Genomic DNA, 55025 nt, shown 5'->3' with positions numbered 1-55025 from the left:
TGATGTGTTTTGACGTGCAAGTGTATATCGACCCCCAGCGACCTGAGACCCGGCGTCTGTTTCCCGGGAGGTGAGGGAGCGTGCGGGGTGGGAGCGTTGGGTGGGTGCCCTTCTCTTGCGAAGTCTCCCCGGACAATGCCCCTCCGGACGCTGTTGGCCATCCTGGTGCTCCAGCTCCCCCCACTTCCCTCCTTCGACGCGGGGACCCCGGATGCCGGCCCCTTTGTCTGGGACGGCACGTACACCGAACTGGAGGAGCACGGAGACTGGGTGGACCGGGGCCCCTTCGCGCCGTGCGGCTTCGATTCGCGGGACGCGTCCAGCAGCGCCTGCGAGGAGCTGCCCCGCTTCGATGTCTCGAATTGCGCCCCGGCGGCGCTCGCCAGGCTTCCCGAGGAGGGCATCTGTCTGGCCAACACCCGGGATGAGCGACGCCTGGAGGACGGGGGCACCCTCATCAGCACCGGCCCTGTCAGCTTCCAGCTCCGGAGTGACGGAGGCACGAGCACGTTGTACGACGAGCCGCTCCGCTTCCGGGACACGCAGCGTGGCCAGCAGCAGCAGGGGCGTCCTTGTCTACGACCTCGCCAATCCCGCGCTGCCTGTCTTTGCGTATAGGCGGGATAGAGGCCATGTGGAGGGTGAGGGCAGGAGCGGAGGTGCCGCGGAGGGCCGCGGACGGGGTCGCTCAAGCAGTGTGAGCCAGGCGGGTGGAGGAGCGGCTTGAGCCCCTTGGGGTACACGCTGGCCCTGGCCGCCCGCTCATGAGGTGCGCGGCAGGGGCCTGGCTCTCTGGGCCCTGGCGGCTTGAGCTTCAACACCCTGCGGCTTGGAGGGGTCCGCGCGCCGGGGCGAGCCTCGCACCTGCCGTGGGCAGGCCCAGGTGCTCTAGAATCGCTCGCACCCCTCCTGCCTCGTTCACGTACGCCAGCACCCGGCGCCTGCCGCCACACCTCGCGCGGGCCCACACGTCCAGCGCCCTGCGTGCGGCGTCCCGTTGTACGAGGTGCTCCAGGGACCTTGAGCATCCCGCCTGGGGTAGAACCACCGGAGCAGGCTGTCAGACCGCGAGGGCAAGCTTCCTTCGACTGGCACCGAGCGAAGGACGTTCATGGCAACCCTGAAACAGCTGGCGTTCCGGATGGCGCGCACCCCTGCCTCCGGCTCCCTGGTGCGCTTCGGCTTCGCGCACGCGGACCGGCTCCTGCCCCTCACCTCCGTGGACCGCTCGGAGCAGGCCGCCATCTACCGGCACCCGCGTCCCGTCTACGGCACCTTCCATCACATCGCCGTTCCCCTGCGGGGAGTGCCGGACGTCTTCGCCCTGGCGCACCCGCGCCATGCCGGGCTTCGCACGGGCCTCTTCGCGCTCATCGCCGGAGCACGGCAGCGGACCCCCGCGTCGGTGCTCGTCAACGCGGGGCCTCGGCAGGACGTGGGGCAGGTGCACTTCCACCTCACGGACGACACGCCCTTCAGCGACGCTGTCCGCTCGGAGCACCTCACCTGGCCGGACTGGGACGCGGCAGTCCGCGCGCTGACCTCCGTGCCCGACATCCAGGAGCGCTACCGCGCTGGCTTCTCGCTGCTCCAGGATGCCGGGGACCCTCGGGTGCGCCTCATCTGACCGCGGCATGGATGCGGCCGTCTTCACCCCGGCTGGCGGTGAACCCACTGCAATCGCTCGCACCCCTCCTGCCTCGTTCACGTACGCCAGCACTCGCCGCCTGCCTCCACACCTCACGCAGGCCCACTCGTCCAGCGCGAACGTCCTGCGTAGCAGCCCCGCCCAGTCCAATCGTGGCGTGCACTCCTGATGAACGCGCCCTCCGCACCACGGCCTTCAAGTGGGGCAACGGCTTCTCCTACGCCGAGGAGTTCCCCCTGGCGCGCCCACTTGGCGGGTGGGCGCGCCGTTTCACCGGGCTTCCATCACTGCCAGGACGGTTCGACGTCGTTCGCGCTCACGGTGTTCGTCAGGTTGGTAAGGGTGCCGTTGACGGACCGCATGAAGATTTCGCCACTGCTCGCGCTGTTCGTGAAGCGTTCGAACACCAGGGTATCCGCAGTAGGACTGTAGGCCGGGCATTGGTCGTCCTCCGGCCCGTTCTGCAGCGCGACCAGCCCCGTCCCGTCCGCGTTCATGGAGTAGAGGTCCCGCTCGTACAGGCTCTGCACCGAGATGCTCGCGGTGAAGGCAATCTTCGTCCCCGCCGCGTTGTAGACCGGGAAGAACGAGGTCCAGTTGGAAGGGCCTTCGTTCAGCCTCACCAGGCCCGTCCCATCCACGTTGATGCGGTAGATGCCCCGGAAGGGAATGTCCGACGTGCTCAGCGCCTCGTAGCCGAACACGACCTGCAGGCCATCGGGGCTGAAGCTCGGCGTGATGTAGCTGCCGGCGCCTTGCAGGTCCGTGGCCAGGAGGGCCAGGTGCTGGCCGTTGGCGTCCATCAAGTAGAGGCTGCACCGGGAGGTGCAGTGGACGAAGACGATGCGCGTCCCGTCGGGGCTGAAGGCGGGCTGTTCGTCATCACCTTCCCAGTTCGTGAGCCGCTGCATGTTGCTGCCGTCGATGTTGGCGGTGACGATCTCGAAGTCGCCAAAGTACGGATACGTCTGGCCGTAGGCGCGCTGCCAGACCACCTGGGTGCGCGCCTTGTTGAGTTTGGGGCGCCGGTCCATCACGAGGTCGTTCGTGAGGCGGTTCAAAACGGTGCCATCGGTGCCCATCACGAAGATGTCGTAGGTGTTGATGGGGTGGGCGGGGTCGCTTCCCCGGTTTGACGCGAAGGCGATCTTCGTCGGCGGTGGGCAGTTGGGGAGGCACGTCTTCGCCGTGACATCGTCCTCCGCGACCTCCTGTTCAGGGTCGGAGACACCACACGCGGCCGTCAGCAGGACTGCTCCAAGGATGCAGCTTCTTCCCATCATCATGGCACTGGCTCCCAGCTGTGTTTCAGGTTCGCCGTCCTGGCCCCGGCCTCGCGAGGCTCACCCTGGAAGGGGGGGCCCAGGCGGACCGGGACGGAAGGGCGGACATGCCGTCGACAGAGCAAGGGCAGGGCCAATCCACGTTCCAGGCCGCTTCCCCTGGAGCAACCTGCGAGGACGGCAAGTCTTGCCGCGATCCGGCGCTTCGGGCTGGCAAGAGTTGCCGTTGCCGGCTGGGTTTGCCGGCCGTGGACCTGCTCCAGGACGCCGGGGACCCTTGGGTCCGCCTCATCTGACGGCCGTGGGCGACCAGAAGCCCGCCAGCGCTCCCGAGGCGTGGGCCTCCGTGTAGCGGCGCAGGTCCTCCGCGTTGTCCGCCTCCAGCCAGCCGGACGCGATGGGCACGGCGTGGACGGCCACGCCCTCGGAGATGAGGTCCTGGAGGAAGGCCGTCATGGAGATGTTCCAGTAGCGCGGATCCATCGCCACGCGCTGGTCGAAGCGCTCCAGGAGCGCGTGCAGGACTCCGGGCCCGAACCGCAGCAGCCCGATGTATTGCCCCTGCACCTCCTCCACCGAACGCACCCGCGAGCCGATGTCCACGATGCGCTCGCCTTCCAGGCGCAACGACTCGCAGTCCGTCGTGGGGTCCTCCATCCGCAGCTCCCAGAGGCGGCGCCACTGCATGTCGATGGCGACTTCGACATCCCGGGACGCGGCGAGCATCCGCCCCAACACCTCGTGCGAGAAGACGATGTCCCCATAGGAGACGAGGACTGGCTCCGTGCGGGACACCACCGGCAGGCTGAAGCGCAGCGTGGAGACCATGTTGCCGGTGGTGTAGGCCGGGTTCACCACGACGCGCACGTTGCGGCCCGCCTTGGTCAGCTCGGGATACGCGCCGGCCATCACCGTGACGTCCACGCCGAAATGCGCGTAGACGGCCAGCTGATGGTCGAGCAGCGGGGCTCCCGCCAGCTCCACCAGGCACTTCGGCCGGTTCGCCGCGAGCGGCCCCATGCGGGTGCCCAGGCCCGCTGCAAGGATGATGGCTTTCACGGTTCGTACGCCTCCATGGATTCGAGGACCGAGTGAAGGTGGTGGGGCGCCCGCTCGGGGTGCCAGAGGACGCCCAGCGAGCGCCGCTCCCAGTTCGCGAAGGCCTCCACCGCGCCGTCCTCCGAGCGCGCGAGGACGTCCCATCCGTCAGGCATGGAGTCCTCCGCCACGCTCCAGTGGTGGAAGCTCGCCACCTCCGCCGGGCCCCGCCACGCATTGGCGAGTGGACCCGTCAGCGCGTGGCGCACGCGCACGTGGCCTTCGACAGGCACGAGCCGCATCCCCGCGAAGCGCGCGAGCATCTGCGCGCCCCGGCACACGCCCAGCACCGGCGTCCGCGTCCGGGCGGCGAGCGACAACAGGACGGACTCCGTCTCGTCGCGCGCGGGAACGGAATCCGGTCCCGTTCCAGGAGCGTCGTTGCCTCCACTCAGGATGACGAGCCCCGGACGGAGGGCTTCGAACTGGGCCACGGCAGCGGCGGCCACGTTGACCACGGGGAACGGCACCCAGCCGGCCCCCCACAGGCCCGAAGCCCAGGAGTCCTCGAGCCCATCCCGCACCTCCGGACGCCCCGAGACACGGTCGCTGCGCTGGGTGATGAGTGCCACGCGGCGCTCACTCATGGACGAGCCTGCGCCCCCCGCAGTCCAGCGTCATCACCCGCCCACCTGACAGCCGCCGGAACTGCTCCCGGCCCACGCCAATGGCGGCGGGCAGCTGCAGCTCGGTGCAACGCACCGCCATGTGCGAGTTCGCGCCTCCGTACGCCGTGACGATGCCTGCGACGCCCAGCGCGAGCAGCCCGTCGTAGCCGGGGTCGGCGCGCTCCAGCAGCACGATGTTGCCGCGCACGCGCTCCGGGTCTGGCAGCCCGTCCGCGACCAGCACCGGCGCGCGCACGCACGCCTTGGTGACGAACAGGGGCTGCTCTCCACTGCTCACGTGGAAGAGCAAGTGCGACGCGCGCGTCAGGATGTCCGGCAGTTCGATGAGGGTGACGGCGGCGGCATGCTCGCGAGCCTCCTCCACGGCGTCGCGGCACCACGACCGGGCTTCGAGTGGCGGCAGCGCCAGGGCGGTCTCCACCTGCTCCAGCGACAGGTGCGCCAAATCATCCCGGCTCAGCCCCAGCGGCTCGCCCCACTCCGCGAGGTGTTCGAGCACGCCACTCAGCGTCTTCGTGAACACGTGCTTGCCGTACTCGCGCCCCGCGATGCCCGCGCCCAGGTGCGCGAGAAACACCTCGCTGGTCATCGACAGGCCGGCGCTCCGGAGGCCCGCGCCCAGGCGCTCGTGGAGGCTCAGGGACAAGGGGGCTTCGTGCCTGAACGGTTCCTCCGCTCCGGAGATGAGCGGGCCGAGGTAGCGCTCCGGATCCGCGCCATAGCGTGGCACCCGGATGTCATAGGTCCCGGGGCGCAGGTGCCCGAACTCCGCGACGAGCGCCTCCAGGCCCAGCTCGCCCCGCCGCACGCGGAACGCGTCCGCTTGCAGCTGGCCCGCCACCGTCCGGATGCGCTGGAGCACCTCGCGCTGCTCGCTCGAATTCATCACGCCCTCGCGAACGAAGCTCTTGAGCAGCGCGGTCACCACGAACGCCGTCCGTGCCAGATGCGCGAAGGGCAGGGTGCCCAGCTTGCGCAGGCGCGCGAGGACGGGACCGAGCCCGCCATCGAAGCCCGGCGCGAACGGTTCGGCCCGCAGCCGCTGCACCTGCTCCACCTGCGCGGGCAGGTCGCGAAGCCCGTGGAGCGTGATGTCCCGCAGCGCGGTGGCCAGGGCATCCAGCTCGCCTGCATCCAACGAGGACGCATAGAGCCTCCGGAGCCGCTCGCGCAGGCCGAGGCTCGCGCACGTGTCCGCGATCTCGAACTCCACCTTGTCATGCAGCTCGGGGGCGCTGGCCAGCCGGGCCAGTTGCTGGGAGACCAGGACCTCCGCCACGCGCGCCGGGGTGACGGCCGGGATGAAGGAGTTGAGCGACGCGCGCACGTCCACATAGGCGTGCCCCGCGAAGTCGCGCAGCAGGGGAGTGCCGCGCAGGTCGCGGTACCCGTAGGCCGCGCGCTGCTCCGCCCAGGTCTGGTCCGTGATCAGCCTGCCGTAGAGCGTCCGCGCGAGCGGAAGCGGACGCCGGCCAATCATCTCCGCCGGGTTCCAGTCCGTCATCGTGCTGTAGACGGGACCGTCTCCGACGACGGGGGCCTTGGGCCGCAGTAGCGCCTGGTGCGCCGTGCAGGCATCCGCCAGCAGCATCGCCCGGCGGACCTCGCCTCCCTCTGGCAGCGACGAACCCTTGGCGATGGGACGCACCTGGAGGAGGTGGAAGTCACCGCCTGCCAGCGCGAACTCGATGTCCAGCGCCTCCACGCCAACGAGCTTCACCAGCTCACGCCCCACGGTGACGACGCGACGGAGCGAGTTCGGCAACAGGCCCCGGGGCACGCCGTGCTCCACGTACGCGGAGGAGGGCTTCTCCAGGGCGCCGGACGTAATCTGATCCGTGCGCCCGCTGGAGACGTCCGACGCCACCACCCAGTACGAGGCCAGCGTCTCCGGGTGCCGCGCCATCAGCACGCCGCTTTCGCTCACGGGGTGGACGTAGGACTGGAGGAAGACCTTCTCTTCCCGTGCCCCCGGGCCATACGAATCGAACACGTCCGAAATGGCGCCGCTCACGGCCACGGCATCGCCCGCGTCCACGTCGAGCACGGAGAGGAAGCGTCCCGCGTTCGACGCGGTCCACGCATCCTCCGCGGAGCAGGAGGAGCGCACCACGATGCGCACGTTCCCGAAGCGCTCCCGCACACGTTGGAGCACGGCGTCCCGGTCCTGGGCCCAGTCCCCGCTCCACACGATGTGCGGCCGGGAGACGCGCCACGGCCCGTGCAGCTCCGACAGGATGTCGAGCGTGCGCGCCTTGTCCCCCAGCACGAGCCGGCCTACGGGGGCCTGGGGCTCGCTGGAGACCTCGTCGTCTTCCATCTCGAAGCGCGCCACGTCTCCGGCCTGGGCAAGCCGGTCCGCCACCTCGTCCAGGTCCCATCCCTCCAGCGCCTCACGCACCGCCTGGGTCCTTCCGACGATGAATCGGCACTCTCCCCGCCAGGTCGCGATGACGGCGGAGGCCTCATCGAGCAACACGCGGAGCGCGCGCGGACGCGGGAGCACTGTTCCCTTGAACGCGAGCGTCAGCGGCACGCCGTCGTACGTCTGGGCGAGCGTGCCCAGGACGCGCTCGGCCCAGGTCCGCATGGAGGCGTGCACGGGGCCTACGCCGCGGATGCGGCAGTCAGGAGGAGTTCCAATCGGAGGGGTAGGGCGAAACGTCTCGACTTCGCATTCCAGGGCTGTCACGGGCGACCTCGCACGAGCGGACGTGGTGCATGGCGCGTGCGCGGCATCGCATTGTGGCCTCTGCCCACGTGTGGTGGATTCGATGCATGAGAACCTTCGCCACGGATGAGCGGCTGGCGTACTGCCGCGCGGGCAATGAGCTTCAGCCCCGCCCGTCCGAGGACCATGTCCTCTCCTACGAGTACCGCTTGATGCAGCTGCCGCTGGTGCGGCCGGACCACCCGGAGGTCGTGCCGTTCGACCTCAAGGCCGGCTACGACTGGCTGGGCACCTACCGCGCGCCCCGCGTCTCGCTGGTGGGCTTCGTGGACTTCGGCGCCTTCGCGCAGAGCCCCCAGTTCAACCGCTTCATGAACGCCGTGGCGATGACCGCCGCGGCGCGGAAGATCGCCTGGGACATCGTCGAGCGGCGCAAATACAGACACCACTTCACCATCTGCAACGGGCTGCATGAACGGATGCCCATCGCGGACATCGTGCCCTTCGTGAAGCAGCGGCTGGAGGGCTTCCCCCGCTTCCGCATCCAGGTGAAGGGCGGCTGGCTCTGGGGCAAGAAGAACGGCCGCATCTACTTCCCCGTCTACCCGGAGCTGACGGACGGCCCGAACCCCGTGGACCACCTCACCGAGGTCCAGACGCGCCTGGGCCATTCGCTCCACCCGGGCTTCTACATCGGCTGTCTCCAGTTGATGGACCACCTGCGCTTCAACTCCGAGCTGGACGTGCACGAGGCGGACGAGCTCTTCGACGTGCTGAGGCGCTACCGGGAGACGACCATCGTGGAGCTCGACGTGACCGAGCTCTCCATCCTGCGCACGCACGACGACCTCATCCTCAAGAGCCGGGTGCTCGAACGCGTGCCGCTGGCGGGGTGACGGGGTCATTCGAACTCCTGGAGCGCGCTGCGCAGGAGCACGCGCTCGTAGGCGTTTCGGACCAGTGCCCCCAGCGGACCGATGAGCCGTGTGAGGTCCGTCTCCCGGTACAGCGCCGGGTGGTGGAGCAGCTCCAGCACCGTGGCGACGAGCGCCGGCTCCACGCGGTAGTCGAACATCCCGGGCCGGCGTGGGTGCGAAAGCCCCGTTTGGACCGCGTCGTTCACCAGCGCCGCCTCACGGGCCACGACGCGCAGGTACACCTCGCGGGACGCCGGGGGCTCGGAGCGGAGCCCCTCCAGCTCGTTCGCTGCCTCGCGCCACGGCGAGACCAGCTCCTCGGGGAAGGGGGCGACGAGCTCCACCTCTTCCGCGAGGCGCAGGCGGAGGTGGACCAGGAACTCCAGGGGCGAAGGTCGCCACGTACGCCCCACGACGGCCCCTGGCAACCGCTGGATGGCGGAGTTCGCGCGCAGGGTGGGGCGACCTTCCGACTCCAGGAGCATTCGCAGCTCACGGGGATCAAAGGCCGTGGCGGCCTCTTCAATCATGGCGCGTGTGTCGTCCGAGGAGTGCATGAGGCTCAGCGCGCGCGTCGGGGCCTGGAGCCGGCTGCGCAGGTGATGCGGTGAGCGCTTGTTCGGATCCGCCGACCCCTTGAGCGACTTGAACGCCGCGCAGGCGGACCGGCTCGGGGTGCGGAGGATGAGCGCGCAGGAGGACTCCAGCAGGTACACCTCGCCAGGAACGGCCCACGTCTTGTCGAGCGCGATGGGACGGTTGGGGCTGTACACCGCCTCGATGCTGCTCTGCGTGTATTGGACGAAGCGCCGGTCCACGACGCGGAAACCCTCGCGCTCCAGGAACGCGAGCGCCTCTTCCGCGAGCCCGAGCCCGATGGCGTACGGGTCGAAGAACGTGAAGACGAACTCCTCGCTCCCCGGACGCGAGCCGAAGGCCTCCACGAGGCCGGACACACTGGCAACGTTTCTCATGTGAGGTCTCCACTTCCGGCTTCCACGAGCCACAGCGCTTCTGAAGGCGCGAGCAGGACGTCCCCCTGGCCCTGACGCCCGCCGAGCAGGTCCGTCCACTTCCGCAACGGCACGGGGACGGACACGGGCTCCACGCCGAAGTTCACCAACACGTGCAAGGGCTGACGGCCATGGCCTCGCGTCAGATGCACGACCTGGGGCGCTGGCAGCCGCGCCTCGCAGCCGCTGTCCTCCCTCAGCGCGGGCGTCCGGTCGCGCAGGCGGATGAGGCCCAGCAGGGACTTCAGGATGCGCGCGTGTACCGGCTGTCGGACCAACGCACGCAGGGCTCCATCCGAGTACCGGTGCCGGTTCGCGGCGCGAGGATTGGAGGGCTCGACACCCACCGCGTCCGGCAACCCGAACAGCGTGGGGAAGTAGAGGCAGGGAGTGGCGGGGAGCGCGAAGAGCAGCGCGTGCGCGGCCAGGTATCGCTCGACGTCGAGCCCTGCCTCCGTGGAGAAGATGCGGTGCAGCGAGCTGTTGAGTTCGTACGGCTGGGATTTCCCCCCCACGTCCGCGTGTGACACCCGGACCCCGGCACGCTCCATCCGCTCCATCACCCGCCGCAGGGTGGGAGCATCCAGCGGCGGATCCATGGGACGCAGGTGCACGCCGTCATGCGTCTGGAGGAAGGCGTAGCCGTCGCGGCCGTGGGCATCGGGCGCGGACGCGTTCACCCAGTCCACCAGCGGACCGCCTTCGCCCGCGAGCGCCGCCGCGAAGACGAGCAGCGGCACCGCGAGGTGGTTGTCGTGCTGCGCCAGCTCCTCGCCCAGGTAGCACCGCTCGCCCGTGCGGTGGTCCGTCTCCGCGAGCAGGCGCACCGACGGGTCCACCAGGTCGGCCACGGCGCGCAGCGCTCGCACCAGCAGCTTCGCTTCCGGCTGGTGAGGCCCTCCAGGAACGCGCTTCCACACGTGAGGAATGGCATCCAGACGCACGACCCGCGCACCCGCCTCCACCAGCCGCAGCAGCGTGCCCGCCATGGACAGGAAGACGTCTGGCGAACCGTGGTTCAGGTCCACCTGCGCGCGCCCGTACGTGCACCACGCCCAGACCGCGCCGAAGCGCTGGAGGATGGAGGAGGTCCGCACCCGCGTGCCCCAGTCGATGTCCCGCGGCTCGGAGAAGAGGTGGAAGTCCCCGGGCCGTCCCTCCCCGCGCAGCACGTCCCGGAACGCCGGGTGCGACGTGGACACGTGGTTCATCACCAGGTCGAGCATCAGCCCGCCGCTCACCTCAGACAGCCGCTCCAGGTCCTCCCACGCCCCCAGGCGCGGATGCACGGCCCGGTGGTCCACCACCGCGAAGCCGTCATCCCCGTCCGACACATAGGGCGGGAGCACATGCAGCAGCGCCGGCCCCACGCCGCCCACCTCTTCTTCGAGGAAGCGCCGCAGCGCCGCGAGGGGAGCCATGCCCCCGTCGAGCACGTGGTCCGGATACACGGCGATGACCGCGGGCCGCGCGTCCACCGCCGCGCGCCCGGGCCGCGGGCACGCGCGGATGCCCTCCGCCGCCTGGGCCAGCTCCCGGACGAGCGCCTCCGCGCGCTCCGCCCCGTAGAGCTGTCCCAGTGCGTCCCCCAGCCGCGCCCTCGCGGGGGCGAGGACCGGGTGGGCCGTGTATCCGGAGGCGCTCATCCCTGGTGCTCGAGGACGTAGTCGATGCTGCCCTGGAGGAACTCCACCGCGCGCGCCAGCTCCGGCTCCGCCGACATGCGTTGGGCCATGCGCTGGTGGAGCGCTTCGATGCGCGTGAGGCATCCGCCCAGCGGGCCCGTCGCGCAGTCCGCGTGCAGCAAGAGCCCTTCCTCGAGCAGGCCCCGGTCCACCTCGCCCGCGGTGGCCATCGCCTTGCGCGACTCGATGAGCAGCCACTTGCGCGCCGCGCTTGTTATCCCGAGGGCCGCGAGGATGGAGACCAGCGCCTCCTCCACCGCGATGCGCGCCACGTGCCGGCTGGACTCCTCGCTGATGGCGCGGTGGCTGATGGCGTCCTCCAGGTACTCGTGGACCTCCATGAAGTGCCGCACGGTGAGGTAGGTGGGCAGCAGCTCCACCAGGAACTCATCCCGCCAGCTCGCCACCAGGCTCGGGTTCATCAGCGGCAGTCCCACGCGCAGCCGGTGCAGGAAGCGCAGCTCCGGGCCGTCGATGATGGGGATGAACTTCAGCTCGGACGGCTTGTAGAGCGCCGGCGCGATGGCCGTCATCCACGTCATGATCTCCGCGACGCGGCTGCGCTCCGCCAGCTCGATGTTGACCTCGATGCCGTCGCAGTACTGGAGCGCTTCACTGAAGCGGCTGTTCTTGAAGCGCACGCCCTCCTTCGTGGAGATGAGCGACGTGCGGTGCGGCACCAGCACCATCAGGTCCACGTCCGAGCTCGGCGTGCCATTGCCAGCCGCGAGTGAACCCGTCAGCAGCACGCCGCACGAGGCGGGGTCGCTGACCAGCTCCGACAGGATGCGTTCGACGTCCACGCCGTGCGCGCGAAGCGTCTGCATGGTGAGCGGTTGACCACTGGAAAGCTGATGCGTGCGCTTCATGATGCCACCTTCCCCCGTCCCTGATGGGACAGCTGCAAGTCCGAGAAAACGTCCGCGCACGCGTCCGCGACGGTGCGCACCATCTGCTCCTCATGGGTTCGCATCACGCTCAGGCGCAGCAGGCCGTGGCCCGCCGGGACCGCTGGATGGATGACCGGGTTGGCGTAGATGCCCCGGTTCCACAGCAGCCTCCACGCCTGGAGCGTGTCGAAGTCCGCGCCCACCTCCACGCTGACGATGGGACCGTCGGACGGAATGGGCCGCAGCCCGCGCTCCACCAGCGCCTCACGCAGCGAGCGCACCCGTTCCTTCAATTGGGCCACCAGCCCCGGGTCCTCACGGAGGATGCGCAGGGCGGACAGGGCCGCGGCCACGGAGGCCGGCGTGTTGGCGGCGGTGAAGAGGAAGGGCCGCGTGAGGACGCGCAGCGCCTCAATCTGGGCCTTGTCCCCGATGATGGCGCCGCCGCAAGAGCCCAGGCTCTTGGAGAAGGTGATGGTGATGAAGTCCGCGTCCTGGACGACGCCGTCCTCTTCCACGGTGCCCAGTCCCCGAGCGCCCACCGTGCCCAGGCCGTGCGCCTCGTCCACGACGAGCGCCAGCTGCGTCTCGCGGCACACCTCCAGGAATCGGCGCAGCGGAGCCCGGTCTCCGCGCATGGAGTAGACGCCCTCTACAACACACAGGCCGGAGGCGGTGTCGTCCTTCGCCTGGGCCAGCAGGTGCTCCGGGTCGTTGTGGCCGAAGCGCTTCATGTTCGCGCGAGCCAGCCACACGCCGTCCAGGACGGAGGCGTGCATCTCCTCGTCCACCCAGGCGCGGTCATTGCGGCCCAGCAGCGAGCTCATCAGGCCCAGGTTGGCGCCGTAGCCGGTGGAGAACACCATGGCGCCGGTGCGGCCATAGAAGCGCCGCAGGGCTTCCTCCAACTCCTCGTGGAGCGTCAGGTTGCCGTTGAGCAGACGTGAGCCCGTCACACCCGCGCCCCAGCGGGCGGAAGCCTCCTGCGCGGCGGCGATGACACGAGGGTCGTTCGCGAGCCCCAGGTAGTTGTTGGAGCCGAAGTTGAGGATGTCCCGGCCCTCCATGCGGGTGATGGGGCCGGTGGCCGACTCCACGCGCGTGAAGTAGGGGAGGCGGCCAATGCGCTTGCCCAGACGGGCCTGCGCCACGCGTGGGTCCCCGAGCAGCCGCTGGATGACGGGAGCCCGAGGGCGGCCCGCGGTGTCTTGTTCAGGTCGTGTCATGTTTTTGGTCCCGGAAGTCGAACGCCAGGCTCGCGGCGGTCGCGCAGACAGCGGTGAAGGTGAGGATGACGGCGGTGCTCTGGAGCACGACGCTCCAGCGGCCCGCGCCGAAGGTGGCTTCGTTGAGAGCACGCAGGGCCCAGTAGTGAGGCGTGGCGTAGCCGAGCGTGCGAGACCAACCCGGCAGCGCTTCGGTGGCGACGATGGCGCCACCCACCGCGCTGAACGTCACCAGCACCAGGTAGGAGAGGTTGGAGAGCGTGGCGGTGCTGCGCGTGATGGCGAAGAGGAGGAAGCCCAGGGCCGAACCGCTGGTCACCAGCGCCGCGCCGGTGAGGGCGACCTGGAGGACGTTGCCGTTGAGCGGCAGGCCCAGGAACACCGCCGCGAAGCCGGTGAAGAGCAGCAGCTGCACGAAAGACATCGCGCAAGCGGGCAGCACCTTGCCCATGGCGAACGCGAGCCGGGAGGGGCGGACCAGCGCCTGCCTGCCGTCGGTGTGGTACCAGAAGTCCCGGTAGAACGCGTGACCTGAGTAGGTCACCACCATGTAGCTGAACATCACCGCGAAGCCGATGGTGGCCCGGCCCATGGCGCCCGGAGCCGCGTCGAGCCCCGACACACCCGGGCCCAGGATGGCGGAGAGCACCGCGGGCAGGATGAAGATGAACACCATGGCCGTGCGCTCTCGCGCGAGCACCCGCCACTCCGTCAGCGCGTAGCAACGCACCACGTTGACAAAGCCAGCCACGCCGCTGGGCGCGGATGGGGTACTGGAAGCGATGTGGTGATTCATGGCCCTTCCGCCTCCCGGGCGAAGGCGCTCAGGGACGGGTCCCTCAGCAGGATGTCGCGGAGCCGGTTGCCGGACAGGCGCAGCTCGGACAGGTGGACATCGGAGGGGACCTCGCCCAGCTTCGAGCGGACCTCCTCCATGGTGCCGGTGGCGAGCGTGAGCTCCCACGAAGCATCGGGACGCGCGCCACGCAGCGACAGCGTGCGAGCCTGGTTCGACAGCACGGTTCCCAGTTCACCCAGGTCGCGAGTCTTCCCGTCCCGCAGCAGCACCAGCTCCGTGGACAGCTCCTCGATGTCCTCGGGGTAGTGCGCCGTGACGAGCACCGCGGCGCCTTCCTCACGCCACGCGCGCACGCGGCGCACCACCAACTGGCGGGCCTCGAAGTCGAGCGCGACGGTGGGCTCATCCAGCAACCGGATGGGCGGCGCATGGACGAAGCTCGCCGCCAGGTGCACGAGGCGCCGCTGACCACCCGACAGGTGATGCACGCGCGTGCGGGCAATGGGACCCAGCGCGAACTCCTCCAGGGTCCGCTCGACGGCGGCCTTCGCCTCCCCGCGTCCCAACAACAGCAGGGCCAGGTGCCCGACGTTCTCCTCCACGGTGAGCACGGGATAGAGCGCGATGGCCTGCGTCGCGAACCCGATGGCGCGGCGGGCGTGCAGCCCACCCACGTCGAGCCGCACCGAGCCGCCAGTTGTTCCCCGCACGGTGCCGGTGAGCGCTCCGAGCAGCGTCGTCTTGCCCGCGCCATTGGCGCCGAGCAGTCCCACGGATGTTCCCCCCTTCAAGCAAAGGGAGACATCGCGAAGCACGGGCGTCCCCTGGGGGAATGCGAAGGAAAGCCGCTCCGCGGAGAGCAGGGCGGTTCCGTGCGCGGACCCCATGGACTGACGAAGACGCCCAGGTGTTTTGATTGGATCCTGAAATGCTGTTTCTTCAGGAAAAGTGATTTTGTCGGTCATCGTCGGGATGACCTTCTACAGATGCGGTCTGACATCCAGCGTCAGCACGTCGCGTCGAAGATGACGCGGACGCAACCCATCACGGCGCCCTCATTCTGGAGGGCGGTGATCCATTCCCCGATGCCATGCTGAGGGGCGAAGTGACACGAGGACTCCTTCTGGACACGGGGCTACATGGGAGGCGTCGTCCCCGTCCTTCCGGCTCCGGCTCGTAGTAGGACCGCCCCGATGTCCGAACTCGACGACGCCGCGCTCCTGGAACTGCTGGACCTGACCTTCGACGCGCTCTGTGCGTCCCGCGTCTCGGATTGGGTGGACCCCGACCGGGTTCTCGCCGCGGTCGACCTCTCCCTGACGCCCGAACGGGTGACGGGCTGGCACGCCCGGTTGGGTGTCCCCATGCGCACGCGCCTGCTCGCGCGCGCGGCGAAGAGCCGCATCAAGATGGGCGCGTGGCTCCCCGCTGAGGCCACCGCGTCCCTGACGGCGCTCCTGGGCCAGCCGGTGCACCTGCCTCGCAAGGCCATCGATGAAATGGTGGCGTCCGAGCAGGTACGGGAGACTGTGCGCACCACGCTCCAGGAGACCCTGTCGTCCCTGGTGAGCAAGGTCATTGCGGGAGCTCCCGGGGCTGGCGTCTCCGGGCTGAGGGATGCGCTGAGCTGGGGCGCGAGAGCGGCGGCCTCGGCGGGCAAGGGAATCCTGGGGGGCCTGGGCGGCAGCTTGCAGGACCGCGTGCGCGAGGTCATCGACGGCTCCATGGCCCTGGTACAGCGGCGGATCGCCGAGCGGCTCGCCAGCGAGGAGACCGCCCGCGCCCTGGGAGCACGGCGCCAGAAGGTCTTCCTGTCCACCCTGGAGAAGACGGAGGCTGAGGCCGCGCAGGCGCTGGGCCGGGTGCCCCACGAGCACCTCGACTCCCTGGGGCCTCAGGTGCTTGCGCACAACCTCGCGCGCCCCGAAGTGCGCGAGGGGCTGAAGGCCGAGCTCCACGCCGTCCTGGAGGACCTGTCACGGCACACCGTGGGAGAGTTGCTCGAACAGGCCGGACTGCGTGAAGCGACACGCCAGTGGCTGCATGCGCACGGCCTGCCCTTCGCGCGCACGCTGGTTCACTCCGCCCCCTTCATCGCCTGGAGGACCCTCGTGAAGCGCTCCGGGCCGTAAGCCCCGCCGACGCAACGCGTGTGGCCCCCAGCGTCTGGGAGAGCTCCACCCCGGTCAAACCACCCGAGCATTCGTGCTCCGAGCGTCCTGCCGCCCTTGGTCGCGGCGTACCGGAACTCCTCGCTGAAGTGCTTCCAGGGAACTGGCAGGGCCGGAATCCCCCATGATTGTGTGTGGGTTTCCCAGACGAGAGACGCTTCAAGTTTCCGTTCACCCAGCGAGCAGAGGAGCTGCCCCATGCGGATCGCCAGGGTTCTGGCTGCACTGGTTGGCACGCTGCTGATCTCCAGCACGCCGATCACCGCAGCCGAGCAGCCGGGTTCCGGCGCGCAGACTCGTGCGGAGGTCCGCACCTCCGGTGCCACGCTTGAGATCGCCTGGGACCAGCCGATGCCGGCCGCCGAGGCGGAGGCGTTGACGAAGAGCCTGCAGGGCGACGGAGAGGAAGAAGACGTTCAAACCTTCATGCCCAAGCCCAACGGTCATGGGCCGCAGTATGACGTTGTCAAATGCGACGAGGCGAACCACATCTTCACGGACCGGAACGGCATCTTCAGCGCCCGCTACAACTGCCGCTTCGATAACGTCAACTGGGGGTTCAAGGTTTCGCAGAAGCTCGTGGCCATCGCTGTCGGAGACATGAAGGAATCTGGGATGGTCTGGCATACAGCCACGAAGAAGCTGGGTCATAACGGGCACCACACCGTGCCCGTCTACTACCAGCTCCACGGCACCATCAAAGGAGTCAAGGATGGTGACGTCTTGCATTGGTCCGACAGGATCACCTTCCGCGTCAATGCGGGGGGCCGGGAGGGGACCGCCGTCCTCAACATCGGTGGAACCTTTAAAATCTCCCGCCGTTGAGAGCCTCTGCCAGGGGACAAGGCGCGCCGAGGACATTCAAGGAGGTCGTCATGAAACGCTCGATTCTGACCCTGCTCTGGGCCGTTCCCTTGTGCTTCCCTGCGTCATTCGCGGAGGCGCGTTCACTCCAGACTTCCAACGCCAATTACTGCGTCGGTGTCAATCACGCGAGCGAGGTCGCTGGTGCGAATGTCAAGCAGTTCAGGTGTGATGGCGGAGAGAATCAAGGGTGGGCCCAACGGGACGAAGGGGGCGGATATTTTGCCTTGCAGAATGACAAGAGCCGTCTGTGTATGGGAGTGAATCACGCGAGCAAGAAGCCCGGCGCGGACCTCAAGCAGTTCGAGTGTGACCACAAGGAAAATCAGAACTGGAAGTTCGAGAGGTGCCCTGACGGGAGCGGCCAGTGCCTGGTGAACCAGAAGAGCGGGCTCTGTGCCACTGCCGATCCTCTGGCGCACGATGTCCAGCTGGAGCAAGAGCAGTGTATCGGTGGGCCGACCCAGGTCTGGAACGACGTCTAGCGTCAGCGGGTTCGAGGCAGGTGGAAGGCGGGGGCGTGCCGGGGAATCGGACTTTCGAACGGTGGCCTCGGCGTGGCTGGTCTTGAAGTTCGCGCTGTCCGCCATCCTCTTCCGCATCCTGGGGCAATGATTGTCAGGTGGGCCCGCGGTTCACTGGAGTAGGCTCGCACTGTCCGTGAAAAAGACAGGGGCCACCATGAAGCTGATATCGAGCAGTGCCATCGTGACGGGAGCGGGCCAGGGCATCGGACTGGGAATCGCCGCGCGCCTCATGCGGGACGGAGCCAACGTCCTGCTCTTCGGGCGGACCCCGGAGAAGGTGGAGGCGGCCGCCAGCGAGCTCAACCGGGTGATGGAGGGGCACGCTCGGGCCGTGCCCTTCGCGGGCGACGTGGTTCGCGCGGAGGATGTGGCGCGGGCCATCGAGGTGGCCACGCGTGAGTTCGGCCTCCCGGGGATTCTGGTGAACAACGCGGGGTCGGCCACCCTCCGCCCGCTCCTCGAATTGCCGGCGGAGGAGTTCGACCAGATCCTGGCCATCAACCTCAAGGGGCCCTTCCTGTTCACCCAGGCACTCGCGAAGTCGCTCGTCGCCGCGAAGCAGCCAGGCTCCATCGTCAACATCTCCTCGTTGAACCAGACGGCCGTGACGGATGGGCTCGCCCACTACTGCGCCTCCAAGGCGGGGCTCGCGAACTTCTCGAAGGTCGCGGCTTCGGAACTGGGGCGCTACGGCATTCGTGTGAATGTCGTGGCCCCGGGTGCCATCCGCACCCCCCTGGCCGAGGGTGCCGGCCTCATGAAGGGAGCCATGGGGCGGGAGTTCCTCTCCCACACGCCGCTCGGAAAGCCGTGTGGCGAGCCGGAGGACGTGGCGAAGGTGGTGTCGTTCCTCTGCAGCGACCTTGCGTCATGGATGACCGGCGACACGCTGGCCGTCGATGGTGGCAATCACATCCGCGGGCTGCACAGCTACGCGGACACCCTGGGCCTCACCCGTCCCGTGGAAGGCTGAGCCGCCCGCCGCTTGGGGTCCCCGGGTGCCTGCCTGTCAGGTGCCCGGAGTTGGAGGCGAGGGCGGTGCGGCTGGACGGCATGGATGTCTCGGTTCCGACTTCCCGAGAGGACAGGGAAGGTGGAGTCAATCACCGGCCGCTCCACGTGGGCATCGCGCCCATCAGGGCCGGCAGGACGAGGCCCACGGCCAGCCCGCCGAACGTCAGCGCCGTGGGTGCGGGAAGGCCCAGCACCCGCCGTAGCGGGGGGAGGGTGAGCGCCGCGATGTGCACGGCCGTGGCCCCCCCGATGAAGACGGGGAGGCGCCACTCGCCGTCCGCGGGGAGGTGGCGCCGCGTCTCCCTCGGCGCCCGGCACACGGCCGAGTAGCCCAGCTGCACCGCGGTGAGCGTCCCGAAAGCCAGCGGCGGCCCGCCCAGCGCCAGCCCCAGCCCTCCCACGCCCGCCATCAGCGCTCCGTCCCGCACCACGCGCCGCACCGCCGGGCGCGTCAGCAGCGGCATGCCTGGCGGCGCGGGCGGCCGGTCGAGGATGGCCGGGTCTCCGGGCTCCATCGCCAGGGCGATTCCCGGCAGCGTGTCCGTGAGGAGGTTGATCCACAGCAGCTGCAGCGGCGTGAGCGGATCCGCAAGGCCGAGCAGGCCCGCGCCCAGCACCAGCGCCATCTCCGAGAGGTTGGTGGCGAAGAGGAAGCGCAGCGCGCGGCGCAGGTTGTCCTGGACGATGCGGCCCTCGCCCACCGCGGACATGATGCTGCGCAGGTCCTCGCTGGACATCACCACGTCGGCCACCGCGCGCGCCATGTCGCTGGAGCGCACGCCCACCGCCACGCCCACGTCCGCCGACTGGAGCGCCGGGGCGTCGTTGATGCCGTCACCCGCCATGGCGACGATTTCTCCGTGCGCGCGCAGCGCCTTCACCAGCTCCCGTTTGTTCTCCGGCGTCACGCGCGCCAGCACCGCCGTGCGGTCGAGCCTCCGGCGAAGCTCGTCACCCGTCAGCTCGAGCATCTCCGCCAGCGCTACCGGGGTGAGCGTGTCGCCCTCCAGCCCCACCTGCCGGGCGATGGCATCGGCCGTGCGGGGCTGGTCTCCCGTCAGAATCACCGTGCGGATGCCCGCGCGGCGCGCCTGCCGCACCGACTCCGCCGCGCCGTCGCGAAGCGGGTCCCTCAAGCCCACGAAGCCGATGAAGGTGTAGCCGTCCGTGGGCGCGTGTTCCCCGTCTCCGGGGAGCCTCCGCCATGCCAGCCCCAGCACCCGCAGCCCGTCCTCCGCCAGCGCGTCGTTGCGCCGCGCCAGCCGCTCCCGCGTGCGCGCGTCCAGCGGCCCCTTCAGGTCCCGCTCGCACAGGGTCAGCACCTGCTCGGGGGCCCCCTTGACGAAGGCCACCATGCCGCCGCCGGGCACACGGTGGACGCTCACCACGTAGTGGATGCCCTCGGAGCGCTCGAGGAGGTGGCAGCGAGGGAAGTCGCGGCGCAGCGTGGCCCCGTCCAGCCCCGCGGCGTGCGCGGCGGCCACCAGCGCCTTCTCCGTGGAGCTGCCGGACACCGCCATCTCCTTGCCGTTGCGGTGGACGTCCACGTCGCTGTTGAGCAGCGCCAGCGCCAGCGCCAGCGTGGGTGGGTCCTCCAGCACGGCGTCGGGCCTCAGGCGCAGCGAGGACAAGTCCAGGGGGCCGTCCCCGACGTCCAGCACGTCCAGCCGCATCTCGTTGCGGGTGAGGGTGCCCGTCTTGTCCGTGCAGATGACGGTGACGCCTCCGAGCGCTTCGGCGGAGGAGACGCGCCGCACCACCAGGCCGCGCGCGTGAAGCCGCTGCATGGCGCGCACCAGCGCCGCGGTCGCCACCAGGGGCAGGCCCTCCGGCAGCGCCGCCACGCCCAGCGCCACCGCGCCGCGCAGCACGTGGGGCCCGGAGCGGCCATGCGCCAGCCCCACCAGGGCGGACAGCCCCGCCGCGCCCACGGAGGCCACCGCCACGCGCCGGTCCAGCTGGCCCAGCTTGCGCGTCAGCGGCGTGGGCGGCGCGGACTCCTGGGCCACCAGCTCCCGCACGCGCGCCTGCTCCGTGTCCGCGCCGGTGGCGACCACCAGGGCGCGCCCATGTCCCGACGCCACCGTCGTGCCCGCGAACAACAGGGACGTCCGCTCCGCCAGCGGCGCCCGCGCATCCACGGGCGCGGCCTGCTTGGTCTGCGGCTCGCTTTCTCCGGTGAGGGGCGCCTCGTCCGCGGAGAGCCGGTGCGCGTCCAGCACGCGCGCGTCCGCGGGCAGCACGTCCCCCGCGCGCAGCAGCACCACGTCCCCGGGCACGAGCTCCGCCACCGGCACCGTGAGGAGCACGCCGCCGCGCAGCACCTGGGCCGCGCCCGCCTCCAGCTTCTGCCACGAGGCGAGCATCTCCTGGTTTCGGCGCTCGATGCGGTAGCCGATGCCCGCGTTGAGCCCCACCACCGTGAGGATGGCGGTCGCCTCCACCGCGTCACCGGCCAGCGCCGAGGCCCCCGCCGAGCCCATCAGCAGCAGCGTGGGCACGGAGGCCAGCTGCGAGCCCAGCATGGCCAGGCGCGAGCGCGGCTTCTCCACCACCGCCAGGTTGGGGCCGTAGTGCTTGAGCCGCCGCGCCGCTTCCTCCGACGTGAGCCCCTGGTCCGTGGCGTCCAGCCGGACCAGCACCGCCTCCACCGTCATCGCGTGCCACGACTCCCGGGGAGCGCTCCGCGTGCCTTGCACCGGGCGGGCCTGATGCGGGACGGGCCAGGGGACCGGCTCGTCGGGTTGCTGGCGCAGCTGGGCCAGCAGCGGGGCCCCCGGCGCGTAGCGCACCAGCAGGCGGCCGGTGCGGGGCTCCGCGCTTGCCTCCTCGATGCCGGGCCAGGTGGCGAAGGTGCGCTCCAGCCGCTTCCCGAGGGAGTGGTTCCACCGCAGGCCGGGGACCTCCAGGCGCAACCGCCGCGCCGCGGTCGCGTGGCGGACCACCCTCGCGGGTGCCGACTGTCCATCCATCAGGAACACCACCATTCGCCCACCCCCCCCCCGACTGGCATCAAGAAATGGGGAGGGTGGTGCGTCCGGACAAGGAGGCTCGGCGCGCTGTCGGAAGATGAAGGTGTGACATCCGCGCGCCGGCTGTTCCACCCGTCAACACCCCGCTCCTCCTCCAGGGCCTGAAAGGGGGGGCCTCAGTGGATGCGCGTCGGCTCCTCCCGCGCTCCTGCCGCCCGCGGGGCCGGCGCCCCCTTCCGGCCGGCCGGCTGGCGTGCCGGTCGCGCGGCTCGCGCCGGGGCGGCGAACGCGTGTGCCACGCCCTCCTCGCGGTAGCGGTGCACCAGCGTGTCCAGGTGCCCGCCGTCCATGGAGGTGTGCAGGGCCTCCGCGGCCCTGTGCAGCAGGTCGCGCTCGGCCGCGGACACGGTGAGGTCCGCGGCGGAGAGCTGGTGGAGGGACCACATGAGGACCTCGCGCGCCCTGGCCGGCGCCGAGCGCAGGCGCTTGAGCCACGCGGTGACATCCTCCACGAAGTGGCCCACGGTCTCCTGGCGCCGTGCCGGAGAGAGCCGGGAGAGCTGGTGGGTGAGCACGGCGGACTCCTCCTGCCGGAGACGGCCGTCGGAGACGAAGAGGAACCACGCGCTCTCCAGCAGCAGGCTCACCCCCTCCGGGGCCACGCGGCGGATGGCCGCTTCGGAGTCCTCCAGCGCGCGGCGCAGTCGCACGTAGCTCAGCACCGAGTTGCCCAGGTGCCGGGTGCGCCGCCAGTTGGCCACGGAGGACGTCACCACGTTCAGGAACGGCACGAGGTTGCGCGACACGCTCTCGCCCAGCAGCTTCGCCCCCAGGTCCTCGCCCAGGTCGGTCGCCCTCGCCTGCGCCAGGTGCTCCACGCGCCCCAGTCCGAGCGAGTCCTCGTCCTTGTCCTCCTCATGTTCCCCCTGGCCGCGGGTGATGGCGTAGAGGCGCGAGAAGTCGGAGGGGTCCTCCGGGTTGAAGCGCACGCGGAAGGCGCTGGCCAGGTCGCACGCCATCCCCAGGTTGATGAGGGCGTTCACGAGCATCTCCGTCGTGATGACCAGGCCCGAGGCGGGGATGGCCAACATCAGTCCGGGGGCGCCCGCGTCCGCCGAGACCGCGGTGATGCCGGAGGTCAGCGAGCCGCTCCCCGCGCCGGAGAGGAATGCGGCCCCGCAGGCCCGCCGGATGATGGCTTCGGTGACGGCCGCGCCCGTCCCCTTCGCGGCGGGGGTCCTTTGCAGCACGTGCGCGTCGTAGTGCCGCAGGTAGATGGACAGCAGCTTGGTGAACCAGCGCCCCGTGCGCAGGTCCTTGGGGGAGAGCTCGTGCGTCAGCGCCCCTGCCAACTGCACGGAGCGTTGGAGGAGCGCCGCGCCCTCCCTTCGCTCTCGTGGAGCCAGTTCCATCGTCGCCGTCATGGTTCCTCCTCGCGGACCCTCGCCAATGGGGCCGGTCAGGCATTCCTGTGTGTCATTGCCTTGCAGGAACGTTGGACACGCGCGGACGCCCTGACAGGCACTGGCTCCGGAGGGACGGCCGCTGCCTGGGGCGCTCGGGATCCATGACCGCACCGGGCTGCGCCTACTCTCCGGCCTTCAGTACGTCGGAGCGGTCACGGATCACTTCGACTTCTTCGTCACGAAGAACGGCTGGTTCTTCGTCCGTCTACGGCACAGGCTTGGGAACCGGCTTCACGTCGGTGTTCTGGCCCGAGACGATGCGCCACTGCTTCTGGGTGCGCTTCAGCACGTACCGCATCTGCGTGCGCAGCAGCCCCTCCTCGGTGTTCTGCACGCCGGGAGGGAGGCCCGTGTGGCCGGTGACCTCGTGCAGCGTGTCCACCACGGCGATGTCCTCGCTGGGGAAGCGGATCTTGCGCACGGTGACCTCTGCGTGGCTGGTCTTGAAGATGCTCGCGAAGATGGCGGCGTGGCGCGTCTCGATTTCCGCGCGGCCCTGGAACACCGTGCCGACGATGTTGATGAAGTCAGCGTCGTCCGTGAAGTCCCGCGTCCATGCCGCCGCGTCGTGGGCATTCCAGGCCTCGGTCTGCGCCTTCACCCACTGGCGGAGGTCCTGCTCGTCCCGGGCGTGGTCAGGGGCCGTGCACGCCGTGGACACCAACACCAGACTCAGCGCCGCGACGACTGCGAAAGAAGAAGAGCGGGTCATGGCCGCAGTCTGCCATGAGGGACGGTGATGGAAGGAGCTCACTTGCGAGTCCCAGCGCACGGGGAGTCAGTCGAACTGGACCACGCTCCAGACGTTGCTGAAATCCATACATGCCAGCGCTTCCTTCTGACGGACATAGAATCCCGCAGAACCTGGCGAAGGCGTCCGGTGTCGAAGTGCATGGGAGCAATAGGTAGGGAATGTGGGATATCGCTGCCATGCCGAGCGACGTGGAGCTAGACTCTGACGGAGCATGCGACTGAGGGCATATGCGTATTCATCCCTTGCTGTTCACCGTGTTGCTGGCCGCGTGCGCCTCCCAGGGGCCCGCGTCACATCCGGTCTTCTTCATGCCCCAGGCAGCCGCGGTGGCTCCCGCCATCCCTGCCGAGGACTACGGCACCGCGCATCCGTTCGTGCTCGTGGACTCCGCACCAGACGGGCGGTGGCTCCTCGCCTGCCAGGCACGAGAGGACACCAACGGCGATGGGCGCATCGAGACCGTCTTGGGCTTCCACGGAAACATCGTGGGTGACGCGCTTCGCCCGTACCTCTTCCTGGAGCCCGGAGCGGGCATCCGCATCGACGAGGTGCTCGCCGTGGCTCCCACGGGACGCTTTCTCGTCCTGGTGCGTGACACCACGCTCTGGCTCCTCGACGTGGAGACCCGCGAGGAGAAGGTGCTGGTCTCGGATGTCACGCCCGACACGACGAGCCCCCATCCACCCATCCGCGCCAGCTTCTCCCGGGATGGCCTGCGGCTTCTCTACCTGCGTCCCGAGGGCGGGCGCCCCGTCGCCGTCGTGCGAGACCTGCTCCAGGGGACCGAGCGTGTGCTCGATGCGGGTCGTGGCCTGCTCGGACAGGCCCTGCTGGATCCCTCCGGTCAGTGGGCGGCGTTCGACGTGGTGGAGGACACGAACTCGGATGGAAAGGAGAGCTGGCCCAAAGAGGACACCACTCTCGCACCCGCCACATGCCGGGGGCCGGTCATGTCCAGTTCGCACTTCGGCTGGGAGGGCGACACCCCCGTGCGCCGCTACCGCCGGCTGGAGGGAGGCCCCCTCCTCCAGGGCGACGACGTCCTGCAACCCATGGGTAAAGGAATGCTGCGTCGCGCTCTGGACCGCTCCATCGCTCTCGAGCATGCGGATGGACGGCGGGAGACCTGGGTCCCCTCGGGCTGCAATGGAACCCTGTTGTTCGCGGACGCGGCGCACGAGCAGGTCCTGGTGGTCTGCGAGACACAGCCGGACCTCGGCCCCCTGGAATTGCACGGCGCCAGGGTTCATCAACCCCTGGGTTGGCAGATGTCTCCCCCATTTTCGGACCGGTACATCCACGTGTCCGGAAGCGACGGAAGGCTGCTGTCGTTGTTTGTTGCTTCCGAGCTCGAGCCTTCCAATGCGGTGCACGCCGTCATCGATCTGGAGCGGCGCACCGTCCGAGTGGTGCCCTTGGGGCAGGTGGTGGCTTCCCTGGGGGCGCATGCCCTCCTGGAGGAGAGCATCAGACCTGCTGAGCCCGGCGGCCAGTGGGGAGATCGGCTGTGGCTCTGGAACGTGGGGACAGGGTTTCCACCGAACGTCTTGAGCGAATCGACGGACTCCGGGCTGCTCTGGGCGGGCGACACGGTGCTCGTCATGGGGAAGCGGATCGACTTGCGAACGGGCAAGGTGCTGGGGGATGCCTCGGGCGGGGCTCTAGCGCTCGATATTCGAGGTCGGGTTCTGCGCCCGAGTCCCACCGCGGTGAAGGAACCGGGCGCGTCGGCCCAATCCGGTCCTGTCCGGTGGGAGCCCGCGCTGAAGGCTCACTGATCCCAGCGCACGCGGTACGAACAGGCGTGGCCGTTGAAGTCGAAGGGCTCCACGCGGATGTTCTTCGCGCCGGCCCGGGTCAGCCCCGCTTCGATGATGCCCATGTGGTAACCCGGGTTGCCGTTGCACTCGCTCACCTTGATGGTGTGGTCCGCGCGGCCGTGGGTGATGAGCTCGGTCTTCAGGTAGTTGTTCACCGTGGCGAAGCTCTCCTGCATGCGGGAGAGCACGCGGTCGGGCCCGAAGATGGGCCACAGGGACACGAGCGCCTTGCCCAGCAGCGTGTGCTCCAGGCCTTTGATGACGCCCATGCCGAGCCGCCGGTAGCCTTCCTTCGCGTCCACGTCCGGGTAGAGGTAGCGCGCGGTGATGCCCAGGGCCTCCGCGAAGACGTGACGAGGCGTGTGGTGCGGGATCTTCTCGTCCAGGTTCAGGCCGATGGCCCGCAGCCGGTCCTTGAGCTCCGGCGTGAGGCGCGTGCCCACGGAGCGCAGGAAGAGCCCCTCGATGGCATGGCGGTAGACGATCTCTTCACTCAACGCGGCACCCATCCCATGCGTCCGACCCAGGCCGGGGCGGGACGTGCTGGAGCATCCCTGGATTGTCCCTGCAATGCACACGGGCGCGGGGTGAAGGGCGGATTCAAGCGGTCGTCGCAACACTCGAAACACCGTCCTCTGGCTTTGAGGCTGGTTTCCTCTCATGCGCGCGCGGGGCCCACCTGCTGGGCATCGGCGAGGCAAGGGTGAGCCGCGGCCGACGCCCATGACCGCGCCGTTCGATTCGCACTCGCGGTGAAGTAGATTCACACCCTTCCGCGAAGCACACAGGAGCCACCATGAAGCTGATATCGAGCAGTGCCATCGTGACGGGGTCGGGCCAGGGCATCGGACTGGGAATCGCCGCGCGCCTCATGCGGGACGGAGCCAACGTCCTTCTCTTCGGGCGGACCCGGGAGAAGGTGGAGGCGACCGCCGGCGAGCTCAACCGGATGATGGAGGGGCGCGCGCGGGCCGTGCCCTTCGCGGGCGACGTGGTTCGCGCGGAGGACGTGGCGCAGGCCATTGAGGTTGCCACGCGTGAGTTCGGCCTCCCGGGGATCCTGGTGAACAACGCAGGGTCGGCCACCCTCCGCCCGCTCCTTGAGTTGCCGGCGGAGGAGTTCGACCAGATCCTGGCCATCAACCTCAAGGGGCCCTTCCTGTTCACCCAGGCGCTCGCGAGGGCGCTCGTCGCCGCGAAGCAGCCGGGCTCCATCGTCAACATCTCCTCGTTGAATCAGACGGCGGTGACGGATGGGCTCGCCCACTACTGCGCCTCCAAGGCGGGGCTCGCGAACTTCTCGAAGGTCGCGGCTTCGGAACTGGGGCGGTACGGCATTCGTGTGAATGTCGTGGCCCCGGGCGCCATCCGCACCCCCCTGGCCGAGGGTGCCGGCCTCATGAAGGGCGCCATGGGGCGGGAGTTCCTCGCCCATACGCCGCTTGGAAAACCGTGTGGCGAGCCGGAGGACGTGGCGAAGGTGGTGTCGTTCCTCTGCAGCGACCTTGCGTCATGGATCACCGGTGACACCCTCGCCGTCGACGGTGGCAATCACATTCGCGGGCTGCACAGCTACGCGGACACACTGGGCCTCACCCGTCCCGTGGAAGGCTGAGTCGTCCGCCGCTTGGCTTCTCCAGCACGCGCCCGTAACGGCCACGTTACGGGTGCGCTCGAAAAAGAGCGCGCGAAACCAACCCAGGGAGTGGTCACAACCTGAACAGATTTTCAAGGGCGCAAACGCGCGGCGGTTCGGCTACAGGGCGGCGCATTCCCTGACACGGCTGCTCCCGTCAGCCCGTGGGTGCCCCAGATGCATGCCTCCGCTCCTGAAGTGCCTCTCTCCTCACCGCCCCGCGCCAGCCGCCTCAAGCGGTGGATCATCGGCGTGGTGCTCCTGCTCGCGGTCTTCGCGGGGCTCGTGGCCGTGAAGGCGGGCCAGATCGTCTCGATGATCAACGCCGGTGAGACCTTCGTGCTGCCGCCTGAGTCCGTCACGTCCACCCAGGCGGAGTCCTTCGGCTGGCAGGGGACCCGGAGCGCCGTGGGCACCGTGATGGCGCTTCGGGGCGTGACCCTGAGCGCGGAGCTGCCGGGCGTCGTCAACGACATCCGCTTCGAGAACGGCGCTTCGGTGAAGAAGGGCCAGGTGCTCGTTCAGCTCGACACCTCCAGCGAGCAGGCCCAGCTGGCCGGCGCCGAGGCCGACGCGGAGCTCTCGCGGCTGAACCGCGAGCGCGCCGAGAAGCTCAACGCCCAGGGCGCCAATACCCAGTCGGACCTGGATGCCGTCCGCGCGCGGTCGCTCCAGTCCTCCGCCACCGTGGCCCACCTGAAGTCCCTCATCGCCAAGAAGACCATCCGCGCCCCCTTCGATGGCCGCATCGGCATCCGCCAGGTGGAGTTGGGCCAGCTCGTCTCCCCGGGCAACCCCATCGCGTCCCTGCAGTCCTCCACCCCCGCGCTCGTGGAGTTCCAGCTGCCCCAGCAGGCGCTGGCCCAGGTGAAGCAGGGGCAGAAGGTGCGCCTGCGCGTCGACGTCTTCCCGGGCGAGTCCTGGGAAGGGGACCTCACCACCATCAACCCCGAAGTGGAGCTGTCCTCCCGCAACGTGCGCATGCGCGCCACCGTGCCCAACGCGGACGGCCGGCTGCTTCCGGGCATGTTCGCCAGCGTGGAGGTGCTCTCCGACGCCAGCGAGCAGGTGGTGGCCATTCCCGCCACCGCCGTGCTCTTCGCCCCCTACGGTGACTCGGTGTTCACCCTCTCCGAGGGCAAGGACGCCGCGGGCAAGGCGGCCCTGCTGGCGCGGCAGCAGTTCGTGCGGCTGGGAGAGCGCCGGGGTGACTACGTCGCGGTGACGTCCGGCCTGAAGCCCGGGCAGACGGTGGTCAGCAGCGGCGTCTTCAAGCTGAAGAACGGCATGGCCGTCGTCGTGAACAACGCGCTGGCGCCGCCCGTCGAGGTCGCTCCCCTGCCGGTGAACCCGTAGGGCCGCGAGAGGCGAACCCATGAACTTCACCGACCTCTTCATCCGGCGTCCGGTCGTGGCGCTGGTCGTCAACCTCATCATCATCATCGCCGGCCTGCAGGCCCTGCGCTCGCTCAACGTGCGGCAGTACCCGCGCAGCGAGAACGCCGACATCACCGTCACCACGGTCTACGTCGGCGCCAACGCGGAGCTCGTCCGTGGCTTCATCACCACGCCACTGGAGCGCGTCATCGCCGCGGCGGATGGCATCGACTACGTCGAGTCCACGAGCTCGCAGAACGTCTCCATCATCCGCGCCCGGCTCAAGCTCAACTACGACGCCAACCGCGCCCTGAGTGAAATCAGCGCCAAGGTCGACCAGGTTCGTGGCGACCTTCCGCCCGAATCCCAGGTCCCCGTGATGGGCATCGAGTCCGCGGACAGCCAGTTCGCCGTCGCGTACCTCAACTTCACCTCTGACTTCCTCGAGCAGAACGAGCTGTCCGACTACTTGGTGCGCGTGGTGCAGCCCCGGTTGTCCTCGGTGGAGGGCGTGCAGCGCGCGGACATCCTCGGGGCGCGCACGTTCGCCATGCGGGTGTGGATGAAGCCGGACCAGATGGCCGCGCTCAACGTCAGCCCCATCCAGGTCCGCCAGGCGCTCGCCACGAACAACTCGCTCGCGGCCGTGGGCCAGACGAAGGGCTCGCTCGTCCAGGTGAACCTCACCGCGAACACGGGCCTGCGCTCCGTGGAGGAGTTCAAGCAGCTCATCGTTCGCAAGGATGGGGGCGCGGTGGTCCGGTTGTCGGACGTCGCGGACGTGGTGCTCGGCGCCGAGGACTACGACACCGACGTGACGCTCAACGGGAAGACGGCCGTGTTCGTCGGCATCTGGGCGCTGCCCAACGCCAACTCGCTGGACGTCATGCAGCGCATCCGCCTGGAGATGGACTCGCTCAAGAAGGACCTGCCCGAGCAGATCCACGGCGGCGTCGCCTTCGACGGCACGGACTACATCCAGAACGCCATCGACGAGGTGGTGAGCACGCTCATCGAGACGCTCATCATCGTCGTCATCGTCATCTTCCTGTTCCTGGGCTCCGTGCGCTCCATCCTGGTGCCGGTGGTGGCCATTCCGGTGTCGCTCATCGGCACGGTGTTCCTGATGCAGGTGTTCGGCTTCACGGTGAACCTGCTCACCCTGCTCGCGGTGGTGTTGTCCGTAGGCCTGGTCGTGGACGACGCCATCGTCGTGGTGGAGAACGTGGAGCGCCATCTGCGTGACGGACTGCGCCCGGTGGACGCCGCCATCAAGAGCGCGCGCGAGCTGGTGGGTCCCATCATCGCGATGACGCTCACGCTCGCCGCGGTGTACGCACCCATCGCCTTCCAGGGTGGCCTCACGGGTTCGCTGTTCCGCGAGTTCGCGCTCACGCTGGCCGGAGCCGTGACCCTGTCGGGCGTGGTGGCGCTGACGCTCTCCCCGATGATGTCCTCCGTGCTCCTGAAAGCGGGCCACGAGGACAAGGGGCTCGCGGGCGTCATCAACCGCGGCTTCGAGCGTCTGCGGGCCGCGTACTCCCGCTCCCTGGACAGCTCGCTGCTCGTCCGCGGGCCCGTCTACGCGGCGTGGATCTTCCTGAGCGTGCTCGCCCTGGTGATGTTCAACCAGTCGGCCCGGGAGCTGGCGCCCGTGGAGGACCAGGACTTCGTCATCGGCATCATGAGCACTCCGTCCAACTCCACCCTGGATCAGCTCAAGCCGTCCGTGACCAAGACGAGCGAGTTGCTGATGGACATGCCGGAGTCCAGCTTCAACTTCCAGATTGTCCAGCCGAGCAACGGCTTCTGGGGCCTGGTGCTGAAGCCGTACAAGGAGCGCCAGCGGACCACGGCGCAGGTGCTGGCGGAGGCGCAGGAGCGGGTGAACACCATCCCGGCGGTCCAGACCTTCACCCTCCAGCCCCCCGCGCTGCCGGGTGGTGGCAACTTCCCGGTGGAGTTCGTCATCGCGTCCACGGCGGAGGCGGAGGAGCTGCTGGGCTTCGCGCAGCAACTCCAGGAGAAGGCGACGCAGAGCGGGATGTTCGCCTTCCCGCCCATCATCGACGTGAAGTTGGATCAGCCCCAGTCGGAGCTCGAGGTCGACCGTGAGAAGGTGGCGCAGCTGGGCCTGAACCTGGGGACCGTGGGCCAGGACCTGGGGACCGCCGTGGGCGGCAACTTCGTCAACCGGTTCAACATCGCCGGCCGCAGCTACAAGGTCATCCCGCAGGTCCTTCGCTCCTCCCGCCTCACCCCGGAGCAGCTCAAGGACATCCACGTCACCGGTCCGGACGGCAAGCTCGTGGCCCTGTCGGCCATCGCGTCCATTCAGGACAAGGTGGCGCCCCGGTCGCTCAACCGCTTCCAGCAGCTCAACGCGGTGAAGCTCAGCGGCGTGGCCATCCGTCCGCTGGATGAGGCGCTCACCTACCTGGAGACGGAGGCCTCGCGCATCCTGCCCGCGGGCTACCGCATGGACTACACGGGCGAGTCCCGGCAGCTCCGCACGGAAGGCGACTCGTTCGCTCCGGCGTTCGGGCTGGCGGTGGTGTTGATCTTCCTGGTGCTCGCGGCCCAGTTCAACAGCTTCCGGGATCCGCTCATCATCCTCGCCGGGTCGGTGCCGCTGGCGCTCTTCGGCGCGCTGATAACCACGTTCCTTCGGATGCCGAACCCGATGATGCCGTACTTCACGGACAGCTTCACCACCACGCTCAACATCTACTCGCAGGTGGGGTTGGTGACGCTGGTGGGACTCATCGCGAAGAACGGCATCCTCATCGTGGACTTCGCCAACCGCCTCCAGGAGGAGGGCAAGTCGAAGCTCGAGGCGGTGAAGGAAGCGGCCTCCGAACGGCTCCGTCCCATCCTGATGACGACGGTGGCCACGGTCGCGGGCCACTTCCCGCTCGTCCTGGTGTCGGGACCGGGCGCGGCGGCGCGCAACAGCATCGGGCTCGTGCTGGTGACGGGCATGGCGCTGGGCACGCTCTTCACCCTCTACTTCGTGCCGGCCATCTACCTGCTCATCGCCAAGACGCGCACCGTGGCCGCCAGCGAAGCACCGGAGCTCCAGCAGGCGCCCGACGCCGCCACGTAGGCGAGGGCTGAAGCAGCGCCGTTGGTTGAGCCGCCTGGAGGCACATGCCCCAGGCGGCTCTTCTTTTTAGCGACGGGACAGCGCGAGCTTCGCGCCGAACGCGATGAGCACGCACCCCGTCACGCGGTCCATCCCGGGAGTGATGGCGAGGATGCCCGCGGCCACGAGGAACGTCAGCAGGGAGGAGGTGACTGTCATTGCCGCTACCTCAAGCCCCTCTCCGGAGTGCGCATGCGGATGGAGAGCGCGCGGCAGCCCGTGGCGGACTCAGCGTCGTCGGGTGGGGCCCACGCTCCGAGCGAGTGGTAGAGCCTGCCCTCTCTCCGCTCCAGGTAGAGGATCATGTTGAGCGGCCAGCCGCTGCCCTGGAACAGATGCCGGTCCATGGGCGTGGGCTCCTGGCTGACGCGCAGGCCACGCTCGTGGGGCGGGCCGATGCGGTGCCAGTCCGGGTGCAGGTGGATGGAGCCGAGCACCTCCAGCCCCTCGGCCTCGGCCTCGGCGGTGATGCGCAGCAACTCGCGGGGCTCACACCAGTAGCCGCGCCGGCCATTGGCGTAGCAGGCGCCGAAGCGGGGGATGATGGCCGCGTCGAACTCCTGGCGCACGGTGTCGTCCGTCTCGCGGATGTTGGTGGCGAAGCCCACGCGCTCCACGTGCATCACGTCGTCCGTGAAGCGCCCCAGCAGCACGGCCCAACTGCGCGGCGGCAGCTCCGGCGTGCACGCCCTGTACTCCCGGACGGCGTCCGCCATGAAGTCCGACAGCGCCGCGGGATCCACGAGCACGACGTCAGCGCTCATTCCCCGGACTCCGGTGTGGGGAGGCGGCCCGCGGCCCGGTCCTCGCTCAGCTGCGTGATAAGGTGGCGGGCCATGCGCTCCTCGAAGGCGGCGGCGCTGTCTGGCGTCCACGGATAGAAGCCCTGGCCCGTCTTCAGACCCAGCTCGCCCTGGTCCACCTTCTGGGCGAGCACCGGCGGCACCGGGCGCCCCGAGCCGCGCAGGACGTTGGTGATGAAGTCCAGGCCCACGAGGTCCAGCCGGTCGAAGATGCCAGAGGCACCCAGGCGCCGCCCGATGCCCTGGGTGAGCACGCGGTCCACCATCTCCGGCGTGGCCACGCCCTCCTGCACGATTCGAAAGGCTTCGCCAATGAGCGCCTGCTGCAGGCGCGGGCCCACCGAGCCCGGCACGTCCCTCGCGAACACCACGGGCGACTTGCCCGACTCTTCAAGGAATCGCCGCACCGTCTCCACCGCGTCGGGTGAGGTCTTCTCGCCAGGGATGACGTCCACCAGCGGCACCAGGTGCGCGGGCAGGTAGTAGTGCGCGGAGAGGACACGCTCCGGGTGCGCGCAGTCGCGGGCAATGGCTGTCACGCTCAGCGCGGTGGTGTTGGTGGCGAGCAGGGTGTCCGGTGACGCGAGCCGGTCCAGCTCCTTGAAGAGTTGCTGTTTGAGCGCCAGGTCCTCGGGGATGGATTCGATGACCAGGTCCTGAACCACGGCGGCCTCGGCGAGCACCGTGGTGCGATGGATGCGCGCGAGCGCGGTGGTGCGTTGCTCCGCGCCGAGCATCCCTGTCTCCACCAGCAGCGCGGCGTCGCGCTCCAGCTTCACGCGCGCTGCCTCGCTGCTCTCCGCCTGCCTGTTGAAGAGCACCACGTGTCTGCCGGCGATGGCGAGCTCGAGTGCGATGCCGCACCCCATGGCTCCGCCGCCAACAACGCCAATCCTCATCAGCCGCTTGTGTCCCATGTGCCGCGAGCGTGGCCGCCCTCCGCACGCGTGGCAATCACTTGAATGGCGGCTGCAATTGTCCAGGACGCATGCGTGACGCGCCGAGCCTTCAGCGGCGTCACGGATTCACAAAGCGCCCGTGCTGCTCGCCTTCAGGGCGCGCACATCCCGTCCGACGGGCCCTTGCCTGCCTCCCCAGACAGACGGGGCGTGCATGACGATATTGCGCTCATGCCGCAGCTTGTCATGTGCCGGCGCTTCAATGGATTCAGCGCGCGTCAACGCGCGAGGAGGAGCACCCATGCTGGATACCGAACGTGTTGGCGAGCCCCTTCGTCGTCTTGAAAGTCGCATCCTGCTGGCCGAGGCCCGGAGGGCCGTGCCGGAAGCCTTCGACTCTCAGGGCCGGCTGCTCTCTCCCGTCGCTGGGAAGTGGGTCCAGCCGCCTGCCTGGTTCAATGCCATCTCGCCCATTGACGGCAGCGTCCTCGCGGAGCTGCCGCTGCTTGGCGCCGCCCAGGTCGCCACGGGGGTCGAGCAGGCAGCGGCGGAGTTCGCGCCCTGGGCGGCCCGTCGGCTCGATGACCGCGCCCGTGTCGTCGCGGAGGCGGTGGTGTTGCTGCATGCGCACCGGGATCTGCTCGTCCGGATTCTCGCGTGGGACATCGGCAAGACGTTGCCCACGGCCTCCAACGACGTGGACCGGTGTCTCGCGGGCATCGCGTGGTACCTGGAGCAGATGGACCGGATGATCGATGGCCGCAAGCCGCTCGGCCTGGTCTCGAACATCGCCTCCTGGAACTATCCCTTCTCCGTCCTGCTGCTCAACGTGCTCGTGCAGTCGCTCGCGGGCAACTCGGTCATCGCGAAGATTCCGACCCAGGGCGGCGGCGTCTCACTCACGCTCGCCTTCGCGTTGCTGCGCCGCGCGGGCCTTCCCGTCTCGCTCGTCGGTGGACGCGGAAGGGACCTCTCCGAGGCGCTCGTCGGCCATCCCCACATCGCGGGCGTCGCCTTTATTGGCGGCCGCGCCAACGGTGGCGAGGTCCACCGCCGCCTGCGTGAAACGGACAAGCGCTACGCGTTGGAGATGGAGGGCGTGAACGCCTACGCCATCACGCACTTCACGGATTGGGACGGGCTCGGCGAACAGATTCGCGCGGGCTTCGACTTCGGCAAGCAACGCTGCACCGCCTACACCCGCTGGGTCGTCGAGAAGTCACTCGTACCGAAGTTCGTCCGGACGTATGTCGATACCGTCTCCGCGTTGCGTGTCGGCAATCCGGTCCTGGGGGCGCACGTGGACTTCGGGCCGCTCATCTCCCCCAGCAAGGCCAAGGAGCTCCGCGCCCTCATCGCCGAGGCGGTGAAGCAGGGCACTCAGGTGCTGCATCAGGGGATGCTAGCGGAGGACGCCTTCACCGCTCGGCAGGAGCGCGGTGCATACCTGCCGCCCGTGCTGCTGTTCGGCATCCCGCGTGACAGTGAGCTCTACCTGCGCGAACCCTTCGGCCCCGTCGACATCCTGGTGTCGGTGGACTCCGAAGAGGAGCTGCTGCGGGAGGCCAACGTCTCCAACGGCGCGCTCGTGGCCTCGGTGGCGACGGACGACCCGGAGCTCGCCCGGCGCATCGCCAAGCGGCTCCATGCCTTCAAGGTGGGCATCAACGCGCTGCGTTCGCGTGGCGACCGTGAGGAGTCCTTCGGAGGCAGGGGCGGCTCATGGGCAGGCGCCTTCGTCGGTGGCACCCACCTGGTGCGCGCCTTCACGGACGGCCCGCATCCCATGGAAGGCAACTGGCCCGATTGAAGCGTTCACCCGCGCGTCAGTTCCAGGGGGACACGCGGCGTGGCAGCATGGTGCGACCTTGAGTCAAACGGGAGCGCACGATGCAGGCATTGAGGAACGCGGGCACGGTGTTGCTTGTGCTCGCACTGGGCGGTGGGGCTTTCGCGGAGGAGGACGGAATCTGGTCGCCCAATGACCAGTTCCACGAGCCGAATGGGGATTGCGAGCTCGTGGCCGTCCTCCCCTCGCCCAAGGGCGCCTGGGGCGTGGTGGGGCACACCTGCAATCGATTGAACGGCGAGCCCGTGGGCAGCGTCGTGGTCATCGACGCCCAGGGCAAGCGCGCCACGTCGCCGGCTTCCGTGGCGCTCGAAGCCGCGTCCGACCGGGACCGCATGAAGGAGCTGGTGCAACTGCTCGCCGTGCCTTCCGGGGGCTACATCGCGACGTATCGCTCCCGCGACGAGAAGGCTCCCAGAGGCGAGAGTGGGCCCGCGCCCGTGGCCCATGAGCTCGTCCGCCACACGGCGGCGGGGGCGAGGGCCGACGCCTTCAACAGCAAGGTGCGCGAGGCGCTGCTCGACAAGGTGGGCGCCTCGTCGTTCATCATCACCGCGGAGGTGGATGCGAAGTCGCGGCTCATCGTCGCGGCGTCAACGCCAGACGAGACCTACCTGAAGCAGGTGCCGCTGTGGCTGCTGCGCTTCACCCCCGAGGGCACCCTCGAACGCGCCGAGCGCTTCGACTCGGTCCTGAAGGAGCTCAAGCTGGGCTGGTATGTGTTGAAGCAGGTCCGTGCCCGGGCCGACGGAGGCCTCTTCCTGAGCGGCCGGTTCCAACCCGAGGGGATCCGGTCCGAGGTTCCCGTGCTCGCCCTCGACGCGCAGTGGAGGCCTGAACCGCGCTTCAACACGCCTCTCATCTCCTGGGCGATGAAGGGGGAGGGCGGCATCGAGTTGAGCCTCATCGCCCCCCGTCCAGACGGCTCGGTCGTCGGGGTGGGAAACGTCGTCCAGGGAGAGACGCGCGCGGACGTCATGCGTCTGACGTCCGACGGGCGGCTCGACCCCACCTACAAGACCTTCCGGCAGGAGGGGGAATACCCCCAGGGCCGCTTCATGCGCGTGCCGCAGATGGGGCTCGGACCGAGTGGGAGCCTCGTGCTCGCCCAGAACAACATCCCCGCCGTGGATCCGCCGGAGGGCCCCTGGCGTGCTCCGGGCCTGGTGCGCTTGAAGGCGGACGGCTCGGTGGATGCGCGGTTCCAGAAGGGGCTCGGCGCGGGACTGCGCTACCGGAAGGCGGCGGCGGAAGTGAAGCGGAGTCCCGATGCCGCGGGCTTCCTCCGGATGGTGGCGGCGATGCCGGACGGGTCCGTGGTGGTGGATGGGCTCTTCGACGAGTTCGCGGGCCAGCCGGTGACACCGCCCATCCGGCTCGCGGCCGATGGCACCCGGGTGGCGGGCTTCCAGGCGCGATTCGAAACGGTCCTTCCGCCGAAGAAGGAGGTCCCCAACGCGACGACGAGTGCGTTCTTCCAGGCGGACGGCAAGACTCACTACGTCGAGTGCGCCCGGCCGGGAGAGATGACGGAGACGTTCCTCTACTGGACGAGTGGCGACATCTGGGGACACACCCCCTCGTGCGGGGTCCACCTCGGCGGGAGCATGGCCACACCCGCGGGGGCGTGGCAGCACTGCGATGCGCGGGTCCGCAGGGCCCAGGCCCAGGGGGCCACCTGCAAGGAGACGAAGGAAGCGCCGATGGGCCTCCGCCGCCGTCCGTGATCAGGGGCTCGCTGACGCCCTGGCCCCCACCTTCCAGCACGCAGCGGTGTAGCGGACCTCTGCCCCGTGCACGAAGGGCTCGAACGCGGCGCGGACCGTTTCGATGACCTGGGTGCGAGTCCGGTCGTCCGCCTCCTGGAGGACCCTGCTGAGGAGACCGAACCGGGTCAGGTAATTGACCAGCTCCTTCTCGGGCAGGGTGCAGGTGACATCGATGGGCCGGATGTCGATTCCGGCCCAGCCGCTCTCCTCCAGGATGCGGTGGACCCGGTTCGAATCCGCGAAGGCGAACTGCCCTGGCGCGTCCGGCCGGCGGGCAGGGAGGTTCGGCACGAGCGGCGCCGCGGCGCGCTCGGCTGTCGTCATGAACGGATTCTCCGAAGGACTCCGCCACGCGATGGCCAGGAGTGCGGCGTCATTCCTCGCGGCATGCCGCAGGTTCGCGAAGGCCCGGACGGGGTCCTCGAAGAACATGACGCCGAAGCGCGAGATGATCATGTCGAAGCTGGCGGGCTCGAAGGCGTGCAGCTGCGCGTTGGCTTGGATGAAGCTGGCCGGAGTGCCTTCCTGTTCGGCGCGGGCCCGGGCGGCGGCCAGCATCGGCTCCGAGATGTCGATGCCGGTGCAGTGGCCTTTCGGGCCCAGCCGCCGCGAGACGGCGAGTGTCGTGCTGCCCGTACCGCAACCGACGTCGAGCACCTGGCGCGCGGAGCTTGTGACGACTGCTTCGGCGAGCAGGTCTTCAATCGGCTTGAACATTCCATCAAGTACCGCCTGCGCTTCGACCCAGGCGCGTCCGGCGGTGCCATTCCAAAGCTTCGTCTGCTCATCCTCGGGTTGGCGCGTGTCATCCATGGGGAGATCCTCCTGCTTGCCTTCAAGAACCAGAAGCCGCAGGGTGCCACTTCAAGTCGACTTGAGGTCAAGAGGATGACTGAATTGAACATCACGGAGGTGGCGAAGCGCTCCGGCGTTCCGGCCTCGACACTGCGCTTCTATGAGGAGCGGGGGCTGATCGCCTCCATCGGCAGGCGGGGGCTGCGCCGCCTGTTCGGGCCCGAGGTGCTGGAGCGGCTGGCGCTGATCGCGATGGGGCGCGCCGCGGGCTTCACACTCGATGAGATCGCGCTGATGTTCGCGCCGGACGGCCGGCCGCGAATCGACCGGAGGATGCTCGCGACCCAGGCGGAGAAGCTGGACAAGACGATCCGCGAGCTGAGCGCGATGCGCGACAGCCTGCGACACGCCGCGGCCTGCCCCGCGCCGAATCACATGGAGTGCCCCACCTTCCGCCGCCTCCTGCGAGGCGCAGCGTCAGGCGCGATGGGCGCGCGAAGGAAGAGGACACCGCGACGGCCGTAGCGTCAGGACGGACTCAGCCATCAACCAATTGAGATTCTGGAGACCTCGGTGAGGTCCAGCCTGCTGAACTCCTCCAGAATTAAATCGATATGTTCAAGAATCGCATCATTCTTCGGACTCCCTGCCAACGCGTCCCGAAGCTGCCGGAACTCATCCAGCAGGGTAGGTAGATCGCTCACGTCCACAACAGGGCCATCTTCGAACAGTGGCACCCATTTGAGGCCAAGCTTCTCCGCCGCGGAAAGCCACACACCATGGTACTCCCCCTGGGTGGCTACCGAGATGTAGAGGGGAGCCCGGTCTGTCGATTTGAATTTGATGAGGATGGCGACGGACATCAGTGGAGCTCTTGGTGATGGCCGACGATGGCCCAGTCAGGGAGGGGCGGCAACCGGAAGTCAATGCCCCAGCGCACTTCGAACGTCCAGCCAGGATGCGCTGACCGGAGCTTTTTCAGCGCAGCCTCCACACCAGCACGCAATCCTGGCGTGTCCGCGTCGATGCGGAATTGCAAGCGCCGGAAGCCTTGGATCTCCGCGAGGGTGGGGACTGTGGCAGAGCCCGTCTGGGTTGGCCGTGTGCCGGTCGCAGTTTGTGTGAGCGCCTGAATGCGACCGACGGTGGTTTCGTAGATCATCTCGTTGGCCCAGTCCGCCGGATCTCGCGGTGGGGTTGATCGATGAAGCCTTCGAGCCGACTTGTATTCGATGAGCAACCTCTGTTGCATGTCGATTCCGTCGAGTTCTCCCAGTCTCATGTCGCGCCCCTTGCGCGTTCGCTGAACGAGGTCCACTCCCCGAAAATAGCGGGCGTCGACTATTTTTTGAGTCAACTGACCTATGACCTCTCGCGGACGCCCCGCACGCCGCTCTCGAAAGGTATCAAGGCGCTTGTTGAGCCAGTTTGCCAACCGGGCTTCTCCCAGCTTGCGCGCGAGGGCTGTCCCGCGCAGCGCGCGTACCATCCAGGACACCCCGCGAGACATCGCCAGCATGATCACGCCTTCCATGATGGCGCCGACCAGGGTCGCGACGGCCTCTGCGAATTCGCGCGCGGCGCGATCAATGGCGGCCGCGCTCCCCCGCGCCTCCCACACCGTGCCGATGAACTTGTGGAATGCCTTGGCGACCTTCCAGAGGGACTCCACCAGCCAGTTCAGCAACATGGCCAGTCCCAGCCACTCCAGGACGATGAGGCCGATCTCGAATCCGACGGCTGCTCCTGGTGCGGCGCCGACTCCGCCGGCCAGCGCTCCGATTCCCGCTCCGATCGCGGTTGAAACCGCGAGCACCGCGATCCCGCCCAGCACCATCTCGGCCAACGCCATGACGATGTCTTGAAGGATCTTCTCCGTGTGCCGCGTGACGGACTCGCTGAGATACCGCGTGGAGAGGGCGACCGCGCGATGGAAGTCATCCCAGAGTTGGGTGACGCGCGCGACAGTGGATCCCAACGTCGTGGCGAGATTGAAGGATCGGGAGCCGGAGTTGACGACATCCGATAGGGATTGGGCGAAGTGACGCCCCGGAACCCAGATCAACGTGTCGCTGCGAAAGTGCACTTCACGCCACCCCGTCGTTCCCGACGGCACCGCCAGGCGGTTCGTGTGTGCGAGGACATTGACGAAGAAGCGCAGGTCCTGACCCCACTGGGAGGCCAGATCGCCGTAATAGGCTTCCGCGATGGCAATGGCGGTTCCGGGCACGCCTGCTTCAACCCGATGCAGTCGCGCGCTGGGCTCGGGCAAGTGGGTCCAGATGTACTCGGAGGCAACGAATCCCGTTTGCCCATGACGGGTGGATACCTCTGCCCAGCCATCCTTCCATCGTCGGATGACCTGGACGGTCGTGTTGAAGGGCAGGGTCTGGACGATGTTTGACTCGGTGGTGCTCCGTGTCGCGCGAAGTCGTACCTCGGAAGCCCCATCCCACTGGATGATTCCCACACGGCCTACGGCTTCGCCGTCGTCGCGTACACCCCCCATGGCGATGTCTCCTGTCTAGGGACCTCCCCAATGATATACGAGACTCGCCCTCGCAGCGAAGCCCGGGTGCTCTCAGACATCAAAGCGGAACGGGGTGGCGCTGGCGGATGAACGCTGTGCGAACTGCTGACAGAAGCGGTTCAGCGTTTCATAGGAGGCCGTGGGTAGGACGTCCCGGAACTCCAGATGGGTCACGAAGCAGAAGAGCGTGACCTCCAGGTAGCTCAGGTCCCGCTCGGGCGGGAGAGCGGCCAGCGCGGCACTCGCGTTCTCCTCCAACCACGCCATCATGTTGAGCAAGGACTCACGAAGCTTGCGTGCGTGGGTCGTGCCCTCTCCGGCGCCAGCCATCTTCTCCATGACCAGCGTGACCTCTGTCGCCATGGCCTGCAGGGTGAGTTCCTGCATGTTCGCCAGCAGGGGCACGTCCAGGTCCTCCGGCCACACCACCCGGAGCCTGGGATTCGACCGCCGCCACAGCTCACGGGAGACATTGAGCGCGCCGAACCAGACACCTTGAGCTGTCTTCAGGACGGGGATCCGGAGCGCGGGGTTGCCGCCATAGTCCTCCGGGTTCGTGGACAGGAGGTTCCGCACCACCTGGAAGGAATGGTCGACGCCCAGCTCCGCCGCGAAGAGCCGGGCAATGCGCGTGAAATGCGAGCTTGAACGACCGATGAGGACAGGCTTGTCGAGCGTTGGCAGGGGAGCCTCCAGTCAATGTGACGTGGCAGGCTAACCCCATCTCGCCCCAACTCCCTATGGCCGGGAGGGCCCCTGCAGGGCCGCCATGATGATCCGCGCGGCGATGTCCGGCTGGTCCCCTCCCATGTGGAGCGTGTTGACCGAATAGATGAGGCGCCGGCGCAAATCCCGCGTGGCGCCCATCCCGTTGTTGTAGCCGTGCCGGTCGCCCGTCTTGCCCCAGAAGATGACGCCGTCGATGTCGTGGCGCCTGAGGCCCGCGCTGTAGCTGGCGCGGCCGCCTCCCGCGGCGGGCAGGTCCGGGACGGTGAACAGCTCCTCCTGCTGCTTGCGTGGCAGCAGCCTGCCCTGGAAGAGCGCGACGAGGAAGCGGTCCAGGTCCTCGGCGGTGGAGATCATCTCTCCGGCGGCCCAGGGCACGGATTGGCTGGCTTCGGTGACGTCCACCAGGCAGCGCTCGCCGTAGGCGATGGCTCCCGCCGAGCAGCCCGTCTCGTCCGGCGCGACCTCCTCGTAGCCACGCGTGTGGCGCCCGGGAAGGGTCACGTCGTTGCCGGGCACGAAGGTGTCCTTCAGGTGCAGCGGCCGCAGGATGCGTTCTCGCACCGCGTCCCCGTAGGGCCGGCCCGTCACCTGTTCGATGAGCAGCCCCGCCACGAGGTAGCCGATGTTGCCGTACTCCTGCTGCGTGCCCGGCGCGAAGCGGGGGCCCTGGGGGAGCGTCAGGGAGAGGAGCTCCCGGGGGCTGAAGCGCCGGAAGCGGTTCTCGAAGAACCAGTCAGGGTCCTTCTGCGGCACCGGCACGCCGGGCAGGCCGTGGGTGAAGTTGAGCAGCTGGCGCACGGTGATGGGCGCGTAGACGCCCGCGGGCAGCAGGCGCGGCAGGTAGTGCTGGACGGGCTGGTCCAGGTCCACGCGCCCCTCGGCGGCGAGCTGCAGCACGACGATGGCCGTGAACGTCTTCGTCATGCTGCCAATGCGGAAGTGCGCGTCCGCGGGCACCGGGGCGCCGGTGCGGATGTCGGCCACGCCGGACGTGCCCAGCCAGCGCCCATCCGCGCCGCTCACCCGGACCAGCGCGCCGGTCACCTCCGCGTTCGGCAGGCCCGCGATGGCCTGTCGCAGCGCCTCGCGGTTCAGGGGCGGCAGGGGTGACCGTGCCGCCTCCAGCTCCTGTTCGCCCACCTCCAGCGCGGCACCGGCCGGTGCATCCGGCCCGCAGGCGGGGGCCGTGAAGCTCGCGAGCAATGCCATACCCAGCCGCAGTCCGCGGTGCAGGACAGCCATGTTCCATCTCCTGTGGGGGAAGGGCCGGTGCTTTTTCCGGCCGGCGGATGGAACACCGGTGACCCCTGGCGGTGTCACCGGGCAGGGCGGAACTTCAATCCACCGCCACGTACAGCTGGCCGTCCTGGCCGATGGCGCCGGGGGAAAGCGACCATCCCTGGCCCTCCTGCATGAGGTAGAGCGTGCGCTTTCCCTCCGGCGAGCGCGCGGCCCCGATGAGCAGGTACCGGCGTGTCCGTTTCGCTCCGGCGAGCGTCAGCACGTCGTGCTTCACGCTCCAGGTGCCCTGGTCGTCGTCGGAGCCGAACTTCATCGCGCCCACCTGTCCGGACGCGCCCCCGTACTTGTATTGGAACGCGTGATTGGCGCCGAAGGTGTAGTCGATGCTGTAGGAGACCGCCGTCATGGTGGTGCCGCCGGTATAGGCGTTGACCCACTGGGCTCCGCTGCTGGTGCCGTAGATGAAGTGGCCCACCACCTCCTCGTCGTCCACCAGCGGCAGGCCCACGGGGCTCCCGCGCACACCCTTCAGCGCTTCCTCCACCCGGGCGTAGGACGTGTTCCAGGAGAACGAGGCCGACATGGCTTCGCCCAGGCCTCCGGGCGTCATGAAGCTCTGGATGAACACCAGCGGCTCCAGGCGGTCTCCTGCCTCCACCAGGTAGAGGCTCACCCGGAAGGACCGGTCGTTGTTCTTCGCGCGCACCACCGCCGCGGTGAAGAAGGCGCGGGCCCCATTGGACATGAAGCGCCGCATCACCAGTGGGTTTGGCTGTACGCCGTTCCAGTCCGCGCCAATTCGCTCCTGCCACACCTTCGCGAGCCGGCCCTCGGCGTCATCGAGCCCGGGCATGGCCGGCAGCCGGAGTGCTTCCACCCCCAGGGTGTCGCCCCGGTCGTTCCACTCGAGGATGAAGCGTCCGTCCTCCTGGGTCTTCCACCCCTGGGGCGCGTCGAACGCGAAGCCGCCGGGCTCGCCCGGGCTGCCGCGGCCCCTGCTCACCGTGCCGGGGGCTCCGGGCGTGTCGCTGTCTCCGGCGAACAACCCCAGGGCCATGAGCCCCAGGGTGCCGGTGCAACAGAAGGCGCAGGCGCCTCCGACCACGAGGAGGATCCAGACGAGGGGGCTCTTGGGACGGGCCATGGGGGATGCCTGGGAAGGAGTGCGGGGCCGCGAGGGACGTTCGGGTGGATGCGCCGGTCATCCGCTTCTACGCCCAGCGGGCCGAATCTTCCCACACCCCCCAGGGTGTGGATTTAACCGCGTTTAATCCCAGCACTTCCGCGGGGTGCGTAGGGTGTCCGCCACCTGCCGCGATGGCAGGCCTGTGTGAGGGGGCAATTCATGTCGAGACACGTCGTGCGTTCGCTGTGCCTGGGGTCCGTGATGGCGTTGGCTTCCGCCTGTGGCGGAGCGATGGACGAGGCCGGACCGGAGGAGGTGCTCGGCTCCGCTGAGCAGGCCGTCTGCCCGCAGGGAACGGCGGTCGCCGGGTGCCTGGACTTCGGGTCGGGCGGCTTCTCCGATGCGAGTTGTCCCGGGGGCATCAAGTGGAGCTACTGGGACTGCACGCAGTACAAGGCAGGCTCCGGGAGCAGCGTCCAGTGGTACCGCGCCAACTGCGGCCCGACGCAGTACTACATCTGCGGAGGCACCTACACGACGCCTCCGAACACGAACCCGCCGGCTTGCAAGAAGACCTGCTCGTAGGCGTCAGCGTCCCGCGCGCCGCAGGACGGCGGGCGTGAGTCCCGTCACCCGGCGGAACACCGTGGTGAAGTGACTCTGGGAGCTGAAGCCGACCGCGAGCGCGATGTCTCCGAGGGAGCGGGTCGTGTGGCTCAACAGGCCGCGCGCCCGCTCCACCCTTCGCTGCTGCACGTAGGCGTGCGGCGTCATGCCCATGGACTGCCGGAAGGCGCGGGTGAAGTAGAAGACACTCAGGCCCGAGCGCTGGGCCAGTTCGCCCACCCGGATCCTCCGCGCGAGGTGCGCTTCGATGAAGAGCCGCACGCGGTGGAGCGCGGCGGCGGAGAGGCCACCGCGGCGCCGCGCCGCTCGCGTCCCTCCGGGTTCCTGGAGCAGCTTCGCCATGCGGGCGGCATGGCGGTCCTGCACCTTCCGCGCCTCGCCCAGGAAGCGGGCGATGACCTTCAACTCCGCGTCCGGCAGCGGCGCCATCAGCTGCAAGCCATCCGCCTGGAGGGGACCCCAGAGGGTCTCAATCCATTCGCGCGCATGCCCGGTGAGCGCGAGCTTCCTGCTGCTTCCCGAGCCCTCTCGCTGGACGTAGCCAGCGAGCTCCAATCGCTCCACATCGGCGCCTCGTGCGACCCCGCTCAGGGGCGCGGGGCCTCCGAAGTGCAGCTGTGCCAGACACGTCAGCTCCGCGCGGCCGAGCGCGAGCACCTCTCCCACGGCGGAGTCGAACTCCGCGGAGGCTTCCTGGAAGCGGACGATGTCGGCGCCAATCTGGGCGAGGAGTGCGTGCCGGGGGCTCATGGAAAACACCGCAGGATTGAGAAAAACAGCACAAGGGCACGAAAGACGCTCGCGGGCACGGGACGCATGCTGGCCCCATGATGAACCTGAAGCCCTCCGCGGCGGAAATCCTGTTGTGGCTCTTCGTGCTCAACCTGGGCGTCGCGTTCGGCGCGGGGCTCTATGAGCACCGCATCTCGCTCCCCCGGTGGCTCGACGTCACGGGCGGGCACTGGTCCGCGGAGGCGGCGCGCCAGGATGACGTGGGCCTGCGCTTCTGGGGCGTCGTCACCACGGGTCCTCTGACGCTGCTCACGCTGGCCAGTCTCTATTTCGCCACGCGGGCCACGGGGCCGCTGCGCTCCTGGTGGCTCGCGGCCGCGCTGGTGGTGCTCGTGGACCGGGTGCTGACCTTCTCGTACTTCATCCCCACGATGATCCGGCTGATGCAATCGTCCGACACCCCGGCGGCCGTGGAGACCGCCACGCGGTGGGCACGGATGAACCACCTCCGTCACGCGCTCGCGGGAGGCGCGTGGTTCGCGGCCCTTCAAGCCCTCTCATGGCTCCGGGTGACGAGAGGCGCGTGAGTCACGGCGCGTCCGGCAGGGTGTACTGGAAGTCGTAGGAGTGCTTCCCGCCCGGCGCGATGTCGATGGTCATCGAACCGGCGAGCCCCGTGAGCTCGCCGGTTCCAGAGTCCGGCACCACGGAGATGAGGAGGTGGGGCGCACCGCGCGTCATCACCCCGAAGTGCTGGAGCGCGAAGGTGCCGGCGCGGCCGTCCAGCGTCCCGCTGACGCGCTCCATGGCCACGTACCCCGCGGACCCCTCCACCGGCGTCCGCACCGCGAGCATCTGCCCCTGGCTCGTGGCCTCCAGCGCGCCGTGATAGCGCTTGTCGAGCATCATCCGGCCCGGGGCCGCGTCCACCGCGCCCGCCTCCGGGGCCATGGGGGTGAGCTTGACGTCGAAAGGTCCGTTCACGCGCTTCGTCATGGGGGTCTGCTCCCTTGCCTGGAGGCCGGACAGATACGCCAGGAGCCCCGCGCCTGGATTGCAAAAACGCGTCACCCCCGGCGCCTTGGGACTCGCTTAAGACATTGGGCCTACCGTCGCGGTCACTCCAAGGGGGCAAGGCGCATGAGTGACGACGAGCGGAATCACCACCACGGACTCCAGCAGGACCCTCGGGCCCTGGCGACGCGCACGGACCGGCGGGAGCTGCTGCGCTGGATGGCCTTCACCAGCAGCTTCCCAGCCTGCTACAGCGGCCGCTGGCCGCACATCCACTTCGAAATCTACCCTTCGGTGGAGGCCACCTCCTCCTCGCGCAACAAGGTGGCCACGTCCCTGGTGGTGGGCTTCAAGGTGTGACGCGTTTCCGGGCCCGCGGGGCGGCTACTTCGCCTTGGCGGGCGCGAAGTCGAAGGGCTTGTCCTGGGCGATGAGCATCACGCACTCGGCGTCCGGCGCGCACTGGTTGCGGTGCACCACCTTGCCGGGCTGGTCCCAGGTGCTGCCGGCCTCCACGGCGCCTGCTTCGGCGGCGCCCTCGCTGGTGTTCGTCATGCGGCCCTTCACCAGCACGCCGTGGTAGTCGGCGGAGTGGGTGTGCGGCCCGGAGTCGAACCCGGCGGGGAACTTCATCAGCAGGGCGTACGGGCCCTTCTTCATGTCGCCCCAGAGCACGTGCACGGACGGGCCGCCGGGCATCATCTCCGTCCAGGTGAGCTTGTCATAGGCGGTCTGCTGGAACGCGGCGGACTCCTTGCCCTTGGCGGCGGCGAAGGTGAACGCGGAGACGACGGCGACGGCGGCGACGAGCTTGGGCAGGGTCTTCACGGGAGGCACTCCTCGGTGGAAGGAAACGCCGGGGAGGATGGCTTCTGGGCATCCCTGCGAAAATGCCCGATTCCGCAGGGCACCTCTGCGAAAGTGCAGGCCATGCCCGAATGGAGCGACCTGCGGCACTTCCTGGCCATCGCGAGGGAGGGGAACCTCTCCGCGGCGGCGCGGCGATTGAAGGTGGACCAGACCACGGTGGGCCGGCGCCTGGCCGTGCTGGAGAAGGAGCTGGGGGCACGGCTCTTTGACCGGACTCCCACGGGTCTGCGTCCCACGGCGGTAGCGCTGCGCATCCGTCCGGCCGCGGAGGCGGTGGAGGCGGAGGCGCTGCGGGTGGAGCGGCTCGCCAGCGGCGAGGACCTGCGCCCCTCCGGACCGGTGACGGTCACCGCGACGGACTCCTTCCTGGTCCACAACGTGATGCCGTGGCTGGCCGCGTTCCAGGAGCGCCATCCGGAAATCGAGTTGCAGCTGCTCTCCGGTTACGAAGCCCTGTCGCTGGTGCGGCGCGAGGCGGACGTGGCCATCAGGCTGGTCCGGCCGCAAGAGGCGTCGCTGCGGGCCCGGAAGGTGGCTGCCATTGGTGTCGTGCCGTTCGCGTCGAAGGCCTATCTCTCCCGCCGGGGGCCGGTGCGTTTCGACACGGGGCTCCAGGGGCACTCGGTGGTGGGGTACGCGCAGGACTCGCGGCGCTGGCCGGAGTCGAAGTGGCTGGACGTGCACGCGGCGAAGGCCACGGTGGCGCTGCGGCTGACGTCCATCCTGGGGCTGCTCCAGGCCGCGCGCGAGGGCCTGGGCGTGGCGCTGCTGCCGGCGTTCTTCGGCCACCTGCATCCGGAGTTGGTGCCTCTGCGTGACGCCCTGCCGGAGTTGGAGCGGACGGTGTGGCTGGTGTTCCACGAGGACCTGGCCCACAACGTCCGGGTGCGCGCGGTAGTGGACTTCCTGGCGGAGACCATCGGGAAGCAGGCGGAGGCGCTCGCGAAGCCTCCGGCCGGGTCCCGGAAGAAGCGCGCCCGGTGACGGGGCCGCGTCACCGCACGCCCGGAGTCACGGCGTGCCGAGCCGCTTGCCCCGGGCGAACTCCAGGCCCAGCAGGTTGCCGCGGTGGTGGATGGGATCCAGCGTGACCTTCTGGATGCGCCAGCCCTCCGCGGCCGTCTTCACCACTTCATGCGTATAGCGTCCCACCAGGGTCCACTCCTGGGGAAAACCATCCATGGTGAAGAAGTGGGACACCTCCGCGTAGGCGTGCACCGTGCCGTGCGTGGGGCTGGTGAACTCCGTGCGCACCGTGTTGGCCGTGGCGTGCTGCACGCGGGTGAAGCACTCCAGCGCCTTGTTGCCGAACTGCGCCAGCACGGCGCGCGGCGCGGTGGAGGGCGGCACTCCCATGAAGCGGGAGTAGTCCGACGTCACCTCCGGGGCGAAGACCCGCTCCCACCGGGTCCAGTCGCCTGTGTCCTTGCCATGGTCGATGGCCTGCCCGTACTCGGCCACCAGCTCCTGCACGGCAATCCAATCCAGCGTGTACTCCAGGTTCTTCTCGCGCATCTCCGTCTGCCTTTCTGGAAGAGGGGATGCACAGGCTTTCACCCTCCGTGGAGGCGGAGCAAGCCGAGGATGCGCCGCTCAGAGGGGAGGGCGTCACGGCTCCGAAACGGTGATGCCCATGCCCCTGGGCGTGTCGGACAGTCCGATCACTTTCGCCCGGGCGCTCGCTTTCCACTCCAGCTCGACCGTGCCGGGGGTGGCGTCCGGCTGCACCTGGACGGTCAGGTCCGTGGCCCACTTACACGATGCTCCCATCTCGCAGGTCTCATCCAGGATCACGACGGTCCGCGCCACCACGTCCTCCCCCGTCTTCAGCACGACGGGCTGCGTGGGCACGGCCGGGTCGGGGCTGGCCTTGGACAGCGAGACGCGCATCCACGGCAGCGCTGTCCGCGAGGGGTCCGCTGGCGTCCACCGCGCCTTCACCTGCACCGTCAGCTCCACCTGGGCCTTCTTCGATGGTGGCTCCGACGCCGTGACCTTCACGGTGATGGGGCGCGTGAGATTGGGCGCCTCGGTCGTGAGGGTCAGGGGCGCGCTCGTGTGGGGCTCGGAGACGATGTCCTCGAAGCTGTTCCTGGACGTGGCCACGACGCTGGCGCATGCGAACAGCAGGAGCAGCCGCGAGGCCCAGTGGCGCAGGCGGGGGGACTGGGGGGCTTCACGGGTGGAGAACATGGGCCTGGGGCTCACCGGTAATGGACCGCGATGCGCTTTCCATCGAGCAGGTGGATGTCGATGTCCATGTCGTAGATGTCGCGGAGCACGGCGGGGCGCATCAGCTCCTCCGGCGTCCCCTGGAAGGCGACCTTCCCGGCGCGCATGGCGATGACGTGGTCGGAGTAGCAGGAGGCGTAGTTGAGGTCGTGCAGCACCAGCACCACGCACTTGCCCAGCGCGTCCGCCGCGCGCCGCAGCTCCTTCATCATGGCCACGGCGTGTTTCATGTCCAGGCTGTTGAGGGGCTCGTCCAGGAGCACGTAGTGGGTGTCCTGGCACAGCACCATGGCCACGAAGGCGCGCTGGCGCTGGCCTCCGGACAGCTCGTCCAGGAAGCGGTTCGCGAGCGGCTCCAGGCCCAGGTGGTGGAGCGCCCCCTCCACGAAGGCGCGGTCCTCCACCGTGGGGCGGCCCTTGGAGTGCGGATAGCGGCCGAACGTCACCAGGTCTCGCACGGTGAGCCGCGAGGTGACGGCGTTGTCCTGCCGCAGGATGGCCAGCCTTCGCGCCAGCGCGTCGCCGGGCGTGCGGACCACGTCCATGCCGTCCACCAGCACCGTGCCGGAGGACAGCGGCAACAGGCGGCTCACCATGGACAGCAGGGTGGACTTGCCGGCGCCGTTGGGCCCGATGATGGACGTCACGCCCGTCTCCGGGAACTGGAGCGTGACGTCGTCCACCACCACGGTGTCTCCGTAGCGGCGGGACACGTTCCGGGCTTCGATCATCGCAGCACGCCTCGCATCAACAGGGTGATGAACATCAGGCCGCCCAGGAACTCGATGATGACGCGCAGGTTGGCGCCAAAGGAGAAGACGCGCTCCAGCACGAGCTGACCGCCCAGAAGGCCAATCACCGCCAGGAACACGGCGGCCGGCAGCACGTGGACGTGCCGGTGCGAGCGCACCAGCCCGTGCGCCAGGTTCGCCACCAGCAGCCCGAAGAAGGTCACCGGCCCCACCAGCGCCGTGGACACCGACACCAGCACCGCCACCACCGCCAGGAGCCGCGACACCGTGCGCCGGTGGTCCACGCCCAGGTTGATGGCCACGTCGCGCCCCAGGTTCAGCACGTCGCAGGTGCGCATCAGGCTGAAGCCCAGGACGGACGCGCCCAGGGTCATCAGCGCGGAGACGATGAGCAGGTCCGGGTCCGGGTTGTTGAAGCTGGCGAAGAAGCGGTCCTGCAGGAAGTCGAACTCGCCCGGCGCGATGAGGCGCTGGAGGAAGCTGGACAGGCTGCGGAACAGCACGCCCAGCACCACGCCCGTGAGCAGCAGCAGGTGCACGCTCCGCCGGCCTCCCTCGAACAGCCAGCGGTGCAGCACCGCGGAGAAGACCACCATGATGGCGACCTCCACCGTGAAGAGCAGCCGGCTGTCCAGGCTCGCCATGGTGCGCGAGCCCAGGAAGAAGAGCAGGCTCGTCTGTAGCAGCAGGTAGAGCGTGTCGAAGCCCATGATGGCGGGCGTCAGGACGCGGTTCTCCACCACGGTCTGGAACAGCACCGTGGAGACGGCGATGGCGTAGCCCACCAGCAGCACCGTGGCGACCTTGCGCGCGCGGAACGGCAGCACGAAGTCCCACTTGCCGCCCGCGTCCACGGTCATGAACACCACCACGCAGAACGCGGCCAGGCCCCCCAAGAGGAGCAGCCGCCGCTCATGGCCCTCCAGGCGCAGCGCGCTAGCCGACACGGTCGTCCCTCCGCAAGAGCAGGTGGAGGAAGAGGAGGCTGCCCACCACGCCCGCCACGGTGCCCACGGGAATCTCATAGGGCTGGCGCACCACCCGCCCCACGATGTCGCACAGGAGCACGAAGCCCGCGCCCAGCACCGCCACCCACGGGATGGAGCGGCGCGCGTTGTCACCCACGATGAGGCTGACGACGTTGGGCACCACGAGCCCGATGAAGGGAATCATCCCCACGGTGGCCACCACCACCGCGGTGACCATGGCGACGATGGCCAGCCCCAGCGCCATGATGCGCGGGTGGCTCAGGCCCAGGTTGGTGGTGAAGGCCTCGCCCATGCCGGCGACGGTGAAGCGGTCCGCGACGACGTAGGCGATGACGGTCAGCACGAAGGCGCCCCAGAGCAGCTCATACCGGCCGCGCAGCACGCTGGAGAAGTCGCCCGTGGTCCAGGCCATCAGTGATTGCAGCAGGGAGAAGCGGTAGGCGAAGAACGTCGTCGCCGCGTCGAAGATGGCGCCCAGCACCAGTCCCACGACGGGCACGACGAGCGCCGAGCGCAGCGGAATCCGCCGGAGGATGAACAGGAACAACGCCGTGCCCGCCATGGCGAAGCAGGCGGCGACCGCCGTCCTGGCGAGGATGGGGAGGCCGGGGGCGAGCAGCGTGACGGCGAGCAGGCCCAGGCTCGCGGACTCCGCCGTGCCCGCAGTGAAGGGCTCCACGAAGCGGTTGCGCGCGAGCATCTGCATGATGAGGCCCGCGACGGCCAGGGACATGCCCGCCAGCAGCAGGGCCAGCGTGCGCGGCACCCGGCTGATGACCAGCACCTGCACTGCGCGCTGATTCTCCGCCGGCGCCAGCAGCGCTTCCCACGACACGTGGCTCACGCCAATCAGCATGCTGATGCCCGCGAGCACCAGCACCCCGAGCACGGCCACGGCGAGCAGCGGCAGGGGAGCGCCCTTCGCGCCGCTCGTGGGCAGCGGCTCGGAGCGCGCGCTGGCCTCGTGGGAGGCCACGGAGGTGCGCGGCGCGAAGCCCGGCTCAGGGAGCGGAGGGCTGTCGGGGCTTCGCGTAGACATCGGAGATCTGCTCCATCAGGCGCCGCAGGGACTGGATGCCGCCGCCGATGAGGTAGGTGTTCGCCGGCTCCAGGTACACGACCTGCCCCTGCTTCCAGGCCGTCGTCTGGTGCACCAGCTCGTTGTCCAGCAGCCGCTGTGCGCCGCCGCCCTCGCCAATGGCCGCGTCCCGGTCGATGACGAACAGCCAGTCCGGGTTGGTCTCCAGGATGAACTCCGAACCCACGGCCTCCCCGTGCAGTGACGCCTTGAGCGACGGCGCCGCGGGCGGGATGCCGAAGGTGTCGTGCAGCACGCCGAAGCGCGAGCCCGGGCCATACGCGCTCATCCGTCCTCCGGACGTCAGCACGATGAGCCCCTTGCCCCGGCTGGCGGTGGTGCCCTTCAGCGTCGCGATGGACTGGTTCAGCGTCTCCACCAGGGTGCGCGCCTGCTCCTCCTTGCCGAAGACGGTCGCCAGCCGCTGCGTGTTGCCCACCACGGTGTCCAGGAAGTGCGTGTCGTCCGTGGTCTGGTCGATGGTGGGCACCATGGCGGCGAGCTTCGTGTACCGGGCGCTGGAGCGGCCGCCGGTGATGACCAGGTCGGGCCGGGCGGCGTGCAGGGCCTCGTAGTCGGGCTCGAAGAGCGTCCCGTAGCGCGGGTACTTCTTCGCGTCCGCGTACTTCGCCAACTGGCCGGGGAAGTACTCACCCGCCACGCCCTGAACGTCCACCCCCAGCGCGTCCAGCGTGTCCAGCGCCGCCAGGTCGAACACCACGACCTGCTTCGGGTGCTCGGCCACGACGGTGCTGCCCTGCGCGTGGGCAATGGTCCGGCCCGCTCCCGGAGCAGGGGCCGCCGCGTCAGCCGCCGCCGCGCCTTCCGAGGGCACGGGACCCGGGGCCGGAGCTCGCGGGCCCCGTGCGAAGAAGACCGCGAGAGCGATGACCGCGACCCCGATGAGGGCCACGAGGAGGGTGGGGAACCGCCGGGGAGTGGTGCTCACGGGAAAGGCAATCCAGAGAAAAGTGATATCAAATGAAATTGATATTCATTATCGAAGTTGCGGATATAGCGGATCGCCGCCGGACGGTCAAAACCCATCGGCCTTGCGCGGCCCGGGCCTTCCCTGGAAGCTTGGATTTCAAGACTTCCATGGAGAAGCCTCATGAAGCCCGTCCGAGCCGTCCTGCTGTTGTCCCTCCTCACCACGACCTTCGCCGGGAGTGCCCTCGCGCAGGACAACTCGCGCACGCTGCTCATGCAGTGGCTGGCGGATCCGGACGTCTACAAGGAGAACGACGACCTGTTCTTCCTCACCGGCACGGGCAACGGGGTGTTGCTGCCGCTGTATGAGTCCAACGACCTGACGACGTTCCGCTTCAAGCGCGACTACAACCCGTCCGCGACGGACCCCACCTACGACTACTGCTTCCTGTGGGCGCCGGACCTGAGCAAGGTGGGCAGCGTCTACCAGCTCCACTTCTCCGGACACCGGGTGCCCAACGGCGCGGCGTGTCCTCCAGCGGGGCAGGAGGTGACGACCTTCGTCGCCACGGCGCCGGATTTGAACCTGGTCTTCGGCGTGCCCCAGCCCATCAACGCCAATACCACCTGGCCGCGCACCACCACCGGCACGGCGTGCCTGCCGCAGGGGTGCAACCGGAACATCCGCATCGACTCGGCGACGTTCAACGACGGCGCGGACCGCTGGCTCTTCTATGTCTGGTTCCAGAACGGCAACAACATCTCGTCGTTCAAGCTGGCCGCGCCCGGTACCGTCTACAACCACGCGGGCCCGGCGGTGTTCGCGACGCCGGCCTACGAGGAGGGCATCAACGAGGCACCGGAGCTCTTCAAGCGCGACGGGCGCTACTACATGGTCTTCAGCGGCGGTTGGTACAACAGCCAGTACGCCATGTACTACGTGATGGCGGACTCCATCCCGGAGCTCACGCGGGCGCGGGCGGTGCGGCGGATGTCCCTGCCGCTGAAGAACTCCGCGGGCCGGCTGGTGCAGTCCCACGGCCACGACGTCATCGTCGAGCGGCGGGGCGAGTACTTCAACATCTTCCACCAGGGCGCCTTCGACAGCGCGGGCAACCTCACGTCGCGCAGCACGTACAAGCAGCGCGTCGCGTTCAAGCCGGATGGGGCGATGACGTCCCTCAACCAGGTGAACGTGCGCTGGAACCGGCTCGCGGGGTACAGCTACTCGCTGGACGTCGTGCTGAAGAATGGTTCGGTGGTGGGGCCGTGCACGTCGGTGGTGCTGCTGGGGCAGTCCAACAAGACGGTGTTCGACGGCGTGTGCCGCAGCGCCGGGGACCGCGTGGTGACGAAGGGGGAGATCGCCGCGTTCCGCCTCTTCTATTCCAACAACAACGTCTGGGGGCCGTCCGTGGAGAAGGCCTATGACGGCATCTCCGACGACGTGTCCCTGGAGCTGCCCGGCGGCGTCACGCCCTTCGTGGACCTGGAGTGGAGCGAGGAGGAGACGCTGGCGCAGTACTCCATCGACGTGCAGCGGCGGGACACGGGCGCGTGGATTGGCCCGTGCATTGGCGTGGGCGCCGTGAACAAGAGCCTGGCCTGGACCTACCAGGGGCGATGCGACACGCCGGGCATCAACGTGCCGTACTCCAACATCCAGGCCTTCCGCGTCTGCTCCGCGGTGAATGGCGACTGGGCCCACGCCCGCTGCGGCGCCGCCGCGTACGACGGGCGGGCCCTGCACTCGCGCATCAACATCCCCTAGGCTGGACGCCCCATGTTCGACGCCATCACCTCCGACCCCGCGCTCCTCGTCCTCCTCATCATCGTGGCGGGAGGGCTGGGCGTGGCGTTCGGACCGAAGGGGGGGCTGCTGGGGCTGCTGGGCGCCGGGCTGGATCGCACTGAGTTGGAGAACGGAAGGGCCGGCGAGGCCACGGTGCTGGAGGTGCGGGACACAGCGATCCGCATCGACAAGCGCCCGGTCCTCCAACTGCTCCTGGAGGTTCACATCCCCGGCCGTGCTCCCTATCAGGCGCGGGTGAGCAAGCGGCTGCCGCCTCATTCGAGCACGGCCACCTGGGGGCCGGGGCTTCGGGTCCAGGTGATGGTGGACCCGATGAAGCCCCAGCGCGTCGTCATCACCGGCTTCGCGATGGCCGCCCCGGCCAGCCCGCCATCGCCCCCGGTGGATCCGGTCCGGGCAATGGAGGACCTGAAGCGCATGGCCGATGGCGGCCTCATCACCGAGCGCGAGTACGAGGCGAAGAAGGCGGAGATCCTCGGCCGCTTGTAGCGTCCGTGAAAGCGCCGGACTAGTCGCAATGCCGATCAGATAGGTGGGCCTTGCGAGGACCTACCGCCATGGTTGAGGGTGTGGCGATCTCATTCTTGGAGATCGCCGCATGGGGCTTTCCCAGGCCATCCAGGGCGCTGCCATGGTGGCCC

52 protein-coding genes are annotated in these 55025 nt (G+C 68.9%); 20 read left to right on the top strand and 32 right to left on the bottom strand.

Features of this window, described 5'->3' with window-relative positions; genetic code table 11:
* Nucleotides 1-135: 135 nt before the first annotated feature.
* Nucleotides 136-618, top strand: coding sequence for a hypothetical protein (locus D7Y11_RS05005; protein WP_121753018.1), 483 nt, complete (start codon nt 136-138; stop codon nt 616-618).
* Nucleotides 619-1111: 493 nt separating this feature from the next.
* Nucleotides 1112-1627, top strand: coding sequence for a hypothetical protein (locus tag D7Y11_RS43165; RefSeq protein WP_120575009.1), 516 nt, complete (start codon nt 1112-1114; stop codon nt 1625-1627).
* 305 nt (nt 1628-1932) lie between these two features.
* On the opposite strand, the gene D7Y11_RS04990 is transcribed toward D7Y11_RS43165, so the two are convergent.
* The 4 genes from D7Y11_RS04990 to D7Y11_RS04975 form a co-directional block, all read right to left on the bottom strand.
* On the bottom strand, nt 1933-2934 hold the full coding sequence (locus D7Y11_RS04990) for a PD40 domain-containing protein (RefSeq protein ID WP_120575008.1): 1002 nt from the start codon (nt 2932-2934) through the stop codon (nt 1933-1935).
* Nucleotides 2935-3219: 285 nt separating this feature from the next.
* The gene (locus D7Y11_RS04985) at nt 3220-3990 is read right to left on the bottom strand and encodes an NTP transferase domain-containing protein (RefSeq protein WP_158641892.1); all 771 of its coding nucleotides are present in this window, start codon (nt 3988-3990) and stop codon (nt 3220-3222) included.
* Nucleotides 3987-4616 carry a gamma-glutamyl-gamma-aminobutyrate hydrolase family protein gene (locus D7Y11_RS04980; protein ID WP_120575006.1) on the bottom strand — a complete coding sequence of 210 codons (630 nt, stop codon included), beginning with the start codon at nt 4614-4616 and terminating at the stop codon, nt 3987-3989. The genes D7Y11_RS04985 and D7Y11_RS04980 overlap by 4 nt, the downstream gene beginning before the upstream one ends.
* Nucleotides 4609-7248, bottom strand: coding sequence for a PEP-utilizing enzyme (locus D7Y11_RS04975; protein WP_126933154.1), 2640 nt, complete (start codon nt 7246-7248; stop codon nt 4609-4611). The genes D7Y11_RS04980 and D7Y11_RS04975 overlap by 8 nt, the downstream gene beginning before the upstream one ends.
* Nucleotides 7249-7436: 188 nt before the next feature.
* Between D7Y11_RS04975 and D7Y11_RS04970 the strand changes: the two genes are divergently transcribed.
* Nucleotides 7437-8225 (top strand): hypothetical protein, encoded by a 789-nt coding sequence (locus tag D7Y11_RS04970; protein ID WP_126933153.1) that lies wholly within the window; start codon nt 7437-7439, stop codon nt 8223-8225.
* A 5-nt stretch (nt 8226-8230) separates the two neighbouring features.
* On the opposite strand, the gene D7Y11_RS04965 is transcribed toward D7Y11_RS04970, so the two are convergent.
* From D7Y11_RS04965 to D7Y11_RS04940, 6 genes are read right to left on the bottom strand one after another with little or no spacing between them, the layout of a single operon-like run.
* The gene (locus D7Y11_RS04965; protein ID WP_126933152.1) at nt 8231-9220 is read right to left on the bottom strand and encodes a nucleoside-diphosphate kinase; all 990 of its coding nucleotides are present in this window, start codon (nt 9218-9220) and stop codon (nt 8231-8233) included.
* A complete protein-coding gene (locus D7Y11_RS04960) occupies nt 9217-10905 on the bottom strand; it encodes an alpha-amylase family glycosyl hydrolase (protein WP_126933151.1) in 1689 nt (562 codons plus the stop codon). The genes D7Y11_RS04965 and D7Y11_RS04960 overlap by 4 nt, the downstream gene beginning before the upstream one ends.
* Entirely contained in the window at nt 10902-11813 is a 912-nt protein-coding gene (locus D7Y11_RS04955) for a nucleotidyltransferase domain-containing protein (protein ID WP_120575001.1), read from the bottom strand. Before D7Y11_RS04955 ends, D7Y11_RS04960 begins: the two co-directional genes overlap by 4 nt.
* Nucleotides 11810-13060, bottom strand: coding sequence for an aminotransferase class I/II-fold pyridoxal phosphate-dependent enzyme (locus D7Y11_RS04950; protein ID WP_120575000.1), 1251 nt, complete (start codon nt 13058-13060; stop codon nt 11810-11812). The genes D7Y11_RS04955 and D7Y11_RS04950 overlap by 4 nt, the downstream gene beginning before the upstream one ends.
* Nucleotides 13047-13856: an ABC transporter permease gene (locus D7Y11_RS04945; protein WP_120574999.1), complete on the bottom strand. Its 810-nt coding sequence runs from the start codon at nt 13854-13856 to the stop codon at nt 13047-13049. Before D7Y11_RS04945 ends, D7Y11_RS04950 begins: the two co-directional genes overlap by 14 nt.
* Nucleotides 13853-14746, bottom strand: a complete 894-nt coding sequence (locus D7Y11_RS04940) for an ATP-binding cassette domain-containing protein (protein ID WP_255424546.1) — start codon at nt 14744-14746, stop codon at nt 13853-13855. Before D7Y11_RS04940 ends, D7Y11_RS04945 begins: the two co-directional genes overlap by 4 nt.
* A gap of 306 nt (nt 14747-15052) precedes the next feature.
* Between D7Y11_RS04940 and D7Y11_RS04935 the strand changes: the two genes are divergently transcribed.
* From D7Y11_RS04935 to D7Y11_RS04920, 4 genes are all read left to right on the top strand, one after another.
* Nucleotides 15053-15991: a hypothetical protein gene (locus tag D7Y11_RS04935; protein ID WP_120574997.1), complete on the top strand. Its 939-nt coding sequence runs from the start codon at nt 15053-15055 to the stop codon at nt 15989-15991.
* Nucleotides 15992-16228: 237 nt separating this feature from the next.
* Nucleotides 16229-16855 carry a hypothetical protein gene (locus D7Y11_RS04930; RefSeq protein ID WP_121753008.1) on the top strand — a complete coding sequence of 209 codons (627 nt, stop codon included), beginning with the start codon at nt 16229-16231 and terminating at the stop codon, nt 16853-16855.
* A 50-nt stretch (nt 16856-16905) separates the two neighbouring features.
* The gene (locus D7Y11_RS04925) at nt 16906-17379 is read left to right on the top strand and encodes an RICIN domain-containing protein (RefSeq protein WP_126933150.1); all 474 of its coding nucleotides are present in this window, start codon (nt 16906-16908) and stop codon (nt 17377-17379) included.
* Between the two features lie 196 nt (nt 17380-17575).
* On the top strand, nt 17576-18394 hold the full coding sequence (locus tag D7Y11_RS04920) for an SDR family NAD(P)-dependent oxidoreductase (RefSeq protein WP_120593668.1): 819 nt from the start codon (nt 17576-17578) through the stop codon (nt 18392-18394).
* A gap of 130 nt (nt 18395-18524) precedes the next feature.
* On the opposite strand, the gene D7Y11_RS04915 is transcribed toward D7Y11_RS04920, so the two are convergent.
* The 3 genes from D7Y11_RS04915 to D7Y11_RS04905 all read right to left on the bottom strand — a co-directional run bounded on the left by D7Y11_RS04915 (nt 18525) and on the right by D7Y11_RS04905 (nt 23585).
* Nucleotides 18525-21422 carry an HAD-IC family P-type ATPase gene (locus D7Y11_RS04915; RefSeq protein ID WP_126933149.1) on the bottom strand — a complete coding sequence of 966 codons (2898 nt, stop codon included), beginning with the start codon at nt 21420-21422 and terminating at the stop codon, nt 18525-18527.
* A 161-nt stretch (nt 21423-21583) separates the two neighbouring features.
* The gene (locus D7Y11_RS04910; RefSeq protein WP_126933148.1) at nt 21584-22831 is read right to left on the bottom strand and encodes a TerB family tellurite resistance protein; all 1248 of its coding nucleotides are present in this window, start codon (nt 22829-22831) and stop codon (nt 21584-21586) included.
* A gap of 247 nt (nt 22832-23078) precedes the next feature.
* A complete protein-coding gene (locus D7Y11_RS04905) occupies nt 23079-23585 on the bottom strand; it encodes an SgcJ/EcaC family oxidoreductase (protein WP_126933147.1) in 507 nt (168 codons plus the stop codon).
* A gap of 269 nt (nt 23586-23854) precedes the next feature.
* Between D7Y11_RS04905 and D7Y11_RS04900 the strand changes: the two genes are divergently transcribed.
* On the top strand, nt 23855-25405 hold the full coding sequence (locus D7Y11_RS04900; protein ID WP_120574990.1) for a hypothetical protein: 1551 nt from the start codon (nt 23855-23857) through the stop codon (nt 25403-25405).
* On the opposite strand, the gene D7Y11_RS04895 is transcribed toward D7Y11_RS04900, so the two are convergent.
* On the bottom strand, nt 25399-25944 hold the full coding sequence (locus D7Y11_RS04895; RefSeq protein WP_233596678.1) for a DUF2378 family protein: 546 nt from the start codon (nt 25942-25944) through the stop codon (nt 25399-25401). The genes D7Y11_RS04900 and D7Y11_RS04895 overlap by 7 nt on opposite strands.
* A gap of 299 nt (nt 25945-26243) precedes the next feature.
* Here D7Y11_RS04895 and D7Y11_RS04890 point away from each other — a divergent pair, with 299 nt between their 5' ends.
* From D7Y11_RS04890 to D7Y11_RS04880, 3 genes are all read left to right on the top strand, one after another.
* Nucleotides 26244-27062: an SDR family NAD(P)-dependent oxidoreductase gene (locus D7Y11_RS04890; RefSeq protein WP_121752537.1), complete on the top strand. Its 819-nt coding sequence runs from the start codon at nt 26244-26246 to the stop codon at nt 27060-27062.
* 198 nt (nt 27063-27260) lie between these two features.
* Nucleotides 27261-28439, top strand: coding sequence for an efflux RND transporter periplasmic adaptor subunit (locus D7Y11_RS04885; RefSeq protein ID WP_120574987.1), 1179 nt, complete (start codon nt 27261-27263; stop codon nt 28437-28439).
* Between the two features lie 19 nt (nt 28440-28458).
* Complete coding sequence (locus tag D7Y11_RS04880; RefSeq protein WP_120574986.1) at nt 28459-31566, top strand: efflux RND transporter permease subunit; 3108 nt, start codon at nt 28459-28461, stop codon at nt 31564-31566.
* A 66-nt stretch (nt 31567-31632) separates the two neighbouring features.
* On the opposite strand, the gene D7Y11_RS44925 is transcribed toward D7Y11_RS04880, so the two are convergent.
* The 3 genes from D7Y11_RS44925 to D7Y11_RS04865 are packed head-to-tail and all read right to left on the bottom strand — an operon-like array spanning nt 31633 to nt 33325.
* On the bottom strand, nt 31633-31764 hold the full coding sequence (locus D7Y11_RS44925) for a hypothetical protein (RefSeq protein WP_255431020.1): 132 nt from the start codon (nt 31762-31764) through the stop codon (nt 31633-31635).
* 5 nt (nt 31765-31769) lie between these two features.
* Entirely contained in the window at nt 31770-32369 is a 600-nt protein-coding gene (locus tag D7Y11_RS04870; protein WP_126933146.1) for a hypothetical protein, read from the bottom strand.
* Nucleotides 32366-33325 (bottom strand): 3-hydroxyacyl-CoA dehydrogenase family protein, encoded by a 960-nt coding sequence (locus D7Y11_RS04865; RefSeq protein ID WP_126933145.1) that lies wholly within the window; start codon nt 33323-33325, stop codon nt 32366-32368. The genes D7Y11_RS04870 and D7Y11_RS04865 overlap by 4 nt, the downstream gene beginning before the upstream one ends.
* 283 nt (nt 33326-33608) lie before the next feature.
* On the opposite strand from D7Y11_RS04865, the gene D7Y11_RS04860 reads away from it, so the two are divergent.
* Both D7Y11_RS04860 and D7Y11_RS04855 read left to right on the top strand, forming a co-directional pair.
* Nucleotides 33609-35117: an aldehyde dehydrogenase family protein gene (locus tag D7Y11_RS04860; RefSeq protein ID WP_126933144.1), complete on the top strand. Its 1509-nt coding sequence runs from the start codon at nt 33609-33611 to the stop codon at nt 35115-35117.
* Nucleotides 35118-35197: 80 nt separating this feature from the next.
* Entirely contained in the window at nt 35198-36883 is a 1686-nt protein-coding gene (locus tag D7Y11_RS04855) for a hypothetical protein (protein ID WP_126933143.1), read from the top strand.
* Here D7Y11_RS04855 and D7Y11_RS04850 read toward each other — a convergent pair whose 3' ends face one another.
* The gene (locus tag D7Y11_RS04850; protein ID WP_126933142.1) at nt 36884-37738 is read right to left on the bottom strand and encodes a class I SAM-dependent methyltransferase; all 855 of its coding nucleotides are present in this window, start codon (nt 37736-37738) and stop codon (nt 36884-36886) included. It lies immediately after the preceding gene.
* A 75-nt stretch (nt 37739-37813) separates the two neighbouring features.
* On the opposite strand from D7Y11_RS04850, the gene D7Y11_RS04845 reads away from it, so the two are divergent.
* Nucleotides 37814-38245 (top strand): helix-turn-helix domain-containing protein, encoded by a 432-nt coding sequence (locus D7Y11_RS04845; protein WP_126933141.1) that lies wholly within the window; start codon nt 37814-37816, stop codon nt 38243-38245.
* Between the two features lie 20 nt (nt 38246-38265).
* On the opposite strand, the gene D7Y11_RS04840 is transcribed toward D7Y11_RS04845, so the two are convergent.
* From D7Y11_RS04840 to D7Y11_RS04820, 5 genes are all read right to left on the bottom strand, one after another.
* Entirely contained in the window at nt 38266-38583 is a 318-nt protein-coding gene (locus D7Y11_RS04840; protein WP_126933140.1) for a hypothetical protein, read from the bottom strand.
* On the bottom strand, nt 38583-40229 hold the full coding sequence (locus D7Y11_RS04835) for an SH3 domain-containing protein (protein ID WP_126933139.1): 1647 nt from the start codon (nt 40227-40229) through the stop codon (nt 38583-38585). Before D7Y11_RS04835 ends, D7Y11_RS04840 begins: the two co-directional genes overlap by 1 nt.
* A gap of 72 nt (nt 40230-40301) precedes the next feature.
* Nucleotides 40302-40829, bottom strand: coding sequence for a glutathione S-transferase domain-containing protein (locus D7Y11_RS04830; RefSeq protein WP_306770413.1), 528 nt, complete (start codon nt 40827-40829; stop codon nt 40302-40304).
* Nucleotides 40830-40988: 159 nt separating this feature from the next.
* A complete protein-coding gene (locus tag D7Y11_RS04825) occupies nt 40989-42221 on the bottom strand; it encodes a serine hydrolase (protein ID WP_126933137.1) in 1233 nt (410 codons plus the stop codon).
* 94 nt (nt 42222-42315) lie between these two features.
* Complete coding sequence (locus tag D7Y11_RS04820; protein ID WP_126933136.1) at nt 42316-43365, bottom strand: hypothetical protein; 1050 nt, start codon at nt 43363-43365, stop codon at nt 42316-42318.
* Between the two features lie 201 nt (nt 43366-43566).
* On the opposite strand from D7Y11_RS04820, the gene D7Y11_RS04815 reads away from it, so the two are divergent.
* A complete protein-coding gene (locus D7Y11_RS04815) occupies nt 43567-43932 on the top strand; it encodes a hypothetical protein (RefSeq protein ID WP_126933135.1) in 366 nt (121 codons plus the stop codon).
* 3 nt (nt 43933-43935) lie between these two features.
* Here D7Y11_RS04815 and D7Y11_RS04810 read toward each other — a convergent pair whose 3' ends face one another.
* On the bottom strand, nt 43936-44724 hold the full coding sequence (locus D7Y11_RS04810; RefSeq protein ID WP_126933134.1) for an AraC family transcriptional regulator: 789 nt from the start codon (nt 44722-44724) through the stop codon (nt 43936-43938).
* Between the two features lie 77 nt (nt 44725-44801).
* Here D7Y11_RS04810 and D7Y11_RS04805 point away from each other — a divergent pair, with 77 nt between their 5' ends.
* Nucleotides 44802-45293 carry an anthrone oxygenase family protein gene (locus tag D7Y11_RS04805; RefSeq protein WP_126933133.1) on the top strand — a complete coding sequence of 164 codons (492 nt, stop codon included), beginning with the start codon at nt 44802-44804 and terminating at the stop codon, nt 45291-45293.
* Between the two features lies 1 nt (nt 45294).
* On the opposite strand, the gene D7Y11_RS04800 is transcribed toward D7Y11_RS04805, so the two are convergent.
* Nucleotides 45295-45702: a DUF3224 domain-containing protein gene (locus D7Y11_RS04800; RefSeq protein ID WP_126933132.1), complete on the bottom strand. Its 408-nt coding sequence runs from the start codon at nt 45700-45702 to the stop codon at nt 45295-45297.
* A 144-nt stretch (nt 45703-45846) separates the two neighbouring features.
* On the opposite strand from D7Y11_RS04800, the gene D7Y11_RS04795 reads away from it, so the two are divergent.
* Nucleotides 45847-46080 carry a hypothetical protein gene (locus D7Y11_RS04795; RefSeq protein WP_199753690.1) on the top strand — a complete coding sequence of 78 codons (234 nt, stop codon included), beginning with the start codon at nt 45847-45849 and terminating at the stop codon, nt 46078-46080.
* 24 nt (nt 46081-46104) lie between these two features.
* Here D7Y11_RS04795 and D7Y11_RS04790 read toward each other — a convergent pair whose 3' ends face one another.
* A complete protein-coding gene (locus tag D7Y11_RS04790) occupies nt 46105-46548 on the bottom strand; it encodes a DUF4437 domain-containing protein (protein WP_120579859.1) in 444 nt (147 codons plus the stop codon).
* Between the two features lie 102 nt (nt 46549-46650).
* Here D7Y11_RS04790 and D7Y11_RS04785 point away from each other — a divergent pair, with 102 nt between their 5' ends.
* Nucleotides 46651-47574, top strand: a complete 924-nt coding sequence (locus D7Y11_RS04785) for a LysR family transcriptional regulator (RefSeq protein ID WP_120579858.1) — start codon at nt 46651-46653, stop codon at nt 47572-47574.
* Nucleotides 47575-47601: 27 nt separating this feature from the next.
* On the opposite strand, the gene D7Y11_RS04780 is transcribed toward D7Y11_RS04785, so the two are convergent.
* The 6 genes from D7Y11_RS04780 to D7Y11_RS04755 form a co-directional block, all read right to left on the bottom strand.
* Nucleotides 47602-48105, bottom strand: a complete 504-nt coding sequence (locus tag D7Y11_RS04780) for a nuclear transport factor 2 family protein (protein WP_120579857.1) — start codon at nt 48103-48105, stop codon at nt 47602-47604.
* A gap of 93 nt (nt 48106-48198) precedes the next feature.
* Complete coding sequence (locus tag D7Y11_RS04775) at nt 48199-48783, bottom strand: hypothetical protein (protein ID WP_120579856.1); 585 nt, start codon at nt 48781-48783, stop codon at nt 48199-48201.
* Nucleotides 48784-48794: 11 nt separating this feature from the next.
* The gene (locus D7Y11_RS04770) at nt 48795-49553 is read right to left on the bottom strand and encodes an ABC transporter ATP-binding protein (protein WP_120579855.1); all 759 of its coding nucleotides are present in this window, start codon (nt 49551-49553) and stop codon (nt 48795-48797) included.
* Nucleotides 49550-50521, bottom strand: coding sequence for an iron chelate uptake ABC transporter family permease subunit (locus tag D7Y11_RS04765; RefSeq protein ID WP_120579854.1), 972 nt, complete (start codon nt 50519-50521; stop codon nt 49550-49552). Before D7Y11_RS04765 ends, D7Y11_RS04770 begins: the two co-directional genes overlap by 4 nt.
* Nucleotides 50511-51602: an ABC transporter permease gene (locus tag D7Y11_RS04760; RefSeq protein WP_233597349.1), complete on the bottom strand. Its 1092-nt coding sequence runs from the start codon at nt 51600-51602 to the stop codon at nt 50511-50513. The genes D7Y11_RS04765 and D7Y11_RS04760 overlap by 11 nt, the downstream gene beginning before the upstream one ends.
* A complete protein-coding gene (locus D7Y11_RS04755; RefSeq protein WP_120579853.1) occupies nt 51565-52590 on the bottom strand; it encodes a siderophore ABC transporter substrate-binding protein in 1026 nt (341 codons plus the stop codon). Before D7Y11_RS04755 ends, D7Y11_RS04760 begins: the two co-directional genes overlap by 38 nt.
* 162 nt (nt 52591-52752) lie before the next feature.
* Here D7Y11_RS04755 and D7Y11_RS04750 point away from each other — a divergent pair, with 162 nt between their 5' ends.
* A complete protein-coding gene (locus tag D7Y11_RS04750; protein ID WP_126933131.1) occupies nt 52753-54342 on the top strand; it encodes a family 43 glycosylhydrolase in 1590 nt (529 codons plus the stop codon).
* A gap of 12 nt (nt 54343-54354) precedes the next feature.
* Nucleotides 54355-54873: an SHOCT domain-containing protein gene (locus tag D7Y11_RS04745; RefSeq protein ID WP_126933130.1), complete on the top strand. Its 519-nt coding sequence runs from the start codon at nt 54355-54357 to the stop codon at nt 54871-54873.
* Nucleotides 54874-55025: the final 152 nt, after the last annotated feature.

This window comes from Corallococcus sp. AB018 (assembly GCF_003986945.1).
In the GTDB taxonomy this organism is placed as follows: domain Bacteria; phylum Myxococcota; class Myxococcia; order Myxococcales; family Myxococcaceae; genus Corallococcus; species Corallococcus exiguus.
The sequence above is the reverse complement of the archived record's forward strand: the minus strand, read 5'-3'. Positions and strand labels throughout refer to the sequence as shown.

Bases quoted from the DNA above. Each gene is read 5' to 3' on its own strand.
- D7Y11_RS04815 (WP_126933135.1), top strand. From the start codon at position 43,567: ATGTCGAGACACGTCGTGCGTTCGCTGTGCCTGGGGTCCGTGATGGCG.
- D7Y11_RS04905 (WP_126933147.1), bottom strand. From the start codon at position 23,585: ATGACCCGCTCTTCTTCTTTCGCAGTCGTCGCGGCGCTGAGTCTGGTG.
- D7Y11_RS04760 (WP_233597349.1), bottom strand. From the start codon at position 51,602: ATGTCTACGCGAAGCCCCGACAGCCCTCCGCTCCCTGAGCCGGGCTTC.
- D7Y11_RS04780 (WP_120579857.1), bottom strand. From the start codon at position 48,105: ATGCGCGAGAAGAACCTGGAGTACACGCTGGATTGGATTGCCGTGCAG.
- D7Y11_RS04965 (WP_126933152.1), bottom strand. From the start codon at position 9,220: ATGAGAAACGTTGCCAGTGTGTCCGGCCTCGTGGAGGCCTTCGGCTCG.
- D7Y11_RS04835 (WP_126933139.1), bottom strand. From the start codon at position 40,229: ATGGGGGGTGTACGCGACGACGGCGAAGCCGTAGGCCGTGTGGGAATC.
- D7Y11_RS04970 (WP_126933153.1), top strand. From the start codon at position 7,437: ATGAGAACCTTCGCCACGGATGAGCGGCTGGCGTACTGCCGCGCGGGC.
- D7Y11_RS04960 (WP_126933151.1), bottom strand. From the start codon at position 10,905: ATGAGCGCCTCCGGATACACGGCCCACCCGGTCCTCGCCCCCGCGAGG.
- D7Y11_RS04810 (WP_126933134.1), bottom strand. From the start codon at position 44,724: ATGAGCCCCCGGCACGCACTCCTCGCCCAGATTGGCGCCGACATCGTC.
- D7Y11_RS04805 (WP_126933133.1), top strand. From the start codon at position 44,802: ATGATGAACCTGAAGCCCTCCGCGGCGGAAATCCTGTTGTGGCTCTTC.
- D7Y11_RS04920 (WP_120593668.1), top strand. From the start codon at position 17,576: ATGAAGCTGATATCGAGCAGTGCCATCGTGACGGGAGCGGGCCAGGGC.
- D7Y11_RS04845 (WP_126933141.1), top strand. From the start codon at position 37,814: ATGACTGAATTGAACATCACGGAGGTGGCGAAGCGCTCCGGCGTTCCG.
- D7Y11_RS04840 (WP_126933140.1), bottom strand. From the start codon at position 38,583: ATGTCCGTCGCCATCCTCATCAAATTCAAATCGACAGACCGGGCTCCC.
- D7Y11_RS04745 (WP_126933130.1), top strand. From the start codon at position 54,355: ATGTTCGACGCCATCACCTCCGACCCCGCGCTCCTCGTCCTCCTCATC.
- D7Y11_RS04880 (WP_120574986.1), top strand. From the start codon at position 28,459: ATGAACTTCACCGACCTCTTCATCCGGCGTCCGGTCGTGGCGCTGGTC.
- D7Y11_RS04940 (WP_255424546.1), bottom strand. From the start codon at position 14,746: ATGGGGTCCGCGCACGGAACCGCCCTGCTCTCCGCGGAGCGGCTTTCC.
- D7Y11_RS04770 (WP_120579855.1), bottom strand. From the start codon at position 49,553: ATGATCGAAGCCCGGAACGTGTCCCGCCGCTACGGAGACACCGTGGTG.
- D7Y11_RS04800 (WP_126933132.1), bottom strand. From the start codon at position 45,702: ATGACGAAGCGCGTGAACGGACCTTTCGACGTCAAGCTCACCCCCATG.
- D7Y11_RS05005 (WP_121753018.1), top strand. From the start codon at position 136: ATGCCCCTCCGGACGCTGTTGGCCATCCTGGTGCTCCAGCTCCCCCCA.
- D7Y11_RS04750 (WP_126933131.1), top strand. From the start codon at position 52,753: ATGAAGCCCGTCCGAGCCGTCCTGCTGTTGTCCCTCCTCACCACGACC.
- D7Y11_RS04860 (WP_126933144.1), top strand. From the start codon at position 33,609: ATGCTGGATACCGAACGTGTTGGCGAGCCCCTTCGTCGTCTTGAAAGT.
- D7Y11_RS04935 (WP_120574997.1), top strand. From the start codon at position 15,053: ATGTCCGAACTCGACGACGCCGCGCTCCTGGAACTGCTGGACCTGACC.
- D7Y11_RS04915 (WP_126933149.1), bottom strand. From the start codon at position 21,422: ATGGTGGTGTTCCTGATGGATGGACAGTCGGCACCCGCGAGGGTGGTC.
- D7Y11_RS04885 (WP_120574987.1), top strand. From the start codon at position 27,261: ATGCATGCCTCCGCTCCTGAAGTGCCTCTCTCCTCACCGCCCCGCGCC.
- D7Y11_RS04980 (WP_120575006.1), bottom strand. From the start codon at position 4,616: ATGAGTGAGCGCCGCGTGGCACTCATCACCCAGCGCAGCGACCGTGTC.
- D7Y11_RS04890 (WP_121752537.1), top strand. From the start codon at position 26,244: ATGAAGCTGATATCGAGCAGTGCCATCGTGACGGGGTCGGGCCAGGGC.
- D7Y11_RS04795 (WP_199753690.1), top strand. From the start codon at position 45,847: ATGAGTGACGACGAGCGGAATCACCACCACGGACTCCAGCAGGACCCT.
- D7Y11_RS04955 (WP_120575001.1), bottom strand. From the start codon at position 11,813: ATGAAGCGCACGCATCAGCTTTCCAGTGGTCAACCGCTCACCATGCAG.
- D7Y11_RS04910 (WP_126933148.1), bottom strand. From the start codon at position 22,831: ATGACGGCGACGATGGAACTGGCTCCACGAGAGCGAAGGGAGGGCGCG.
- D7Y11_RS44925 (WP_255431020.1), bottom strand. From the start codon at position 31,764: ATGACAGTCACCTCCTCCCTGCTGACGTTCCTCGTGGCCGCGGGCATC.
- D7Y11_RS04925 (WP_126933150.1), top strand. From the start codon at position 16,906: ATGAAACGCTCGATTCTGACCCTGCTCTGGGCCGTTCCCTTGTGCTTC.
- D7Y11_RS04950 (WP_120575000.1), bottom strand. From the start codon at position 13,060: ATGACACGACCTGAACAAGACACCGCGGGCCGCCCTCGGGCTCCCGTC.
- D7Y11_RS04975 (WP_126933154.1), bottom strand. From the start codon at position 7,248: ATGCGGACCTGGGCCGAGCGCGTCCTGGGCACGCTCGCCCAGACGTAC.
- D7Y11_RS04990 (WP_120575008.1), bottom strand. From the start codon at position 2,934: ATGATGATGGGAAGAAGCTGCATCCTTGGAGCAGTCCTGCTGACGGCC.
- D7Y11_RS04855 (WP_126933143.1), top strand. From the start codon at position 35,198: ATGCAGGCATTGAGGAACGCGGGCACGGTGTTGCTTGTGCTCGCACTG.
- D7Y11_RS04825 (WP_126933137.1), bottom strand. From the start codon at position 42,221: ATGGCTGTCCTGCACCGCGGACTGCGGCTGGGTATGGCATTGCTCGCG.
- D7Y11_RS04785 (WP_120579858.1), top strand. From the start codon at position 46,651: ATGCCCGAATGGAGCGACCTGCGGCACTTCCTGGCCATCGCGAGGGAG.
- D7Y11_RS04930 (WP_121753008.1), top strand. From the start codon at position 16,229: ATGCGGATCGCCAGGGTTCTGGCTGCACTGGTTGGCACGCTGCTGATC.
- D7Y11_RS43165 (WP_120575009.1), top strand. From the start codon at position 1,112: ATGGCAACCCTGAAACAGCTGGCGTTCCGGATGGCGCGCACCCCTGCC.
- D7Y11_RS04945 (WP_120574999.1), bottom strand. From the start codon at position 13,856: ATGAATCACCACATCGCTTCCAGTACCCCATCCGCGCCCAGCGGCGTG.
- D7Y11_RS04775 (WP_120579856.1), bottom strand. From the start codon at position 48,783: ATGTTCTCCACCCGTGAAGCCCCCCAGTCCCCCCGCCTGCGCCACTGG.
- D7Y11_RS04865 (WP_126933145.1), bottom strand. From the start codon at position 33,325: ATGGGACACAAGCGGCTGATGAGGATTGGCGTTGTTGGCGGCGGAGCC.
- D7Y11_RS04870 (WP_126933146.1), bottom strand. From the start codon at position 32,369: ATGAGCGCTGACGTCGTGCTCGTGGATCCCGCGGCGCTGTCGGACTTC.
- D7Y11_RS04850 (WP_126933142.1), bottom strand. From the start codon at position 37,738: ATGGATGACACGCGCCAACCCGAGGATGAGCAGACGAAGCTTTGGAAT.
- D7Y11_RS04820 (WP_126933136.1), bottom strand. From the start codon at position 43,365: ATGGCCCGTCCCAAGAGCCCCCTCGTCTGGATCCTCCTCGTGGTCGGA.
- D7Y11_RS04900 (WP_120574990.1), top strand. From the start codon at position 23,855: ATGCGTATTCATCCCTTGCTGTTCACCGTGTTGCTGGCCGCGTGCGCC.